This is a genomic window from Rossellomorea sp. DUT-2, assembly GCF_052665285.1.
Genome location: NZ_JBQPEO010000001.1, coordinates 401,693 through 459,363 on the forward strand (window position 1 = coordinate 401,693; position 57,671 = coordinate 459,363).

Annotated in this window: 54 protein-coding genes (2 of these 54 running past the window's edge); 41 read left to right on the plus strand and 13 right to left on the minus strand. The window is 40.7% G+C overall.

Going from position 1 to position 57,671, the window contains the following annotated elements:
• Both cbpB and ACOSV2_RS02120 read left to right on the plus strand, forming a co-directional pair.
• Positions 1-171, plus strand: partial view of a cyclic-di-AMP-binding protein CbpB gene (cbpB, locus tag ACOSV2_RS02115; protein ID WP_113968397.1) — the end only. It extends 270 nt beyond the left edge of the window; the window shows 171 of its 441 coding nt (coding positions 271-441); its start codon lies beyond the left edge, outside the window; it ends in the stop codon at positions 169-171.
• Between the two features lie 97 nt (positions 172-268).
• On the plus strand, positions 269-1,762 hold the full coding sequence (locus tag ACOSV2_RS02120) for an MDR family MFS transporter (RefSeq protein ID WP_428973760.1): 1,494 nt from the start codon (positions 269-271) through the stop codon (positions 1,760-1,762).
• Here the strand turns inward: ACOSV2_RS02120 and ACOSV2_RS02125 are convergent.
• Positions 1,751-2,476, minus strand: coding sequence for a sulfite exporter TauE/SafE family protein (locus ACOSV2_RS02125; RefSeq protein WP_428973761.1), 726 nt, complete (start codon positions 2,474-2,476; stop codon positions 1,751-1,753). The genes ACOSV2_RS02120 and ACOSV2_RS02125 overlap by 12 nt on opposite strands.
• Before the next feature lie 110 nt (positions 2,477-2,586).
• Here ACOSV2_RS02125 and ACOSV2_RS02130 point away from each other — a divergent pair, with 110 nt between their 5' ends.
• The 11 genes from ACOSV2_RS02130 to ACOSV2_RS02180 all read left to right on the plus strand — a co-directional run bounded on the left by ACOSV2_RS02130 (position 2,587) and on the right by ACOSV2_RS02180 (position 18,656).
• Positions 2,587-3,465, plus strand: a complete 879-nt coding sequence (locus tag ACOSV2_RS02130) for a LysR family transcriptional regulator (RefSeq protein WP_428974267.1) — start codon at positions 2,587-2,589, stop codon at positions 3,463-3,465.
• Between the two features lie 95 nt (positions 3,466-3,560).
• Entirely contained in the window at positions 3,561-4,271 is a 711-nt protein-coding gene (dapD, locus tag ACOSV2_RS02135) for a 2,3,4,5-tetrahydropyridine-2,6-dicarboxylate N-acetyltransferase (RefSeq protein ID WP_428973762.1), read from the plus strand.
• A gap of 114 nt (positions 4,272-4,385) precedes the next feature.
• The gene (locus ACOSV2_RS02140; protein ID WP_428973763.1) at positions 4,386-5,504 is read left to right on the plus strand and encodes an N-acetyldiaminopimelate deacetylase; all 1,119 of its coding nucleotides are present in this window, start codon (positions 4,386-4,388) and stop codon (positions 5,502-5,504) included.
• A gap of 1,069 nt (positions 5,505-6,573) precedes the next feature.
• Positions 6,574-8,976 carry a hypothetical protein gene (locus ACOSV2_RS02145; protein ID WP_428973764.1) on the plus strand — a complete coding sequence of 801 codons (2,403 nt, stop codon included), beginning with the start codon at positions 6,574-6,576 and terminating at the stop codon, positions 8,974-8,976.
• Positions 8,973-9,908, plus strand: a complete 936-nt coding sequence (locus ACOSV2_RS02150) for an ABC transporter ATP-binding protein (RefSeq protein WP_428973765.1) — start codon at positions 8,973-8,975, stop codon at positions 9,906-9,908. Before ACOSV2_RS02145 ends, ACOSV2_RS02150 begins: the two co-directional genes overlap by 4 nt.
• The gene (locus tag ACOSV2_RS02155) at positions 9,905-10,750 is read left to right on the plus strand and encodes an ABC transporter permease (RefSeq protein ID WP_148968581.1); all 846 of its coding nucleotides are present in this window, start codon (positions 9,905-9,907) and stop codon (positions 10,748-10,750) included. The genes ACOSV2_RS02150 and ACOSV2_RS02155 overlap by 4 nt, the downstream gene beginning before the upstream one ends.
• 11 nt (positions 10,751-10,761) lie before the next feature.
• Complete coding sequence (locus ACOSV2_RS02160) at positions 10,762-12,255, plus strand: hypothetical protein (RefSeq protein ID WP_428973766.1); 1,494 nt, start codon at positions 10,762-10,764, stop codon at positions 12,253-12,255.
• On the plus strand, positions 12,252-13,253 hold the full coding sequence (locus ACOSV2_RS02165) for an AAA family ATPase (RefSeq protein WP_428973767.1): 1,002 nt from the start codon (positions 12,252-12,254) through the stop codon (positions 13,251-13,253). The genes ACOSV2_RS02160 and ACOSV2_RS02165 overlap by 4 nt, the downstream gene beginning before the upstream one ends.
• Positions 13,250-14,131, plus strand: a complete 882-nt coding sequence (locus tag ACOSV2_RS02170; RefSeq protein WP_428973768.1) for a DUF58 domain-containing protein — start codon at positions 13,250-13,252, stop codon at positions 14,129-14,131. The genes ACOSV2_RS02165 and ACOSV2_RS02170 overlap by 4 nt, the downstream gene beginning before the upstream one ends.
• Before the next feature lie 9 nt (positions 14,132-14,140).
• Positions 14,141-15,901, plus strand: a complete 1,761-nt coding sequence (locus ACOSV2_RS02175) for a vWA domain-containing protein (RefSeq protein ID WP_428974268.1) — start codon at positions 14,141-14,143, stop codon at positions 15,899-15,901.
• Positions 15,885-18,656, plus strand: a complete 2,772-nt coding sequence (locus ACOSV2_RS02180) for a VWA domain-containing protein (protein WP_428973769.1) — start codon at positions 15,885-15,887, stop codon at positions 18,654-18,656. Before ACOSV2_RS02175 ends, ACOSV2_RS02180 begins: the two co-directional genes overlap by 17 nt.
• 36 nt (positions 18,657-18,692) lie before the next feature.
• On the opposite strand, the gene ACOSV2_RS02185 is transcribed toward ACOSV2_RS02180, so the two are convergent.
• A complete protein-coding gene (locus ACOSV2_RS02185) occupies positions 18,693-19,559 on the minus strand; it encodes a mechanosensitive ion channel family protein (RefSeq protein ID WP_428973770.1) in 867 nt (288 codons plus the stop codon).
• Between the two features lie 356 nt (positions 19,560-19,915).
• Here ACOSV2_RS02185 and ACOSV2_RS02190 point away from each other — a divergent pair, with 356 nt between their 5' ends.
• The 8 genes from ACOSV2_RS02190 to ACOSV2_RS02225 all read left to right on the plus strand — a co-directional run bounded on the left by ACOSV2_RS02190 (position 19,916) and on the right by ACOSV2_RS02225 (position 29,566).
• Positions 19,916-20,458 carry a peroxiredoxin gene (locus ACOSV2_RS02190; RefSeq protein WP_113968382.1) on the plus strand — a complete coding sequence of 181 codons (543 nt, stop codon included), beginning with the start codon at positions 19,916-19,918 and terminating at the stop codon, positions 20,456-20,458.
• Positions 20,459-20,589: 131 nt separating this feature from the next.
• Positions 20,590-21,045 (plus strand): TlpA disulfide reductase family protein, encoded by a 456-nt coding sequence (locus ACOSV2_RS02195; RefSeq protein WP_428973771.1) that lies wholly within the window; start codon positions 20,590-20,592, stop codon positions 21,043-21,045.
• A 205-nt stretch (positions 21,046-21,250) separates the two neighbouring features.
• The gene (locus ACOSV2_RS02200) at positions 21,251-23,005 is read left to right on the plus strand and encodes an ABC transporter ATP-binding protein (RefSeq protein WP_397553880.1); all 1,755 of its coding nucleotides are present in this window, start codon (positions 21,251-21,253) and stop codon (positions 23,003-23,005) included.
• Positions 23,006-23,015: 10 nt separating this feature from the next.
• A complete protein-coding gene (locus tag ACOSV2_RS02205; RefSeq protein ID WP_428973772.1) occupies positions 23,016-24,839 on the plus strand; it encodes an ABC transporter ATP-binding protein in 1,824 nt (607 codons plus the stop codon).
• A gap of 305 nt (positions 24,840-25,144) precedes the next feature.
• Positions 25,145-26,119 (plus strand): nuclease-related domain-containing protein, encoded by a 975-nt coding sequence (locus ACOSV2_RS02210; RefSeq protein WP_428973773.1) that lies wholly within the window; start codon positions 25,145-25,147, stop codon positions 26,117-26,119.
• 252 nt (positions 26,120-26,371) lie between these two features.
• Positions 26,372-27,709, plus strand: coding sequence for a cytochrome ubiquinol oxidase subunit I (locus tag ACOSV2_RS02215; RefSeq protein ID WP_428973774.1), 1,338 nt, complete (start codon positions 26,372-26,374; stop codon positions 27,707-27,709).
• Positions 27,710-27,783: 74 nt separating this feature from the next.
• Entirely contained in the window at positions 27,784-28,797 is a 1,014-nt protein-coding gene (locus ACOSV2_RS02220; protein ID WP_428973775.1) for a cytochrome d ubiquinol oxidase subunit II, read from the plus strand.
• A 112-nt stretch (positions 28,798-28,909) separates the two neighbouring features.
• Positions 28,910-29,566: a potassium channel family protein gene (locus ACOSV2_RS02225; RefSeq protein WP_113968471.1), complete on the plus strand. Its 657-nt coding sequence runs from the start codon at positions 28,910-28,912 to the stop codon at positions 29,564-29,566.
• A 51-nt stretch (positions 29,567-29,617) separates the two neighbouring features.
• Here ACOSV2_RS02225 and rnjA read toward each other — a convergent pair whose 3' ends face one another.
• Positions 29,618-31,285 (minus strand): ribonuclease J1, encoded by a 1,668-nt coding sequence (gene rnjA / locus ACOSV2_RS02230; protein ID WP_148968594.1) that lies wholly within the window; start codon positions 31,283-31,285, stop codon positions 29,618-29,620.
• 3 nt (positions 31,286-31,288) lie between these two features.
• On the minus strand, positions 31,289-31,495 hold the full coding sequence (locus ACOSV2_RS02235) for a DNA-dependent RNA polymerase subunit epsilon (RefSeq protein WP_044337548.1): 207 nt from the start codon (positions 31,493-31,495) through the stop codon (positions 31,289-31,291).
• 962 nt (positions 31,496-32,457) lie between these two features.
• On the opposite strand from ACOSV2_RS02235, the gene ACOSV2_RS02240 reads away from it, so the two are divergent.
• Positions 32,458-33,228 carry a Cof-type HAD-IIB family hydrolase gene (locus tag ACOSV2_RS02240; RefSeq protein ID WP_428973776.1) on the plus strand — a complete coding sequence of 257 codons (771 nt, stop codon included), beginning with the start codon at positions 32,458-32,460 and terminating at the stop codon, positions 33,226-33,228.
• 49 nt (positions 33,229-33,277) lie between these two features.
• On the opposite strand, the gene def is transcribed toward ACOSV2_RS02240, so the two are convergent.
• A complete protein-coding gene (gene def, locus ACOSV2_RS02245; protein ID WP_428973777.1) occupies positions 33,278-33,832 on the minus strand; it encodes a peptide deformylase in 555 nt (184 codons plus the stop codon).
• A 334-nt stretch (positions 33,833-34,166) separates the two neighbouring features.
• Here def and ACOSV2_RS02250 point away from each other — a divergent pair, with 334 nt between their 5' ends.
• The 5 genes from ACOSV2_RS02250 to lpdA all read left to right on the plus strand — a co-directional run bounded on the left by ACOSV2_RS02250 (position 34,167) and on the right by lpdA (position 40,374).
• A complete protein-coding gene (locus tag ACOSV2_RS02250) occupies positions 34,167-34,826 on the plus strand; it encodes a YkyA family protein (RefSeq protein WP_428973778.1) in 660 nt (219 codons plus the stop codon).
• 518 nt (positions 34,827-35,344) lie between these two features.
• Positions 35,345-36,460: a pyruvate dehydrogenase (acetyl-transferring) E1 component subunit alpha gene (gene pdhA / locus ACOSV2_RS02255; protein ID WP_044337545.1), complete on the plus strand. Its 1,116-nt coding sequence runs from the start codon at positions 35,345-35,347 to the stop codon at positions 36,458-36,460.
• A gap of 3 nt (positions 36,461-36,463) precedes the next feature.
• Positions 36,464-37,441, plus strand: a complete 978-nt coding sequence (locus tag ACOSV2_RS02260; protein WP_113968371.1) for an alpha-ketoacid dehydrogenase subunit beta — start codon at positions 36,464-36,466, stop codon at positions 37,439-37,441.
• Between the two features lie 157 nt (positions 37,442-37,598).
• Positions 37,599-38,960, plus strand: coding sequence for a dihydrolipoamide acetyltransferase family protein (locus ACOSV2_RS02265; RefSeq protein ID WP_428973779.1), 1,362 nt, complete (start codon positions 37,599-37,601; stop codon positions 38,958-38,960).
• Between the two features lie 4 nt (positions 38,961-38,964).
• On the plus strand, positions 38,965-40,374 hold the full coding sequence (lpdA, locus tag ACOSV2_RS02270; RefSeq protein ID WP_428973780.1) for a dihydrolipoyl dehydrogenase: 1,410 nt from the start codon (positions 38,965-38,967) through the stop codon (positions 40,372-40,374).
• Positions 40,375-40,485: 111 nt separating this feature from the next.
• Here the strand turns inward: lpdA and ACOSV2_RS02275 are convergent, their stop codons facing one another.
• On the minus strand, positions 40,486-40,881 hold the full coding sequence (locus tag ACOSV2_RS02275; protein WP_428973781.1) for a hypothetical protein: 396 nt from the start codon (positions 40,879-40,881) through the stop codon (positions 40,486-40,488).
• A 300-nt stretch (positions 40,882-41,181) separates the two neighbouring features.
• Between ACOSV2_RS02275 and ACOSV2_RS02280 the strand changes: the two genes are divergently transcribed.
• The 3 genes from ACOSV2_RS02280 (at position 41,182) to ACOSV2_RS02290 (ending at position 42,731) form a co-directional block, all read left to right on the plus strand.
• A complete protein-coding gene (locus tag ACOSV2_RS02280) occupies positions 41,182-41,430 on the plus strand; it encodes a hypothetical protein (RefSeq protein WP_397553890.1) in 249 nt (82 codons plus the stop codon).
• 65 nt (positions 41,431-41,495) lie between these two features.
• Positions 41,496-42,335 carry a polysaccharide deacetylase family protein gene (locus tag ACOSV2_RS02285; protein ID WP_428973782.1) on the plus strand — a complete coding sequence of 280 codons (840 nt, stop codon included), beginning with the start codon at positions 41,496-41,498 and terminating at the stop codon, positions 42,333-42,335.
• 276 nt (positions 42,336-42,611) lie between these two features.
• Positions 42,612-42,731 (plus strand): GapA-binding peptide SR1P, encoded by a 120-nt coding sequence (locus tag ACOSV2_RS02290; RefSeq protein ID WP_148968604.1) that lies wholly within the window; start codon positions 42,612-42,614, stop codon positions 42,729-42,731.
• Between the two features lie 95 nt (positions 42,732-42,826).
• Here the strand turns inward: ACOSV2_RS02290 and ACOSV2_RS02295 are convergent, their stop codons facing one another.
• Positions 42,827-44,296, minus strand: a complete 1,470-nt coding sequence (locus tag ACOSV2_RS02295) for an aminotransferase class I/II-fold pyridoxal phosphate-dependent enzyme (RefSeq protein WP_428973783.1) — start codon at positions 44,294-44,296, stop codon at positions 42,827-42,829.
• Positions 44,297-44,736: 440 nt separating this feature from the next.
• Here ACOSV2_RS02295 and ACOSV2_RS02300 point away from each other — a divergent pair, with 440 nt between their 5' ends.
• Entirely contained in the window at positions 44,737-45,693 is a 957-nt protein-coding gene (locus ACOSV2_RS02300; protein ID WP_428973784.1) for an NAD(P)H-dependent flavin oxidoreductase, read from the plus strand.
• A gap of 31 nt (positions 45,694-45,724) precedes the next feature.
• The gene (locus ACOSV2_RS02305) at positions 45,725-45,997 is read left to right on the plus strand and encodes a UPF0223 family protein (RefSeq protein WP_113968362.1); all 273 of its coding nucleotides are present in this window, start codon (positions 45,725-45,727) and stop codon (positions 45,995-45,997) included.
• Positions 45,998-46,062: 65 nt separating this feature from the next.
• Here the strand turns inward: ACOSV2_RS02305 and ACOSV2_RS02310 are convergent, their stop codons facing one another.
• Positions 46,063-46,683: a YktB family protein gene (locus tag ACOSV2_RS02310; protein ID WP_113968361.1), complete on the minus strand. Its 621-nt coding sequence runs from the start codon at positions 46,681-46,683 to the stop codon at positions 46,063-46,065.
• Between the two features lie 179 nt (positions 46,684-46,862).
• On the opposite strand from ACOSV2_RS02310, the gene ACOSV2_RS02315 reads away from it, so the two are divergent.
• On the plus strand, positions 46,863-47,057 hold the full coding sequence (locus tag ACOSV2_RS02315; protein WP_113968360.1) for a hypothetical protein: 195 nt from the start codon (positions 46,863-46,865) through the stop codon (positions 47,055-47,057).
• 305 nt (positions 47,058-47,362) lie between these two features.
• A complete protein-coding gene (locus ACOSV2_RS02320) occupies positions 47,363-48,160 on the plus strand; it encodes an inositol monophosphatase family protein (protein ID WP_428973785.1) in 798 nt (265 codons plus the stop codon).
• A gap of 45 nt (positions 48,161-48,205) precedes the next feature.
• Here ACOSV2_RS02320 and ACOSV2_RS02325 read toward each other — a convergent pair whose 3' ends face one another.
• Positions 48,206-48,391 (minus strand): YlaF family protein, encoded by a 186-nt coding sequence (locus ACOSV2_RS02325; RefSeq protein WP_428973786.1) that lies wholly within the window; start codon positions 48,389-48,391, stop codon positions 48,206-48,208.
• A 288-nt stretch (positions 48,392-48,679) separates the two neighbouring features.
• Between ACOSV2_RS02325 and typA the strand changes: the two genes are divergently transcribed.
• Both typA and ACOSV2_RS02335 read left to right on the plus strand, forming a co-directional pair.
• The gene (typA, locus tag ACOSV2_RS02330; RefSeq protein ID WP_428973787.1) at positions 48,680-50,518 is read left to right on the plus strand and encodes a translational GTPase TypA; all 1,839 of its coding nucleotides are present in this window, start codon (positions 48,680-48,682) and stop codon (positions 50,516-50,518) included.
• A 22-nt stretch (positions 50,519-50,540) separates the two neighbouring features.
• A complete protein-coding gene (locus ACOSV2_RS02335; RefSeq protein WP_113968356.1) occupies positions 50,541-50,849 on the plus strand; it encodes a YlaH-like family protein in 309 nt (102 codons plus the stop codon).
• A gap of 49 nt (positions 50,850-50,898) precedes the next feature.
• On the opposite strand, the gene ACOSV2_RS02340 is transcribed toward ACOSV2_RS02335, so the two are convergent.
• Entirely contained in the window at positions 50,899-51,351 is a 453-nt protein-coding gene (locus ACOSV2_RS02340; RefSeq protein WP_428973788.1) for a hypothetical protein, read from the minus strand.
• The gene (locus ACOSV2_RS02345) at positions 51,341-51,541 is read right to left on the minus strand and encodes a YlaI family protein (RefSeq protein WP_397553898.1); all 201 of its coding nucleotides are present in this window, start codon (positions 51,539-51,541) and stop codon (positions 51,341-51,343) included. The genes ACOSV2_RS02340 and ACOSV2_RS02345 overlap by 11 nt, the downstream gene beginning before the upstream one ends.
• A gap of 189 nt (positions 51,542-51,730) precedes the next feature.
• Here ACOSV2_RS02345 and ACOSV2_RS02350 point away from each other — a divergent pair, with 189 nt between their 5' ends.
• Positions 51,731-52,186, plus strand: coding sequence for a pyridoxamine 5'-phosphate oxidase family protein (locus tag ACOSV2_RS02350; RefSeq protein ID WP_428973789.1), 456 nt, complete (start codon positions 51,731-51,733; stop codon positions 52,184-52,186).
• A gap of 52 nt (positions 52,187-52,238) precedes the next feature.
• On the opposite strand, the gene ACOSV2_RS02355 is transcribed toward ACOSV2_RS02350, so the two are convergent.
• Positions 52,239-52,841, minus strand: a complete 603-nt coding sequence (locus ACOSV2_RS02355; RefSeq protein WP_113968352.1) for a YhcN/YlaJ family sporulation lipoprotein — start codon at positions 52,839-52,841, stop codon at positions 52,239-52,241.
• Between the two features lie 178 nt (positions 52,842-53,019).
• Between ACOSV2_RS02355 and ACOSV2_RS02360 the strand changes: the two genes are divergently transcribed.
• Positions 53,020-54,348, plus strand: coding sequence for a PhoH family protein (locus ACOSV2_RS02360; RefSeq protein ID WP_428973790.1), 1,329 nt, complete (start codon positions 53,020-53,022; stop codon positions 54,346-54,348).
• Positions 54,349-54,435: 87 nt separating this feature from the next.
• Here the strand turns inward: ACOSV2_RS02360 and ACOSV2_RS02365 are convergent, their stop codons facing one another.
• Positions 54,436-54,933, minus strand: coding sequence for a peptidyl-prolyl cis-trans isomerase (locus tag ACOSV2_RS02365; RefSeq protein ID WP_397553902.1), 498 nt, complete (start codon positions 54,931-54,933; stop codon positions 54,436-54,438).
• Between the two features lie 136 nt (positions 54,934-55,069).
• Between ACOSV2_RS02365 and glsA the strand changes: the two genes are divergently transcribed.
• From glsA to ACOSV2_RS02380, 3 genes are all read left to right on the plus strand, one after another.
• Positions 55,070-55,996, plus strand: coding sequence for a glutaminase A (gene glsA / locus ACOSV2_RS02370; RefSeq protein WP_397540915.1), 927 nt, complete (start codon positions 55,070-55,072; stop codon positions 55,994-55,996).
• Between the two features lie 215 nt (positions 55,997-56,211).
• On the plus strand, positions 56,212-56,493 hold the full coding sequence (locus tag ACOSV2_RS02375; RefSeq protein ID WP_113968349.1) for a YlaN family protein: 282 nt from the start codon (positions 56,212-56,214) through the stop codon (positions 56,491-56,493).
• A gap of 114 nt (positions 56,494-56,607) precedes the next feature.
• Positions 56,608-57,671 carry the 5' portion of an FtsW/RodA/SpoVE family cell cycle protein gene (locus tag ACOSV2_RS02380; protein WP_428973791.1) on the plus strand. The gene runs 154 nt beyond the window's last position, so the window shows 1,064 of its 1,218 coding nt (coding positions 1-1,064); the start codon lies at positions 56,608-56,610; its stop codon lies beyond the right edge, outside the window.

Genomic DNA, 57,671 nt, shown 5'->3' on the forward strand with positions numbered 1-57,671 from the left:
ACAACTGAATTTCCCAGCGTCTCCTTAGAATCAGATTTTAAGAAAGCACTTGAGCTTTTAGTGGACCATCCATTCTTATGTGTGGTTTCTGATGATGGATACTTTGAAGGGATCATGACAAGGAGAGTTGTATTAAAGCAACTTCAACGACAACTGTTTAAAAGGGATTGAACCCCACATGACAGTTACATAACGGTAAGATCATATAGGATGGCAAATTTGTCATCCTCTTTATTTTGTTTATGAAGACGATTCAAAGGAGAACAAGATGAACAGTTTAGAATTGGGTTCAATCAAAAGGACGAAAAAACCGCTTGTATTGATAGCTGTGATGCTGGCTATGTTCATGGGGGCCATTGAAGCAACAATCGTCTCCACCGCCATGCCTGCCATCGTTGGTGATCTTGGTGGCTTCTCTCTGTATAGTTGGGTATTTTCCGCTTATCTATTAATGAATGCCATCACCGTTCTTATCTACGGAAAACTATCTGATCTATTTGGCAGGAAGCCGATTATCACAATCGGGATCGTGATTTTTCTCATTGGGTCCGCTTTATGCGGATTTGCCCAAACGATGGAGCAATTGATTCTATTCCGATTCATCCAGGGGCTTGGTGCGGGAGCGGTATTACCTATGGCCACTACTATTGTGGGAGATATTTATTCAAAGGAAGAACGTGCCAAAATACAGGGGTATTTATCAAGTGTATGGGGAATTTCCGCCATTAGCGGACCTCTCGTCGGAGGCTTGTTGGTTGAATATGCGAGTTGGAGGTACGTGTTTTGGATCAACATCCCTCTTGGCTTACTATCGATTGTGGTTCTATGGCTGTACTTACACGAGAATATTGAAAAGAAAAAACCGGTTATCGACTATGGTGGTGCATTTCTATTAGTCGTAACCCTCTCATCTTTAATGTATTTACTGGTGGAAGGAGGGGTAAGCCTGCCTTGGAACTCCTGGCAGGCGATGTTTCTGATCAACATGATCTTCTTGGGGTTTGCTGTGTTTATTTACCACGAACGACGAACGGCACAACCAATGATGCCTTTTGATCTATGGAAGATTCGCTCCATTTTGGTCGCCAATATCGTATCACTAACAACAGGGGTCATGTTAATAGGCATCTCGAGCTTCCTCCCTGCCTTTGTACAAGGTGTCATGGAGCGGAGTGCAACGGTCGCCGGGTTTACATTGACGGCCATGTCTATAGGCTGGCCGATTTCGGCTACAATCGCCGGCCGCTTATTATTAAAGATCGGCTACTTTAAAACCTCCTTGATGGGGGGGATATCCCTTATAGCAGGTGGAACTATCTTTGTCTTGATGGATCCCTCATACGGTCCATTATGGGCAGCAATTGGATCATTCTTTGTAGGGGTAGGGATGGGACTTAGCTCTACATCTTTTATCGTTTCCATTCAGTCTACTGTCGAGTGGCAGGTCAGAGGAATTGCGACAGCCACCAATATGTTCATGAGGAATTTAGGTACGACGATAGGGGCTGCGTTATTGGGAGGAATCTTGAACAGCCGCCTGCAGAGACACTTAGAAGAGAGCGGTAATGATTATTCCATCAATGATGTGAATATGCTCTTGAATGAACAAGAGAGGGAGCAGTTGCCTTCCGATATACTTGAGTTGTTACAAAATGCACTTACAGGTTCCTTGCAATCTGTATATCTAGTCGTTTTACTTTTCGCCCTGTTTAGCTTTATCGGTATCTTGTTTCTACCCCGGGACCAATCTCTAAAGAAATAGATTTTTCCCAAGCTGTAATATTAGAATGAGCGTGATCACGTTTAATAAAATTTGTACATGTTTCGTTGAAAGCTTAGCTGCTACCCTTACTGCCACTTGAGCCCCGATTAGTGCACCCAGTGCAAAAGGGATGGCAGCACCCCATTCTACGTGGCCATTGTGAAAATAGACTGTAAATGCTCCCAAGCAGCTTACAAAAGTCTGAAAGCGGGTGAGGGCTACCGATTTTAAATATGAAAGCCCGTGTAACAGATGAGTGTACATGAGCATGGTTGCCTGCCCTGGCCCGAACAATCCGTCATACGTACTGATTAAGTACAAAAATCCATAAACCCGAAATGACTTCCGTTTCACCTTCTTTGGCTTGAATCCTTTTATGATACTTAGTAATAGGGCAAATAACAGAAAGAAAAAGGCCATCCATTCGAGCAAAGAAGCAGAAATTCTATCCGAGAAAAATGCCCCTGTCAACCCGCCTGCAAGGGCAATAGGAAGAATAGGAAAACATTCTTTCCACGTAACTTTTCGATCCTTTATTAAATAAACAAAGCTTGAAAAAGAACTCATGATATTTGAAAATTTGGCCGTGGCAATAGCTGTATGAATGGGCAAACCAAGTAAAAGCATCACCGGCATACCAATCAATCCCCCGCTTCCTGCCAACGTTCCAATAAGTGCTACCACCAATCCAGTGAAAAAGAGAATCACTTCCATTTTCAGGCACCTCCCTTTGTTTCTACTATCAGTCTATTCCATTCTTGATAATAATGAAATTTTATATTAATTAAGATATAATATAAGAAAAACTTATGAAGGTGAAAATGATGGCGTTCTCAGAATATCAATTACTGCACGTACTGGCTCAGGAAATGAACATGCGTAAAGCAGCAGAGCGGCTGTTTGTATCACAGCCGGCACTGTCACAAAGACTCCAGACGATTGAAAAGGATTGGGGTACCAGATTATTCCTTCGCTCTCAAAAAGGTCTGGCCTTAACCCCGGCCGGAGAACTTGTGGTGAAGTTGGCTGAAGAAATGCTGCTGAAGGAAGAAAGTGTGAAGGAAAGAATTCAAGCATTGGAGTTCGAGGTTCATGGAACATTGAAGATTGCGTGTGCCTCGATTGTAGGTCAGAATTGGCTTCCTAAAGTACTTAAAAGGTTTGTGGAAACCTATCCGCATGCCAAGATCTCGTTAATGACAGGGTGGAGCAGTGAAATTCTTAAAGCGATTTATGAAAATGAAGTGCATATCGGGATCATCCGGGGCACTCCTGATTGGAAGGGCCCCAAACACCATCTCTTTCAAGATACACTGTACTTAGTCGATAGAGAAATTCAATCGATTGAAGAAGTCATGAAAACGGATCGACCGTTTATCCAATTTAAAAGTGACTCGAATTATTATCAGGAAATTCAGGACTGGTGGCATCGGCAATTTCAGACAACCCCAAAGCGAACGATCGTTGTTGATCAAATTGAAACATGTAAGCAGATGACATTAAACGGAATCGGCTACGCCATTTTACCCGCAATCACGTTAGACGGGATGGAAGAAGACATTTATAAAATCCCTTTAATCGATGAACATGATTCTCTGATACACAGGGACACCTGGTTACTTGGTTATGAATCCGCCTTTCAATTAAGACAAGTGGAAGCATTTGTTGAAGTTGTAAACGAATTCATTCATGAAAACTCATAGGATTCGCGTTTTTGGCTTGTCTTCCACTCTTTAATTTGATAAAGTAATTCAAGAAACGAATTCTGAATTTATACATAATTACGGAGGGTATTCATATGAAAATGATGGACGCAAACGAAATTATTTCTTTTATTCAAAATAGTACCAAATCAACCCCTGTGAAGGTCTATGTGAAAGGTGACATAGAGGCAATCGACTTTGGTTCATCTTCCCAAACCTTCCTTCAAGGGAATTCCGGTGTCGTATTCGGGGAGTGGAGCGAGCTTTCTACTGTTCTCGAAGAAAATAAAGATAAAATCGAAGACTACGTATTAGAAAATGATCGCCGAAATTCTGCGATTCCTCTTCTTGACCTAAAAGGGGTTAAAGCGCGTATTGAGCCTGGTGCCATCATTCGCGATCAAGTAGAAATCGGTGACAATGCAGTGATTATGATGGGTGCAATGATCAATATCGGTTCTGTAGTAGGTGCGGGAACGATGATTGATATGAATGTCGTACTTGGTGGCCGTGCTACAGTAGGAAAGAATTGTCATATCGGAGCGGGTGCAGTGCTTGCCGGGGTCATTGAACCACCATCGGCAAAACCCGTCGTCATCGAAGACGATGTAGTCATCGGCGCCAATGCCGTTGTCCTTGAAGGTGTAACAGTCGGAAAAGGAGCTGTCGTTGCAGCTGGAGCGATTGTCGTGGATGATGTAGCTCCATACACGGTTGTGGCTGGTACTCCCGCGAAGAAATTAAAAGACATTGATGAAAAGACAAAATCAAAGACTGAAATAAAACAAGAATTACGTCAACTGTAATCATTTCAACAATAGCATCATCAAGGAGAGAACGGACGGCTGGCGTCTGTTCTTTTCTTGTAATGTCTCATTTTCACTATCTATCCATCTATTATTCATGTAAGGAGGGTACCCATGTCTACAGTAGACTTTAAGTCGATTAGGAGAGATCTCCATCAAATCCCTGAACTTGGGTTTCAAGAGTTTAAAACACACCAATACCTATTGAATTATGTTTCAAGCCTGCCTGCTGACCGATTAGAGATTAAGCCTTGGAGAACAGGGCTCTTCGTTAAGGTTCATGGCACGGATCCTACAAGGATGATCGGCTACCGCGGGGACATTGATGGCCTGCCGATCACGGAAGAAACGGGATTGGATTTTCCTTCATCACATGAAGGGAGGATGCATGCCTGCGGCCATGATTTTCATATGGCGATTGAGCTCGGGGTATTAACCCATTTCGTTCACCACCCGATAGAAGATGATCTTCTGTTCATCTTTCAACCGGCAGAGGAGGGACCTGGTGGAGCGAAGCCCATGCTTGAAAGTGAGATGATGAAGGAATGGATGCCCGACGTGATCTTCGCACTTCACATTGCACCGGAATATGAAGTAGGGACGGTTGCTGTTAAAGAGGGGCTGCTTTTTGCCAATACGTCTGAGTTATTTATTGACTTTAAAGGAAAAGGAGGCCATGCTGCTTATCCTCACCATACGAAGGATATGATTGTCGTGGCATCTTCCTTTGTCACACAATTACAGTCGATCGTCTCGAGGAATGTCGATCCATTAGACAGTGCGGTCATCACTGTCGGCAAAATGGTAAGTGGGACGGTGCAGAATATCATCGCTGAAACAGCAAGATTGGAAGGTACCATCCGTACCCTTTCATCCGAGTCGATGGAAAATGTAAAAAAACGGTTGGAAGCGTTAATCGAAGGTATGAAAATCAGTTATGATTGTGATATTGAAGTGGATTATGGCAGCATGTATCGCCAGGTCTACAATGATCCGGAATGGACAAATCATTTCATTTCTTTCCTCCAAAAAACGAATCGGAACCTCGTAATCTGTAAAGAAGCTATGACCGGTGAAGACTTTGGTTATATGCTTGAGGAAATACCAGGCTTTATGTTTTGGCTTGGGGTGAATTCTCCATTTGGACTGCACCATTCTAAATTAAACCCTGATGAGAAAGCGATAGACTTTGCCATCTCCCTTCTCTCAGATTATATTGGCGGATTAAAATAATGAGTAAAAATCACGGAACGATATCTACACATATCGTTCCGTGATTTTTTTGTTTATTTAAAAGTCTCTTTTCGCAAGGCTCTATTCGTACAGTTTGTGGCTATTGTAGAGGAGAAAGTAATAGTTGATTTCCGCTCCAGGATGCTCGCTTTCCGCGGGGCTGGCGGTGAGCCTCCTCGGCTGCGCCTCCGGGGTCTCACCTGTCCAGCTACGGGGCTTAGGGGCTCGAGGTCATAAGCCAAGTCTGCCAAAAAGGCAAAGTGCGCCTTTCCGGCAGACTCGTCTTATGCTTGTCGCCCCTGAGCAAAGCCCCTCCGCTTTTCGTACTGTCCAGCTATTCCCGCAGGAGTCGAGCCTCCTGCAGCGAGAATCAACTTTCTAAGCATGAATCCTTAATGGAAAACAATAAAAACAAGAATTTTAGCAAACCATCTCATTTAAGGTAAGTAGAGATTGATCTTCCTTTTAAGAAAAAGAATATTTTTTCTAGTTACGTTGTTATCTTGCACACCTTGAAGATCTGTTATGAAAATCCTATTAAAGATGGTAAGGGGATTTCGTGATAGAGCTTAATGTAAAAATAACATACGGATTACTTCTCACTTTACTAGATATTATTTATCGTGTGAGAATTATGAGTTTCTATAAAACTTTCATTTCCACCTTTTTAGATAGTTTGTTTTTCAATACTTACAGGCAGTAAAAAAGTAATAGCACAGAGTGGATTGTAGCGGAAGGCACTTGACTCCTGCGGGAGATAGAGGAAAGGTCGAGACCCCGCAGGGCAAAGCCCGAGGAGGCTCGACTTCCTCCCCGCGGAAAGGAAGTGCCTGGAGCGGAAAGGAACGGACCGTGTTTCACATTACCACTCATAGAAACTATGTATACGAAAAGAGCTATTTAAAAAGAAATTAACATTAATTTCTAAAACGGTCTTGCTAAGAGTTGAAGATAGTGTAAAATTACACTTAAGGTAGAAGGGGAACTGAGGAAAAAGATAAAAATAATAGAAACTTTTCCCATAATGATTTCGTCTATCTTGTAGAGAGAAAGAAAGAGGGGAATGCATGTGAAAAGATGGAGGAAAGCAATATTTGTAATGACATTAGGGTTCTTGATGTTTCTTTTCATGGAAGATACATCACTCGCACAAGCGAAAATTAAAATTTCAGTGGAAGAAGGAATCGATGGAAAGGTGAAGGAGGGAAGAGGCTTCCCCCTTAAGGTAACCGTTGAAAATACAGGTTCTGATTTCAAGGGGGATCTATTGTTTGACTATGCTCCCTCCTATCAGACTGGAGGGGCAAGAGCGTTATCCGTAGATGTGCCGGCAAATTCAAAACGTACATACACATTATCCATCCCAGGATTCAATGATGAAATCAGGCATAACTCCAATCAGGAAACCATTCATTTGTTCCAAGGATCTTGGGAGAAAGGGAAAGAGATAAAATTTAAAGGAGATAAACGATTAACTCCGAATTTCATCTATAGCAATTATACGACCATCGGTTTATTGAGTGAAAACCCTGACCGTTTGAAGGGAATTAAAGGGACAAACATGGGAGGGAATCGGGTAGAGGCTCTAACGCTCACAAAGGAAAATATGCCTGAAGAGAAGAGCGGGTTTCAAATGCTTGATTATCTTATCATTGACCAATTTAACATCTCAGAACTTAGCAAGGATCAACAAAGAGCGTTGAAAAGCTGGGTTGAAACAGGTGGGGTTTTATTTATAGGGGGGGCTCCTCATTTAGAGGATACTCTTGGCTCTGTAGCGCCTATGGCTCCTCTTACTTTCAGGGGAGAATCGACACTCTCCGATACTTCCACCTTTAATGTGAAGAAGAATATTAAGGCTTCTTTTAACTCATTACCAATCTTTAAAGGTACCGTTAAACCAGAATCGAATGTTCTGGTTGAGCAAGACGGGATCCCGTTGGTTGTGAAAAGTTCTGAAGGCTTAGGAGAAGTGTGGCAGACTGCATTCTCACTGGGTGACCCTGCACTGAATGCATGGGATAGCTATGACGAATGGTTTTCGAATGTCCTTTCTAAAACAGAGCCATACTTCCTGCTTGGACAGTCCAACGGAGATCAAAGTTTCCTGGAGAGAATTTATTATGAAGTAGCTGACAGTAATGAGCTCTTTCCGACTACCAATTTTAAAGTAAGTACACTCGTCATCATTCTCATCATTTACTTGATTGTCCTTGTACCTCTGCTTTATTTCTTATTAAGAAAAGTGGATAAGCGTGAACAAGCATGGTGGATCATTCCTGCCATCTCGGTCCTCGTTTCCTCAGGGATCTTTATCACCGGAGCTAAAGATAGAATCTCGAAGCCTCATTTGAATCAAATGAGTATCTTAAAAGTCGAGGAAGATAAGAGCGTACATGGAATTTCAGCTTTTAGCGCATTATCAAACTCAGGCGGAGACTATGCTTTTGTTTCAGATAAGCATCATTTAGATATCACACCTGCAAGAGTCAGGAATAGTGCGGGGGGAGTAAATCAGTATAAGTTTGCAGTTGAAGAGATGACGAAGGATAATCGATCCATTACATTTCGGGATGTAGAATACTGGTCCACGAGGACTTTACTCGGTTCAAGCGAAAAGGAAGAAGTAGGAAGGTTTATACCGGAATTAGTGTTAGAGGACCAAACCTTATCCGGTACGATTCAAAATGATTTTCCATATGATTTTACAGATGTATATATTTGGTCGGGTTCCAGAATGTATCGTTTGGGGGATATGAAAGCCGGGGATACTCTCAAAGTTGATAAAAAGCTTTCAACGAATTATTTATCTTCTCCTATTGGTGTGACCCCTAATATGTCATCGCCATTACCGAATCAGCAAAATATTAAGCAGCAAAAGAAAGAACGTTTGGAAAGTTTCGCATCTCAGATGATTTCTGCGGACAAAGAAAATAACTCCCCGGTCATTTTTGGGTATACAGATGCGGAGATATTCAACATGAAGATTAAAAACAAAGAATCCAAGTCTGAAAATTTCTCATTACTCTATCAACACTTTCCTTCCCTGGGAAACTATAAGGGTGCTTTTACACTTAGAAATGAACAACTTGATCTGGATGTGTTGCCTGTTAAGGGACAGGTGATAGAGCATTACTCACATAATGGTGCAGATGAGATGGGACTCGAAGACGGGACATATCAGCTATCCATTAACCTCCCTAATCAAATTGATTTATCGAAGGTTACTCTTCACTCTTTAAATATGACTCTTCATACAGGAGGGGTGCTTCAGTTTTCTCTGGTCGATCCACAAACAGATGAACGGCTGGTGCTTTCTGAATCATCCACGAACTCAATCGAAGTAAAAGATAATTTGAACAAATATATGAATGACAATGGGGAAATCGTGTTCGAGTTTGAAAAACGATCTCAAGGGGATCCGTTTGTTCGTCTTCCTAACATTGTGTTGAAAGGAGAAGTTCAACCATGATCGAGATACAAAACTTATCTAAACGCTATGGATCGTTCCTGGCCCTTGATGATCTGAACTTATCCATTGAAAAGGGAACCGTATTCGGTTTTGTTGGTCAAAATGGAGCGGGGAAATCTACGACATTTTCCATATTGGCTACTCTCTTAGCTCCTACTGCAGGAACGGCTACCGTGAACGGATTCAATATAAGTAAAGATCCAAAATTGGTCAGAAGGCAAATCGGCTATATGCCTGATTTCTTTGGAGTGTATGATCAGTTAAAAGCTGACGAGTATCTGGACTTTTATGGTGCAAGCTATAAAATTCCTGCAGAGCAAAGAAAGAAGCTCATTCCCCAGCTGTTGGAACTGGTAAATCTATCTCATAAAAAAGATTCCTATGTTGACCTTTTATCCAGGGGGATGAAGCAACGTCTTTGTTTAGCAAGGTGCCTCATACATGATCCGGAAGTGCTGATTCTCGATGAACCGGCATCAGGGCTTGATCCGAGAGCCAGAATCGAAATGAGGGAAATTCTTAAAGAATTAAAGAAAATGGGGAAAACGATTTTAATTTCCTCTCATATCCTTCCGGAGCTTGCGGAAATGTGTGATGAAATTGGCGTGATTGATAATGGGAAACTCGTAGCTCATGGCTCTGTTCAGGATATACAATTCCAACTGCAGGCAGATAAACTGATTGTCGTGAGGGTAAGGGGCATGGTGGAGAGTGCTGTGGCATTCTTTGAAGACGACCCCTTTGTTTCAAAGGTCGAAGTAGACGAGGAGAATAGAACATTTCAATTCCTTTATAAAGGAGAAGAAACGGAGCAAATAGAGCTATTGAAAAAAGCTGTTTTAAATGACATCCAGATTGTCAGTTTCAAAGAGACTGAAACGAATTTAGAAGATGTCTTTATGGAGATCACGAAAGGAGTGACACTTTCATGAAGCAGTTACTCATCAATCCCATGTTAAATAAAGAATTTAAACTTCGCTTTCGTTCCTTTAAAGCATTTATCGGGATGTTATGCTACTTAATTGCCGTAGGAATTGTCGTGATCGGCTTCATCTATATGCAAACGAGGTTTTCAAATACTGGTTACTTTCGCCCTGAAGAAAGCCGTGTGATGTTTATGATTCTCTCATTCTTACAGCTTGCTCTCGTGTTATTTATTACACCCGGGTTAACAGGCGGTGTCATCAGCGGAGAAAGAGAGAAGCAAACATTAAGCATGTTGTTGACGACGGAGCAAAGCTCAATGAGTATTATCCTGAGTAAGCTGGTATCGTCCGTTTCTTATTTGTTATTACTCGTTGTCTCAAGTTTGCCTCTATACAGCTTTGTGTTCTTGTTCGGGGGAGTTTCACCAACGGATTTACTTTTTGTGTTCGGATACAGTTTGTTTCTGGTTTTTGCATTTGGTTCTGTCGGAGTTTTATATTCAACCATTATTCGAAAGACGATCGTGTCGATGGTCACAACCTATGCAACGGTTCTGTTTCTTGCAGGGGGGACGTTATTCCTCTTTATGCTATCAATGGCAATCGGGAACGGTCCTTACCAGAATCAGACCAATCCTGCACCGTATCTAATCGCCATGTTTAATCCCGGGATCGTCATGATGGGGCATTTTGAACCCATGGCGATTGAAGAAATATATACTCGAAGCGGAATTACGTTTCCTCTATGGATTTCATTCCTGATCATATACACTGTTCTTGCAGTGATTTCCTTGTCCCTCAGTATCATGAAGCTAAGACCTAGCATGAAGGTGAAGAGCGCTAAATAAAGGGTGAGAAGATGGAACATACTCAACAATTTCTTCAATTGCTTCGGCAAATAAGAAAAAAGCTCTGGGTCAATCAATTAAGGTATTACAGTCAGCTCCTGCTTGTTTATGCAGGAGTCTTTGCCCTATGCATCGTCTCGACGGCAGCCTTAGTTGTAATCCCCTATTGGGAAAGAATCCTATGGGGAGGTTGCGCCTCTGTTTTCATTGGTGTTGCGTTATTGTTTTATCGAAGAAGAGCCACGTTGAAGGACAGTGCCTTAATCTATGATAGGTTCGTGGACGACAATCGTGTAACTGCTGCTTATAGTAGCCTTCACAGTGGCCATGCCCTATCCTCCTTGGTTGTGCATGATGCTTTGAAGAAGATGAAAAGGGTTCATCCGGAAGTATTGAAATATGGAAAGAAGAGAATCAAGCCTTCATTCCTGTTATCAAGCGGAATTCTTATCTTTTTATCCTCACTGATTTTAACTCAATGGGATGACTCTTTTAAAGAAGCGAATCGGATTGAGAAAGAAAAGGAGATCATTGCAGACTCAAATAAGAGAATAGCAGAACAGGCGAAAAAGAAAGAAAATGCTTCTATAAAAGAAAAGTTGTTGAAAAAAAATGAAGAGCTCGAGAAAGTAAAGGAAGCGACCAAACGATATGATGAAATAATCAAAAAAGTTAAAGAGCTCGAGTTTCAGAAGAAATCAATAGAAAAACAGAATGAAAAGCTGCAGGAAGTGAAGAAAAAGATAGCAAACATAAATGGAGAAAACGTAAAAAAAGCACTTCAAGAAAAAAATAGCGATAAACTTCAGCGAGCTTTTAATGAAATGACAAAAGAACAAAGAGACCAGCTTTTAATGGCTTTGAAATCACAGGATATTGCCTCCTTGGAAGAATTATCAGGATTAATGAAAGAACCGAATAGCGTAGAAGAACAATTAGATCAACTTGCTAAACTTCAAGATGAACTACAAAATGAAGCCGATCTCTTAAAAAATGCTATCGGACAGAGTGATACAACAGGCTCAGATTCTTTGGCACAGAATTCCGGAAAAGCACCATCTAATCAGGCGAACAGTAAGTCACAGGCAAATAAGGATCCTTCTTCATCTGCAAATGGAAATCAATCAGGCAACAGTGCTTCAAATTCACCTGGCCAGGGAGGTAATGGAAATGGTGCCGGAACTGGAAACGGTTCTTCCCCTGGAGCAGGAATCGGAGCCGGCAAGGGGCAAGGATCAAGAGAGATGCTTTCAGTCCCGGAAAAAATCGAAGGACAGAACCATATTGAACGGGATACGGGAAAATTAGGAGAGGGTGAACGTGGAGAGCGATTTGAGAGCAATGGACCGGTACAAAAGGGAACCCTTCGTCCATATGAAGAAGTGTATCAAGACTATTACTCTTCTTACCGGAAGTCGTCAGATCGATCCACGATTCCTGAAGATTTAGAGAATATCGTACAATCCTATTTTAGTGAGATTGATCCAGGGGAGTTGGTAGAGTGAACATAGAAGATAAGGAACAGCCATTTAAGAGAGCTTCTTTGAAGATAACAGAAGTAAAGGAAGAGGTTCAGCGCTTTATCGTAGGGCAGGAGGAAATTGTAGAGGGGGTGCTTTGGTCCATCCTTGCAGGGGGGCATACTCTGTTGGAAGGCTTACCCGGATTAGGGAAAACGATGTTGGTGCGCACCCTTTCGGATGTTATGGACCTTAGCTTTTCACGAATTCAGTTTACCCCGGATCTGATGCCTACAGACATCACGGGAACAATGGTCATGAAACACAGCCGGGACGATCAACATCCATTTGTTTTCCATCAAGGTCCTTTGTTTCATCACTTGGTGTTAGCGGATGAAATCAACCGTTCGACTCCCAAGACGCAAAGTGCCCTTCTTGAGGCAATGGCTGAGAACACTGTCACGGTGGTAGGCGAAACGATGACATTGGAGAAGCCCTTCTTTGTCTTGGCCACACAGAATCCCATTGATCTTGAAGGAACGTATCCTCTACCTGAAGCACAAATGGATCGGTTCATGTGTAAAATCTTAGTATCCTATCCTACTAAATCAGAGTTGAAACAAATTATTCAGCGTACAACAGGAACCGATGACATCGTTCTTGAGAAAAAGCTGAATAAAGCTGAATTATTAAATATTCAGGGTCTGGTGAAAGAAATTATGGTCACAGATGAAATGATTGACTTTGCCATTGATCTTATTGATGCAACACACCCGAAAAGTGAAAGAACAACGGAAAGGATCAAACAATATGTTGAATTTGGAAGTGGACCAAGAGGGCTTCAACATGTCATCCTTATGGCCAAAGCGAGAGCATTAACACAAGGCAGGTACCATGTTTCCATGGGGGACCTGAAAAAGGTGGCTCCTCTCGTATTGCGGCATCGTATGATCCTGAACTTTGAAGGGGAAGCAATGAGTGTTGGAACGGATGAACTCATCCTTGAAATGATCGATTACGTTCAAAAAGGTGATAGTCGGTGAAAACACTTTGGCACAGCCAGTTTCTAGCTCAATTGAAAAGGCACAGGATTACCAGTAAACGATTAAAGAGCGGTCATCATAAAGGCTCCCGTCTCGCAACCAATCATGGGAGTTCCCTGGAATTTTCCGATTATCAAATGTATGAACTTGGGGACGATGTAAGGCAAATCGACTGGAATGTGTATGCCAGAACGGAAAAGGTATATATCAAAAGGTATCTGGATGAAAGAGAAATAAAGGTTCATATTTACCTTGATTGCTCGAACTCCATGTTAATAGAAGATAGAAAGTGGAAGAGAGCAAAAGAATTAGCTGGAGCACTTTCATTTTTAGCTCTTTCAAATGATGATCGGCTTTCATTGCTTTGCATGGGAGTTCATCACCAAAAGTGCTTTAGGAAAAAAGGGGCACGGGACGCAAAAGCGATTCTCCATGACATTCAAGAGCTTTCCCTTGACTCTTCAGGGGGAAATGGAGTCTCCTTTTTTGAGGAAGTTGGAAAAGGGGTACGAAAAAAAAGCTCTGTTTCCTTTATTCTTTCAGATGGACTCGAATCACTCTCAGTGATAGAGGAAGCACTCAGAAAACTTACGATTAAAAGAGAAATGGTTTATTTTATTCAACTCCTTGATGAAGAAGAGCTAACGCCATCCTATCAAGGTGATGTCAAATTATTAGATAGTGAAAAACACCGGGAAACGAATGTTTCATTAAGTCCCAGGATGGTAGAGCTCTATCAGGAGCGATTACTGAACCACAACAAAGAGATTGAAGCATTATGCAAAAAATGGGGGTTTGGCTATATCCAAACAAGTTGCCTGCCACCCTTAAACGAAGTATTCTTTAAAGATTTCAAAGAAAATGGATGGATCCGCTGAGGTGATATGATGGGAATAGGGAATCCAATCTTTTTTTTATTTTCTTTTTTTATAGCCGCTGTTATTTTAATGTATTTCTTTCGAAAACAATACAGAGATCAAGTTGTTCCTTCTAATCTACTATGGGAAGAGGTTATGAAGGAATGGCAAGCTTCTCCATGGTTTCATAGATTACAGAAAAATCTCTTACTTCTTTTACAAGTTCTGATCCTTTTCTTCTTAATGATTGCCCTGGTAAAGCCTTACACATTTAACGAAATGGCCCAAAAGGATCATCTCATTATTTTACTCGACACCTCTGCCTCTATGAACGCAGTGGTGAACAATCGATCTCACTTTGAAGAAGCAAAAGAAGACATTGAATCATTGATTGAAGGATCAGATGGAAAAGTAACCCTATTAGGAGTGGGGAAATCTGTAACCACCATTGTCTCAGAAGAAACAAACGACCGGGTTGTTCTCAATGGTTTAAAGAACCTTCCATTATCTAATGACAACGAAGATATGAAAAAAGCGATTCACCTTGGAGAGGCATTGGCCATTGGGTCGGAATCAATCATCCATATCTTCTCGGATTCAATGGAAAAAGAGGATTTTACAGAAAAACTTACCAGTCCTATTCAGGTACATAATCTTTTGACTAATCCTGTGAATGTTTCCCTTACAAGTTTCGGGGTTGAACGGCAGGGATCTTCTTATAAAGGAGTCGCTGTGATCGAAAACCAAAGTGATGTATCACGAAGGGGTCACCTCTCCATTTACGATGAAAAGAAAGAAATCTTTTCAGTGGAAGTGACATTGGATTCAGGTAAGGAAACCGTTGTTCCATTATCTGACCTTTCCCATAGCCCGATTTATAAGGCGGTCATCGATTTTAATGATGATTACAAGGAAGATAACAGTCTTTCAAGTATCCAGGCCGCTTCAAAACCAGCCATTCACGTCGTAGGGGAAATTAACCCTTTCTTATTAAAAGGATTCCAATCGATCGGTGTTGACGTGAAAACCATTGAAGAGGATCAAAAGAAGTCCGGGGGTGAGATCATCCTGACCACAAAGGAGAAGTGGCAGCAATTATCGGTCGAGAGCCCTGCCATGATTGTTCCGACTCGGTCAAAAGAATCCACGCCTCTGAAACACGGGATTCAAGCAGCGAATGAAGATCCCCTATTAAAACATGTTGACCTGGAAAAAGTGTATGTGGAAAAAGTGAATTCCATTCAAATTAAGAATCTCCAATCAGTTGCCACAGGTGATTCCATTCCTCTCATACAGAAGGGAGAAGTGAATGGTCAGAAGCTGGTCCTGTTAAATCTGCACCTTAACGAATCAGACTTCCCATTACATCCGGGTTTTCCGATCTTTCTTTATAATTCTTATCAGTTCTTATCAGAAAATCACGGTTTTCTAGGCTATTATCAACCCGGAGAAGAGAGGACAATACCTCTTTCTGGTGATAAATGGGATATATACTCCACTGAAGGTGAGTTTGTAAAAGAATGGAATGGGGAGGGAGTGTTCAAGGCACCCGAAGCCCCGGGAGTATATCAGGCTATACGAGGTAGTGAAACGAAATATTTCAGTGTGGTACTTGACGATCGTGAAAAACAATTATCAGAAGGGTCCTCTTTTTCACTTGCACCCACTAAAGAAATGAAAAATGAGGAACCAAAGAGCATTCCCCAAACCCTTTCTGTCTGGTTTCTAATCTTGGCGATTCTATTATTATTCATCGAATGGGAGGTGTATAGACGTGGGAATCGAATTTAAAGAAATCCTTTGGTTATGGCTAATGATTCCCCTCGGGTTTGTACTCTTCCTATTTGCCAAACAGGGATTAAAGAGGAAGGAAAAACTGCTCGTCCTCCTATTAAGGGGATGTGGGATGGGTCTATTGATCATAGCCCTTGCTAATCCGTTTATTGTGTTGCCGGATAAAGGAAGGTCGGTAATCATTCTAGCTGACCGTTCTGCATCTGTGGCGGATCAAGAAAATCACATCCTGAATCTGATCAATCAAGCAACCAGAACCACGAGGGAGCATGATGGATACGGAATCGTTGCCTTTGGAGAAAACTCGGAAATTGAACGAACCATTTCACCAGAAAGAAATCACATCGATCAGTTTGCAGGTGAGATCAAAGAGGGGGAAACAAACCTCGAAGAAGGACTGGAATACGCATCGAATCTCCTTACCCGTGGAGGAAGGATCGTCGCCATCACTGACGGGAGGGAAACGACGGGTTCTGGGGGGAATGTCATACCTTTACTAAAGGAAAAAGGGATTGAAGTGGACTGGATTCCCCTTTCATCGGATACAAAAGAAGACGTCGCTGTAACGAATGTTGCGACGCCCTCCATCCAATATGAGGGAGAAGAAACAACCATAAACGTTAATGTGTACAGTACAACAAAAAAAGAGATAGAGATCCGGATATCCTTAAATGATCGATCAATCATTAAGGAGATTGTACAAGTGCAAGAAGGCGACAATGAATTTCAGTTCAATCACGTCGTAGGTGAATCGGGTTTATTGGAATATAAGGCTGAAGTGTTTACTGCAGGGGATGGAAGCAAAGAAAATAATACCTTATACAATCTCGCCCGTTCAGAAGGTCCAGCCAAAGTTCTCCTGGTGGAAAACCCTTCTGGAGAAAGTCCATTAACTCCCCTACTGAAATCATCTGGGTTTAGCGTCGATTCATACAAACCTGAGCAGTTACCGGGAAAGCTGACTTCCTATCTGCAATATCAGACGATTCTATTTGATAATGTATCTGCCACAAGCATCCCTGAGGAAAAAATGCTCCTCATGGAAAAAAGCGTCAAAGAATTTGGGCGAGGATTTATCATGTTTGGCGGAAGCGACAGTTTTGCCCTTGGAGGATATTTTAAATCACCGATCGAACGATTGCTGCCCGTCGATATGGATGTGAAAGGGAAAAAGGAGCTTCCATCTCTTGGTCTTGTCATTGTTCTCGATCGATCAGGCAGTATGAATGGTCACAAGATTGCTCTTGCAAAAGAAGCAGCGGCGAGAACCGTCTCTCTTCTAAGAGATAAAGATACGTTAGGAGTCATTGCATTTGACGATCGACCATGGGAAATCGTCGAGACGAAACCACTTTCTGATCGTAAAAAAGCAGAAAAGCAAATACGTTCCATTTCTCCTGGTGGGGGAACAGAAATCTTTTCCTCCTTACAGCAAGCGTATAAAAGTTTAGAAGATCTACCTTTAAAAAGAAAACATATTATTCTTTTAACGGATGGGCAGTCTGCGACGACAGGTAGTTACCAGTCACTTGTAGAGGATGGTCACGATAAACAAATCACGCTATCCACCGTCTCAATCGGTGAAGGAGCAGATAGAGGTCTGTTAAATGATTTGTCCCAATGGGGAAAAGGTCGATTTTATGATGTTGTCGACGCCAGTGTGATACCGAGTATCTTAACAAGGGAGACTGTCATTACTACAAGGACCTACATTGAAGACAATCCATTTTATCCAGTGATTTCTTCGTCAAAATGGGAATCTTTATTCACCGAGGGCATTCCGCAAATGAATGCCTATATTGCCACAAGTCCTAAAGGAACTGCTCTAGTTGAAATGAAAAGTGAAAAGAATGATCCAATCTTGGTCTCTTGGAGATATGGTCTTGGGAGGACATTTGCATTTACTTCTGATACAACTGGAAAATGGACAGGGGATTTCATCAGGTGGAAAGGATGGCCGACGTTCGTTAATCAGCTTGTTACACGATCGTTTCCTGATATTCACTCCAACCCGTATACCATTGATGTGAAGGACGATCGGGGACGTACTCAGCTAAAGCTTTCGTCACCTGCGGGAGATGTCTCACAACTTGAGGTAACGGCACTTGATGAAAGTGGAAAAAAGATCCCTGCAACGACAAGAATCAAGGCTCCGGGAGACTATGAAGTCGAATTTGAGAGCCGGTTATCTCCTGGACTATATCATATGAATATCTCTAAGCCAGGTGAAGAGGGTGGAAGCTCATTCCAAACAGGCTTTTCGGTTCCATATTCGAAAGAGTACTCCTACAAAGGGGGAACCCGGACACTTGACGAGATAGTAGAAGAAACAGGGGGGAAGAGGTATTTCTCTACTAAAGAAGTCTTTAGAGAGTTTGAAACCAAATCATCCAGAGAACAATCGACTCAATTTCTCTTTATTATTATAGGCTTTCTACTCTTCTTTGCTGAAATTGCCATTAGAAGGTTTGGATTAGGCAAGATAATGGGAGTTGTTAATAAGCTTAAAAGAAGAATACCCGCTTCCGTTCCTAAAGAACAAACAAGCTTTGAACAACTTGGCAGAAAAGTGAAACATAACCGCAAGCCGAATGGGTGGGAGAAACCTATAAGCAACAAGCAGCCTATTCCTAAAGTTTCAGAGAAAAAGGGGCCGATAAATAAACCCAAGGTTAAGCAGAAGCCTCAAGAAACCAGGGATGATGATCGCCTTCAGCGTCTACTTGAAGCAAAAAGGAGAAGAGACAAATAAAAAAGAGAAGGCAGGCGCCTTCTCTTTTCACTTTCATCAGCCTTCCTTTTTCTCGATGTAAACCTGATGAGGGTAAGGAATTTCAATTCCATTTTGATCAAGAGCTTCTTTTAGAGCTTTACGAAGCTTCCGTTCCACTCCCCATTGCTCCATGTTTTTCGTTTTGCATAACACTCTCAGTACTACATCGGAAGCGCCAAGTGTCTGAACACCTAGCACATTTGGTCCATCTACAATATTGTCATCTTCTTGAGCGATCGAGTCACAAACCTGCTGAAGTACTACCATCGCTTTGTCAATGTCATCATCATATGAGATCCCGATATCAACAAGTGCCCTCATATTTCCGCGGGAATGATTGCTGACGCTCGTAATTTCTCTATTTGGCACAAAATGAAGAGTGCCATCGAACCCACGAATATGAGTCGTTCGTAAACCTACCTCTTCTACAATCCCTGAGAAATTTCCAGTGGAGACGTAATCTCCTACATCCACTTGTTTTTCCAATAGGATAAAGAATCCTGTCACTACATCACTTACTAATCCTTGAGCACCAAAGCCGACTGCAAGTCCAATAATTCCTGCTCCTGCAAGAATCGCCGTCACCTGGATACCAAAGATTTGTAAAATCGTGACAAAGAAAACAAAAATCAAGATGTATCCGATTATATTTTTTGAAAGACTTTGTAATGTTTGGGCGCGACCTTCAGAAACTTCATTTCTCTTTCGGTACTTATCAAAGACTCTCTCAATCACTTTGTTAGCCGCACCTTTCACGATAATGAAAGCGATCCAAATCGCTACTATCTGTAAGGCGCCAATTCCGATCGTCACCAATAGACCGCCCCAATTAAAATTGGAAAGTCGGTCACTTAAAGCACTAAGACCAAGTATGTAATTCAATCCAAAACATCCTTCCTTTTAAATAATGACCATTCTAGTATACACAATTCACCATAGGACATGTCAAAGAGTATATCAAAAAGCATATTGTTTTATTCCCCAGTTGAGAAATGGTAAACTTATGTAGATGTTTATTCGAGGAGAAAAGTGAGTAAACTTCTATATAATTGGGAAAACCAAGTAAGGGATGCAGTCATTAAATTATAATCATTTTAATATTAAATTGATTATAATTTAACATTGACTTAAAAAAACTAATCCTTTATAATGAAAATTGTGATTTTGAAAGGACAGGCTGTCACGTCTTCCTTTCTCAGGTAAAATATTTCATTAAAACTCATTGGAGGGATTCACTCATGGCAGAACGCATGGTAGGCAAACAAGCTCCACGATTTGAAATGGACGCTGTATTGCCAAACAAAGAATTCGGTAAAGTGTCACTCGAAGAAAATATGAAAAACGGTAAGTGGACAGTATTGTTCTTCTACCCAATGGACTTCACTTTCGTTTGTCCAACTGAAATTACAGCAATGTCAGACCGTTACGATGAGTTCGAAGATTTAGATGCAGAAGTTATCGGTGTTTCTACAGACACTATTCATACACACTTAGCTTGGATCAACACTGACCGTAAAGAAAATGGTCTTGGTGAGTTAAGATACCCATTAGCTGCAGATACAAACCACAGCGTATCCAGCGAATACGGAGTCCTAATTGAAGATGAAGGTATTGCTCTTCGCGGACTATACATCATCAACCCAGAAGGGGAACTTCAATATCAAGTAGTATTCCACAACAATATCGGCCGTGACGTTGAAGAAACTTTACGTGTTCTTCAAGCACTTCAAACCGGTGGACTTTGCCCGGCAAACTGGAAGCCAGGTCAAAAAACTTTATAATTTTCAAATGAATAAAGGCCTAACCGTTTGTTAGGCCTTTTTCTTATCATGTTGATTTTTTCAGGAGTAGTACAAATCCATCCTGCGAACAATAGAATTAGGATCGATACAAATTAAGGGAGTGTATAATAATGAAGCTTCGTGAACCGATGCCGGAATTAAACGGTGCTACAGAATGGTTAAATGGAGAAGTGAAAAAGGGAGAGCTGGTAGGAGAAAAGCCGACACTTATTCACTTCTGGTCCATCTCATGTCACCTGTGCAAAGAAGCCATGCCACAAGTAAATGAATTTCGCGATCAATACAGCGATAAACTGAATGTTATGGCTGTCCATATGCCACGGTCCGAGGATGATCTGAACCTGGACGAAATAAAGAAGGTAGCAGCTGAGCACGATATCACTCAGCCAATCTTCGTAGACAGTGAGCATAAACTGACAGATGCATTCGAAAATCAGTATGTGCCAGCTTACTATGTATTTGATAAAGACGGGAATCTTCGTCACTTCCAAGCGGGCGGAAGCGGAATGAAAATGCTTGAAAAGCGAGTCAATCGTGTGCTCGATGAAATGGAAAAAAGCGAGTAAGTTCAAACGAAATATGTGGGAATAGATCGGTCAAAAGACCGATCTATTTTTTTGGATTCATTTTTACAATTAATATGAATAATAAGACTAGAAGGATAATTCATAAAAAAGTAAAAAATTCTAAAAAAGGGTAGATAAATATTTCGAAAGCCGATATATTTATTAGTACGTTCTTTTTTTATGCAACGTTGAAGGGGGAGAAAATATGGATACTTTTAAAAAATTGAAAGCCTTTTATTGGCCATATAAAAGGCATTTTATCATTTCAATGATTTTCTTGATTTTTGTTACACTGATCACTGTAGTCTATCCAATGATCTTGCAAATCACGATAGATGATGTGATTCTGCAAGGGAACTATCAGTGGATTCCATACTTAGCTTTTGGATTTATCGGCATTATGATCGTGAAAGGCGTTGCCACATTTATTCAACAATACCATGGGGATCTATTCGGTATAACCTCAGTTTATCGAATGAGAAATGAACTGTATGAAAAGCTTCAGTTCCTTCCATTCAGTTACTATGATAACGCCAAAACGGGGGATCTGATGTCCCGGTTGACGGCAGATGTAGAAGCATTCCGTTTCTTCTTATCCTTTGGTTTTTCCGAACTGCTTCGCTTTTTCCTTTTAGTAACGGTAAGCTTTGGTGTTATGTTCTATTATTCACCTCAGTTGACATTCGTTACCCTAGTATCGTTACCGTTTCTGGCAATAGCCGTATACAAATTTGATAAAGCGGTTCACCCTGCTTTCAGGGGGATCCGTAAATCATTCGGAAAACTGAATACCAATGTTCAAGAAAATATTTCAGGAATCAATACAGTAAAATCATTATCGAGAGAAAATCATCAAATCAACAAATTCAACCAATCAAACGGGGATTACAAAGATAAATACCTTTTCACCTCGGACATCTGGGCAAAGTACTTTCCGTTAATGGAGTTTTTGGGAAATGTAAGTGTGGTGACACTTCTCGCATACGGTGGTTATCTGGTGATGAATGGTAATCTTCAACCAGGAGAGCTGGTCGCGTTTTACAGTTTAGTGTGGTACATTATCTGGCCGATCATGAATCTTGGATTTACGATTAACCTGTTTTCCCAATCGAAAGCATCAGGGGAACGCTTACTCGAAATCCTTGAAGTGGACGAAGAGATAAAAGATCATCAAGGGGTTCTTCACGTCGATCGGATGAATGGTGAAGTAGAGTTCAAGCACGTGTCACTGAATTACACCGTTCATGATGAAGCTGCCCTCGAGGATATTACCTTTAAAGCTGAACCTGGAAAAGTCATCGGTCTGATCGGAGGTACCGGCTCTGGTAAAACGAGTATCACCCAGCTTATCACTCGTTTCTATGAACCTGAAGAGGGAGAAATTCTCATCGATGGACGGGATCTGAAGGACTACTCTTTAAAATCACTTCGAAAAAATATCGGCTTCGTACTTCAGGAATCTTTCTTATTCTCCTCGACCATCAAAGCCAATATATCGTATGGACGACCGGAAGCAACCATGGAAGAAATCATGGAAGCAGCAAAACGGGCACAAGCCCATGATTTCATTTCAGAATTACCCGATGGCTACGACACAAGGCTCGGGGAAAGAGGTTTAGGTCTTTCAGGTGGCCAAAAGCAGCGGATTGCCATTGCCCGTGCGATTTGTACAGATCCATCGATCCTGATCCTTGATGACGCAACAAGCGCTGTAGACATGGAAACTGAATTCAGGATTCAAAGAGCGCTAAAAGAAGTCATGTCGGATCGAACGACCTTTATTATTGCCCATCGGATTTCATCCCTCAAGCATGCAGATGAAATCCTTGTACTGGAAAATGGGAAAATCGTAGAGAGGGGAGTTCATGACTTCCTACTGAAAAATAATGGACCGTATCAACGAATCTATGACATCCAATACAAAGACCAGAAAAAAATATTACAAACTCAGGAAGGGTAGGTGAGAGGGTTTGAGTCAGAAAAACAAAGTGAACAAAAGTGTATTAAGCAGATTCCATTACTCTACAGATCAAGTGATCGATAAACCGTTTAACTGGGAACAACTCTACCGGTTATTAACGTATTTAAAGCCCTATTCTAAAAAACTTCTGCCCTTATCCATCATTACCGTTCTAATCACAACAGCAGTAAGGTTGATCGTACCTATCCTGATTGGGGTATACACATTAGACAAAGCAATCAGGCAGAAGGATTCCAATTTACTTTTTACACTCGTTGGAATTATCGCAGCACTCTATGTATTGAACTACGTTGCAAATGTGCTCAGGATCAGGTGGATGAATCAGCTGGGGCAAGGAGTTATTTATGATTTAAGAAAGCACTTATTCAGCCATGTTCAATGGCTATCCCATCGCTTCTTTGATCAGAGATCAGCCGGTTCCATCCTGGTTCGAATCATGAATGACATAAACTCCCTACAAGAGCTCTTCACAAACGGAGTTATTAATCTATTAATGGATATCATTCTACTCATTGGAATCATCGTCATTCTCTTTACGTTAAGCCCAGAGTTAACACTTGCCGTCATGGTCATTCTGCCAATCATGTTCTTTATCTCCACAAGCTTACGAAAAAACATCCGCAGATCCTGGCAAATGGTGCGTCTCAAGCAATCGAAATTGAACTCCCACCTGAATGAAAGCATCCAGGGGATCAGAGTCACTCAATCATTCACTCAAGAAAAAGAAAACATGGCCTTTTTTGACGGGGTAAACACCGAGAACTTCGATAGCTGGAGAACGGCCACAAAGAAAAATGCCATGTTCCGCCCACTGGTAGAACTGACAAACGCCATCGGGACAGCGGTCCTCATATGGTACGGTGCCCATCTGATCCAAGGCGGCTCACTGGAACTGGGAGAATTCGTTTCATTCGCCTTCTATCTGGGGATGTTCTGGGAACCCATTTCAAGGCTCGGTCAAGTATACAATCAACTACTGATCGGAATGGCTTCATCAGAGCGTATCTTCGAATTCCTTGATGAACAGCCGATTGTAAATGAAAAAACAAATGCGCTGAACCTGACTGACATCAAAGGAAGAATACAGTTTGAGAATGTAGAATTCTCCTATGATGACAAACGAAAAGCACTCCAGAACATCAATCTTGAAATGAAAGCCGGCCAGACCGTCGCCTTAGTCGGTCATACCGGATCTGGTAAAACCACGATCGCCAACCTGATCAGCCGCTTTTACGATCCAACGAAGGGTGAAGTGAAAATTGATGGGGTGAACCTGAGGGATGCATCGGTTTCAAGCTTACGGAGCCAAATCAGCATCGTCCTGCAGGATACCTTCATCTTCTCGGGAACGATCATGGATAACATCCGGTTCGGACGCCCTGATGCTACGGACGAAGAAGTAAAGAAAGCCGCCGAAGCGATCGGAGCTAATGAATTTATCGAAAAACTCTCAAATGGTTACGAAACCGAAGTGGAAGAACGAGGCAACGTATTATCCGTCGGTGAAAGACAATTATTGTCATTCGCTCGAGCACTCTTGGCGAACCCTCGTATCATCATATTGGATGAAGCGACAGCATCCATCGATACAGAAACAGAAGTCAAAATTCAAAACGCATTGAAACAATTGTTGAACGGTCGGACTGCGATCATCATCGCCCACCGCCTATCTACGATCCGTGAATCGGACAATATCTTTGTTCTGGAGAATGGAAGAATCAAAGAATCCGGTAACCACGATGAGCTGATGGAGCAACAGGGTGATTATTATGAGCTCGTTAAATCACAGTTCAGAATGTTGGATGCGATGTGAGTTAGGAGGACCCCTGCACTGGTGTGTGGGGTCTTTTTCGTTGTGGATATGGGAGGTGGTATAGGGGCGGTGGGGTGCTGGGGGATTTGTCGGAATTTGTAGAACGGTCGGTATCGTGAAAATATGGTTGATATCATGAAAAAACGGTTGATAAAATCAATTTTCGGTTGATAAACCAGAATAACCGTTGATAAATCTCTCTAACGGTCGATAAAAAAGCATCACTGAAATTATTCCGAAAAATAAAGGGGATTCTTGTAGGAAAGTAGAATACTATTATTACCAAATTGGAAAGGAATGATAATTTGATCATTAAAGTAAGAGAAATCCCCCTAATTATCCTCTATTTTGAAGCATTGTTAAGGAGACTTCCCCGAGAATCCAGCCTCAGATCTAAGACTAAGATTGAAGAAAACTTGCTCAAGGCTTGGGCAGGTTACCATGGAGAATGTAAAGTAGACCGACAATTGAGTACAATTGATAATCAACATATGCTCGTCCTTAACGATCTCTGTATACCAATGGTGGAGAGTTTCTTTCAAATTGATACTCTAATTCTCACTAGAAATTTTATATTGATTTTAGAAATAAAAAATATAGCGGGATCCATGGAATGCGGAACTCAATTTGAACAATTTTCCCGGACTCTTAATGGAGAAGTAACAGGCTTTCCCAATCCCCTCTCTCAAGCGAATAGATATAAGATACACCTCACACAATGGCTCCAAAAGAAAAACCTCCCTATTATCCCAATTGAATTTTTAGTTGTATTCACAAACTCTTCTTCATTAATATCTACCTCTAGTCAGTGTAAGGATACTTTAGGTAGGGCTATCAGAATAGAGAATCTTGTTGCAAAATTTCTTACCATTCAACATAGCTGCTCAAATCCGAATTCAATTCTTGAAATGAAGGAAATTAAAAAGATTGCCAATTCCCTAATGAAGGAGCATGCTCCATATTCTAAATTTAAACAACAGCATAAAGGAATCATACCCGGTGTAAGGTGTACCCGCTGCGATAGATTCAATATGGTACGTAACATGAGGTCTTGGTACTGTCCTGATTGTGGAGAATTTGACCGGAATGCTCACCAACAGGCCATTTATGATTACTTACTCCTTGTAAGCCCGATTATTACCAACAAACAAGCAAGAGAGTTCTTGGGTGTTGAATCGTCCAGAGTGGCCTATCTTCTACTAAATAACATGAACCTTACTTCACAAGGTAAAGGGAAAGGTCGAATCTACTCTCTCCCCAAAAACTTCACTCATCAATAATCCATAGTCCAAAGTCAAAATTAGTACCAACATCATCTTGAAAAACAAGCCCATCCCCACAAGCAACATCATTGCCAACCACCCCGAAAACCTCTAAAATAAAAGACAAATCGATGTTTGTGAAAAACGTCACAAAATATTCATGTTCAACACATCACAAACTCATTTTCAGGTTTTATAATGAACAATAAGTGATAAACAGTAGAAAAGAGCTGTTTACGATAGAAAGTAGATCAGTAGGGGGAGTATAGAATGGTTTTAGATGGTGTGATTTTGAGCAGGATGCTCACGTCGACAACCCTTGCATTCCATATTATTTTTGCGACGATTGGGGTAGGGGTGCCGATTATGATTTCCATTGCGGAGTTCATGGGAATCAAACGAAATGACCCTCATTACCTTTTGCTTGCCAGAAGATGGGCAAGAGGTTTTACGATTACGGTTGCCGTGGGGGTTGTAACAGGTACAGCCATAGGGTTGCAGCTGTCCTTATTGTGGCCTTCGTTTATGCAGGTGGCCGGACAGGTAATTGCCCTGCCATTATTTATGGAAACTTTTGCGTTTTTCTTTGAGGCTATCTTTTTAGGAATCTATCTTTATACTTGGGACCGCTTTAAGAATAAGTGGATTCACTGGCTGTTGACGATTCCGGTTATGATTGGTTCTTCGGCTTCAGCGCTGTTTATTACAACGGTGAATGCGTTTATGAACACTCCTCAAGGATTTGAATTAGAGGATGGGAAAGCGATTAATATCGACCCGATTGCTGCGATGCTGAATCCTGCGACGCCTACGAAAGTGTTTCACGTGTTGACGACTGCCTATTTGACGTCGGCTTTGTTGTTGGCGGCGATTACGGCATTCGCGATTCTTCGTAAAAAAGGCGGGGAATATCATAAGAAAGCCCTGCGTTTAACGATGGTTTCTGCTTTGATTTTCGCTTTTGCCACTGCTCTGGCAGGGGACTTATCTGCTAAATTTCTTGCCGAGTATCAGCCCGAAAAGCTTGCAGCAGCGGAATGGCATTTTGAAACGGAAGAGAATGCTGACCTGATCGTATTCGGAACGCTGGATGAAAATAATGAGGTCCATAATGAGATCCGCTTACCTGGCTTCTTAAGTTTCCTGGCCGGGAGTTCTTTTGAGACAGAGGTTATAGGTTTGAATGAATTTCCTGAAGATGAGCGGCCGCCTTTATGGGTTCACTATATGTTTGACCTGATGGTATCAATTGGGTTCTACAGTATCTTTATTTCTGCAGCATTTGTTTTATTCTGGAAGTGGAAGAAGCGGAATGAATGGAATAAACCGTTGCTATGGGGGATTGTAGCGAGTGGACCACTGGCGATGCTGGCGATTGAATTCGGATGGATTTATGCCGAGGTGGGTCGACAGCCATGGATTATGAGAGGGTATATGAAAGTGGCGGATGCGGCAACGAAAGCCGATGGAGTAGGCTTGACGTTTGCATTGTTTGTAGGTCTCTATATCCTTCTGGGTGTGATATGTGTGGTTGTATTGATTAAAATGTTTAAAGACAAGCCTGCAGAGGCGGAATTAGAACAACGTTTTCCTAAGAAAGCGAGTTAAGCAGATATAAAAGTACTCCTTCTTTTCAGGTGGCCTGAGAAGAAGGGGCTTCAAGCTTTAAGGGAGGAATGGGTATGAGTTTGGAAGTTGTGGGGATTACCGTATTGTGGATTTTCCTTTATGGTTACTTGATAGTGGCTTCGATTGATTTTGGAGCCGGCTTCTTCGCCTTTTATGGAAGATTGAAAGGCAAGGAGCATACATTGAACGTGTTGATTAGCAGATACCTTTCTCCGGTATGGGAAGTAACCAACGTCTTTTTTGTCTTCTTCTTTGTGGGTCTTGTCGGATTCTTTCCTGACACAGCCTATTATTATGGAACGGCATTATTACTTCCGGGAAGTATCGCCATCATATTATTAGCCATAAGAGGCAGCTTCTATGCTTTCGGAAATTACGGGTCAAAGGACAATATCGTATATTTGTTTTTATATGGGGCGACCGGGTTATTAATTCCTGCTTCCTTATCAACGGCTTTAACCATTTCAGAAGGTGGATTTCTGGAAGAGCAGGGAGATAAGGTGATCTTCCTCGCAAAGGAACTCTTTACCAGTCCCTATTCATGGAGTGTAGTGGCCCTCTCCATTGTGTCGGTGTTATTTATCAGTTCGACATTTCTAACCTATTATGCAAACCGTGCAGGAGATATGGACTCCAGGGAGGAATTAAGAACGTTTTCCCTGTTTTGGAGTGCACCTACGATTCTTGCAAGTTTATTAGTATTTGTATCGTTGAGAGAGCATAATGCAGAGCATTTTGAGAAGGCGATTGATATTTGGTGGATGTTTGGGTTGTCACTTCTTTGCTTCTTTGGTGCATCGCTAATGATATACATGCGTAAGAATTTTGGAACGGCATTTATATTGGTTATGCTGCAATTCTTCTTTGCCTTTTTCGGCTATGGTGCATCGCATTTACCTTATATTCTTAAACCGTTTATTACGATAGAAACAAGTGTGACGAATCCAACGATGGGAATGGCCCTGGTCATTGTCTTTATAGCAGGATTGCTATTATTGATTCCATCTCTATATCTGTTAATGAGGCTGTTTTTATTTGATGCAGATTATATTAAAGGCAAGAAATGATCGATTTACAAATCCCATCTAAATTTAATACAGAGTGCAACAGGGAGAAATTTCATTTTCTCCTTTTTTTTATGCTAAAATAAAGGATATAGAGAGTGCGGGGGGATGTATGGTGAAAAAAGAGTTTGTGGTTGTTGGTTTAGGACGATTTGGAGGCAGTATTGTCCGTTCATTATCAGATCAAGGCATGGAGGTTATGGCGATTGATCAGGATGAAGATAAAGTAAATGAATTCTCTTCCATTGCTTCTCATGCGGTAGTTGCAGATGCAACGGATGAATCCGTCTTAAAAAGCCTGGGAATAAGAAATTTTGATCACGTCATCGTGGCTATTGGAGACGATATCCAATCCAGTATCTTAACCACCTTGATGATGAAGGAAATCGGTGTGAAAAAAATTACCGTTAAGGCTCAAAATGATTATCATGAAAAAGTATTGCGGAAAATAGGTGCGAACCAAGTCGTTCATCCGGAACGCGATATGGGAAGAAGGATTGCTCATAACATCGTTTCGAATAATGTATTGGATTACCTGGAACTGTCGGATGAACACTCCATCGTAGAAATTGTGGCGAATGAACATCTGAGTGGGAATTCATTAATTGATTTGGATATCCGTGCTCAATTCGGTATCAATATCGTGGCGATTAAAAGACAAAAGGATATTATTGTGTCTCCACAAGCCGATGAACAAATTCGTGAGGGTGATATCCTGATTGTAATCGGTGCAGATACGGATATTAACCGCTTTGAAAAGAAGGTTTTATAATCATAAAGAAGAGGCTGACCTTATTATCGGGTCAGCCTCTTTTTTGATAGATCAGACTTCCATGATAATTGGTAAAATCATAGGACGTCGTTTTGTTTTTTCATATAAGAATGGAGCCAGTGTATCTGTGATTTCATTTTTGATTTCTGACCATTGAGAAGTTCTTCTCTCAAGAACTTTGTTCAGATGTTTAGAAATAAGCGTTTGTGCTTCATTGATAAGGTCACCTGATTCACGCATGTACACAAATCCTCTTGAAATCAGGTCCGGGCCGGAAGCAATCTTGAAATCTTTCATGTCGATGCTTACAACGACGATGACTAAGCCTTCTTCTGAAAGGATACGGCGATCGCGAAGTACGATATTACCGATATCACCTATACCGCTTCCGTCGATATAGACGTTCCCTGAAGGGATTTTCCCAGCTACTTGTGCGGAGTCATTGCTTAATGCAAGAACTTCACCATTGTCCATTATGAAGCAGTTTTCAGGCTGTACTCCACAATCTACACCAAGCTGAGCGTGCATCTTCTGCATGCGGAATTCACCATGTATCGGCATAAAGAAGGTTGGATTCATCAGGCGGAGCATTAACTTCATTTCTTGTTGTCCACCATGACCAGAAGTATGGATATCACTTAATGGTCCATGAATGACTTCTGCTCCAGCACGATATAATAGGTTGATTGTGCGATTTACACTGATCGTATTTCCAGGGATCGGTGAAGACGAGAATACTACGGTATCCCCAGGCTGGATCTGGATCTGACGGTGAGTGCCGTTTGCGATTCTTGATAATGCAGCCATTGGTTCACCTTGAGAACCTGTACATAATATCGCGACTTCATTCGCAGGTAATCGATTTATTTGGTTATGTTCAATGAATGTATCTTTAGGGGCGTTAATGTACCCTAATTCTTGACCGATTGTAATGGCCGCTTCCATGCTTCTTCCGAAAACAGCGACTTTTCTATTATGAAAGACAGCCGCTTCCACCACTTGTTGAAGACGGTGAATATTAGATGCGAAAGTAGCGAATATTACTCGACCGTCCACTTTGCGGAAAATGTCATTGATGCTTTCTCCGACTTTACGTTCCGACATTGTGAAGTTTGGAACTTCAGCGTTCGTACTATCAGATAGAAGACAAAGTACGCCTTCTTTTCCGATTTCAGCCATTTTGGTTAAGTTCGCGGGCTCACCAACCGGCGTGAAATCAAATTTAAAGTCACCTGTGTGTACAACATTACCAGGTGGTGTTTTCACAACAATTCCGTATGAATCCGGAATACTGTGAGTCGTTCTGAAGAAGGTTACGGACGTCTTGCGGAATTTAATGATGTCATCTTCTTGAATGACATTTAGTTTCGCATTTCTTAATAGACCGTGCTCTTCAAGCTTGTTTTTAATAAGTCCCAGTGCGAGCTTCCCGCCGTATATCGGGATGTTTAATTCGCGCAGTAAATAGGGGATTCCACCAATATGGTCTTCGTGTCCGTGTGTCACGAAAAGGCCTTTGATTTTATCCGCATTCTTCACCAGGTACGTATAGTCCGGGATTACGTAATCGATACCGAGAAGTTCGTCTTCAGGGAACTTGATTCCCGCATCGATCAGGATGATTTCGTCTTGAAATTGTACGCCGTATGTGTTTTTACCGATTTCACCTAAACCGCCAAGGGCAAATACTGCGGTTTGGTCATTCTTGACAAATTTCATGGATTATTGCTCCAACTCAAAAGAATGGTGGTTTTCTTCATACTCTAAAAAAGCGCCCTCTAGCTTTTGTACGAATTCAATGTTATACGGTTTGTCTTTTAATTTCAGACGTACTTCACGTTCTGAATCTGCTTCCATGTAAAGAGATTGAGTGCATTCGCGAACAGGCACTTCTGCTTTACTTTCTTGATAAAATACTTTAAAAATCATGTCTTTTCTCTCTCCTTATCCGTTTTCAAAAAATCTAACTTTCATCTATGATAAAAAAGTTATCAACTAACATAACATAAGCGGCGTCTAGGCACCTATAGGCATAATACCAGTCTCTCCGCTGGAGGGAAATGGCAAGACGAATAGGGCATGACGCTGGAGCTGGACATTAGAGGGCTAGCTTCCCTGCTAATAGGTATAGATATACCATAATGGTATGAACAGTTACTATGTTCATATATGGCTCATTTACGCCCTGTGGTAAAAAAACGATTGATCCATGAATCATTTCCTTAACACAGGGCGACCTTTCGATATGAACGAAAGGCGAGTGGAATGTATCCTTCACGAGATTTCACCATAGCCTACCGTCCTCACTCTAACTCTTCTAAATGACCCTATCATTTGAGAAGGGACGAATCATCTTGTTTATGTATGCTATAAATTATAAAGGATTCTTTCGTGTAAATAAAGTTTTTGCGTGAATCCTTCATTAAAACATTACAAAAATAGAGAAGAGGGACTGAACCAATGGAGACGAAAAAGCTCACTAGTGGCATCAGTCCCTTATTATTAGTGTAAACGTATGACAGTATAGCCGAATTGCATGTATTTTAGTAGTGTGGCTGCTTAAGTTCGTCCGGCAGCATGAAATACTATGCAATCGTTTTTTTTCTAAGCAATTCTTTCCACTGTTTTAAAAGCTTCTTTCTGAGCTTTTTTAACATGGTGGATCACTCCTTATCAATAGTTTACCGAGATTTTCCTTTGAAGTAAAGGAAAGATAATACCGAAGTCTCTGTTGTCTTACTTATATTGTACGGAATTTATTGAATCTCTTACATGGTTAAGTTTGGTAATAGGAAGCGTCTATGCTCATTCATTGACATTTATGCCGCAAAGGATTACCTTAAACAACGGGTAAAACAGATGATCGATTACGTATGAAAAGGAGATCAAATATGTCTAAAATAGTTTTCTTCGATATAGATGGTACACTGCTTGACCACGATAAGAAGCTGCCTCAGGCAACGAAAGAAGCCATCCAAACCTTACAATCCAACGGTACTTATGTAGCCATTGCAACTGGCAGGGCTCCATTCATGTATGAGAGCCTGAGGGAAGAATTAGGAATCGAGTCCTTTGTTTCCTTTAATGGGCAGTATGTGGTTTTTGAAAATGAGGTAATCTACACAAACCCATTAAAAATCGAAAAGTTAGAAGAGTTACTCGAAGATGCGTATACAAATGAGCATCCGGTGGTTCACTTGAACCATGAAACGATGAAGTCAAATCAAAAACACCATGAATATATTGAAGAGAGTATGAGAAGTTTAAAATTTCCACATCCCGATTATGCTCCTGAATTTTATAAAGGGAAAGATATTTATCAATCCTTGTTGTTTTGTACTAAAGAAGAAGAAAGCTTTTATCGGGAGAAATACAATGATTTCACGTTCATTCGCTGGCATCAGTACTCAATGGATATCCTGCCAAAAGGTGGATCGAAAGCAGAAGGCATAAAAAAGATGATCGCGAAGCTCGGTTTTAAAATGGAAGATGTATTTGCGTTTGGAGACGGATTAAATGATATTGAAATGATTCAATCCGTCGGTACCGGTGTTGCCATGGGGAATGCCGTGCAAGAAGTACAAAAACATGCAGATTTGATTACGAAACACGTCGATGACGATGGAATATATCATGGTTTGAAGGAACTTGAATTAATATAATGAATAACAAAAAAGACTTCTTCTGAAAATGGGAAGAAGTCTTTTTATATTATCTTTCTATGGCAATCGCATCCGGGATCGGCTCGAAAGGATTATTCGGATTGATATGGTCGTAGAACATGATCCCATTCAAATGATCGATTTCGTGTTGGAACACGATGGATGGGAGTCCCTTTAAACGCAGCTTCACTTCGTTTCCATCAACATCCCACCCTTTTACCGTCACTCTGGCATAACGGGGAACAAATCCGGGGACATTTCTGTCTACTGACAAGCATCCTTCACCTGATGTTAAATAAGCTTTCTCGATTGAGTGACTGATAATCTTCGGGTTAAATAAAGCATAGCTGTATAGTTTACCTTGATTGTCTGTCACATTCACAGCTAACATCCGCTTAGAAATATTGATTTGAGGTGCAGCAAGACCAATCCCGGGTCTAAGCCCATACTTATTTGCCGTTTCAGGATTTTGGCTGTTTACTACATACTCTAACAAGCTTCTTAATGTTTCCTGATCTTCTTGTGAAGGCGGGATAGCTACTTCCTTTGCCACCATTGTTAATGTAGGGTGACCTTCACGGATGATGTCATTCATCGTAATCATTGATTTTCCTCCTCGGGTACGGTAGAGATAAGAATGAAAAGGCGTAACATGTCTTTAAAGAACACTTACAGACAGGGCCGGATGATCAATCACTTCTCTACTTTATTCATTAAAATTATCTATTATGTATGATAATAGTCTATCATTTTACTCCGGAAAAGTTAATGAATGAGATTTATTATAAGGTGGAATACTCGCCGGGTAAATGACATATTCATTTTAATAGGAAGAATAGTCTAATCGACATTTTTTTCCACAGTTGTAAATCCCTATTGTCAAATGTTGTAGACATAGATATAGTAGAAGGTGGTAAATAGTTAAGGGGGATCTAGTTGTGTCGAAATTTCGTTTTGCTTTCATTTTAGGAGCCGCTATCTTTGTACTAATGGGCTGTGTCGGTGGTTCTTCACCCGAAGAGAATATGTATAACGTTCTTGAAGAAACAGTATCTAAAGAAGGTCAATATGTTGAAGTTCAAAAACCTCTTCAAGAATTAGAAGAAAAAGAAAAAGAGATTTATACTAAGATTATGGATCTTGGGATGAAAGAGTTTGACCAAATTGTAAAGCTTTCCGATGAAGCTCTGGACAACATCAAAAAAAGAAAAGAATTCATCGATCAAGAACGTACGTCCATGAGTGAAGCAGAGGAAGAGTTTGCGAAAGCAGACGAATATGTTGATAAGTTAGAAAGCCAAGACCTTAAAAAGGAAGCAGAAAAGCTGAAAAAAACGATGGAAGAGCGTTATCAGCTTCATGAAAAGCTAACATCTTCTTATCTGGATGTGCTGTCTCTGGATAAAGAACTTTATAATATGTTCAAAAAGAAAGAACTTACAATGGAAGAGCTTGAGAAACAAATTTCCTCTATTAATGACCAATATGGAAAAATAGTGAATTATAATGAGGACTATAATAAAAAGACAGAAGAATTCAATAATCTGAAACAAAAATTTTATTCAAGCGCCGGGCTTGATGTGAAAGATTCAGAATAAAGGATGATAAAAAGTGATGGACGAGGAAAATTTCCTCGTCCATCACTTTTTTTGTCTTTGGAGGCTACAATAATGATCTACATTCCTAATAGGTCACAAGATCATCATGGAAGATAGGAGATTGGGGGCATCCTTACTCTATAACAGATGAAGTTGTCTTAGTTGTTTATATATAACAGGGTTTGAATGAGTATTGATACAGTTTTGAAAAGAATTGGTAGAACTAATTTTCGGGTTCAATTGGAAACAAGAATTTATAATACTTTGTCGTTGACTTCCTGAATTTCAATATTGTAAACTAGTAAAGGTATTCATGGATTGTATTAGTCATTGTGAAAATATGACTGATACAGATAAGCTCGAATTTAATTTCGGGTTTTCTTTCTTGGTATTTGTGGAAAACTAGTAATAGTGTGTGTATCCACAAGTATTGTAGTAGGTCATACTGAATTTGGGTAATCTAAACTTTGTATGTAAAAAACCAAAATAAATGTATAAAGAAAGGATAGGTGACTTCGATGGCTTCTAAATCAAAGAAGGCACAATTCGATGCAGTTAAGACGCTCGAACAAATTGAAGACAAGTTTGAAATGTTCCAAATTTTGAACGAAGAAGGCGAAGTAGTAAACGAAGACGCAATGCCGGAGATCTCTGATGAGGATCTGCAGGAATTAATGCGTCGTATGGTTTATACTCGTATTCTTGATCAAAGATCAATCTCCCTGAACCGTCAAGGACGTTTAGGTTTCTACGCACCAACAGCTGGACAGGAGGCATCACAAATTGCTTCTCACTTTGCTTTGGAGAAGGAAGATTGGATCCTGCCTGGATATCGTGATGTTCCACAAATCGTTTGGCATGGTCTTCCTTTAGCTCAAGCATTCTTATTCTCACGTGGACACTTTAAAGGGAATCAGCCTCCAGAAGGAGTGAATGTATTATCACCTCAAATCATCATCGGTGCTCAATACATCCAAACTGCCGGGGTGGCATTAGGTCTTAAGAAACGTGGTAAGAAAGCTGTTGCCGTTACATATACAGGCGACGGTGGATCTTCACAAGGTGATTTCTACGAAGGAATCAACTTTGCAGGTGCGTACGCAGCTCCAGCGATTTTCGTTGTTCAAAACAACCAGTTCGCAATCTCAACACCGCGTGATAAACAAACAGCCGGCCGTACAATTGCTCAAAAAGCAGTTGCTGCTGGTATCCCTGGTATATTAGTGGATGGAATGGATCCATTAGCCGTGTATTCAGCTACATTAGAGGCTCGTAATCGTGCTGTGAATGGTGAAGGTCCTTCATTGATCGAAACACTTTGCTACCGTTATGGACCACATACAATGGCCGGTGATGATCCAACTCGTTACCGTACTTCAGAAATGGATACAGACTGGGAAAAGAAAGATCCATTGGTGCGTTTCCGTAAATTCCTGGAAGGTAAAGGATTATGGAGTGAAGAGAAAGAAAACGAAGTGATCGAAGAAGCGAAAGAAGATATCAAACAAGCTATTAAAGAAGCAGATGGAACTCCTAAACAAAAAGTTACTGATTTCATTAACAATATGTATGAAGAGCTTCCTTACAACTTGAAAGAACAATTAGAAATCTACAAAGAAAAGGAGTCGAAATAAGCCATGGCGCAAATGACAATGATTCAAGCGATCACTGATGCACTGCGCACAGAGCTACGCAACAACGAAGACGTTTTAGTTTTTGGTGAGGACGTAGGTTTAAACGGTGGTGTATTCCGTGCAACGGAAGGACTTCAGAAAGAATTCGGTGAAGACCGTGTATTCGATACTCCACTAGCAGAATCAGGAATCGGTGGTTTAGCAATCGGTTTAGCATTAGAAGGGTACCGTCCAGTACCGGAAATCCAATTCTTCGGTTTCGTATATGAAGTAATGGATTCAGTAAGTGGACAAATGGCACGTATGCGTTACCGTTCAGGTGGAACGTATACTTCTCCAATCACAATCCGTTCCCCATTCGGTGGTGGAGTACATACTCCGGAACTTCATGCGGACAGCTTGGAAGGATTGATGGCTCAGCAACCAGGTCTGAAAGTTGTTATTCCATCAACACCTTACGACGCTAAAGGTTTATTAATTTCATCCATTCGAGATAATGACCCTGTCATTTTCTTAGAACATATGAAATTATACCGTTCATTCCGTCAAGAGGTTCCAGAAGAGGAGTACACGATCGAACTTGGTAAAGCCGAGGTGAAACGTGAAGGTACAGACCTTTCCATCATCACTTACGGAGCTATGGTACACGAATCATTAAAAGCGGCTGAAGAGCTTGAAAAAGAAGGCCATTCAGTTGAAGTAATCGATTTACGTACAGTCAGCCCACTGGATATCGATACAATCATGGCATCTGTTGAAAAAACGAATCGTGCCATTGTTGTTCAAGAGGCTCAAAAACAAGCCGGTATTGCAGCGAACGTTGTTGCTGAGATCAATGACCGTGCAATTCTTAGCCTCGAAGCCCCGGTACTTCGTGTAGCGGCGCCTGATACAGTGTACTCTTTCTCCCAAGCGGAGCCAATCTGGTTACCAAACCACAAAGATGTTCTTGAAACGGCGAAAAAAGTACTTAACTTTTAATGGGTAAGGAGTATTTAAGCTCCTCCTTAATATTCAAATGAAAACAGAAGGGCATTCCACCCTTCTCTTTTCCAATTATAGATATAAGAAAATTAGACAGAGATAATGTTTACATTCATCTATTTTTAATCATTATTCAATACAGGAGGTAGAATCCATGTCATTCGAATTCAAATTACCAGACATTGGTGAAGGTATTCATGAAGGTGAAATCGTAAAATGGTTTGTTAAGCCTGGCGATAAAGTTGAAGAAGACGATGTACTATGTGAAGTCCAAAATGATAAAGCAGTAGTAGAAATTCCATCTCCGGTAGCAGGAACAGTTGAAGAACTTCTTGTTGACGAAGGTACTGTAGCAGTTGTAGGTGATACACTGATTAAGTTCGATGCTCCTGGTTACGAAGATCTTCAGTTCAAAGGAGACGATGGAGAGAAGAAAGAAGCTCCTAAAGCTGACGAGAAAACAGAAGGTCAAGTTCAAGGTACCGCAGAACAGGGCGGGGATGTTAAGAAAGAAGCGTCACCAGAAGCTGCCGAAGAGAAATCTGAAGGTGTAAATCAAAAGGCTGACGCTGAAGTTGATCCTAATAAGCGTGTCATCGCTATGCCTTCCGTTCGTAAATATGCGAGAGAAAACGGTGTGGAAATTCGCCAAGTATCAGGTTCAGGTAAAAACGGACGTGTCGTTAAAGAAGATATCGATGCTTTCTTAAGCGGAGATTCTAAGCCGGCTGAAACTGTTGAAAAATCGAAAACAGAAGAAAAAGCACCAGAAGCTGATTCTAAAGCGGCTGCACCAAAAGCTCCAGAGGGTGAATATCCTGAAACTCGTGAGAAAATGAGTGGTATGCGTAAAGCAATTGCCAAAGCAATGGTGAATTCTAAACATACGGCTCCTCACGTAACATTAATGGACGAAATCGATGTAACGAAACTTTGGGCTCACCGTAAGAAGTTCAAAGAAGTTGCAGCTGAAAAAGGTGTGAAATTAACGTTCTTACCTTACATCGTTAAAGCATTAACAAGTGCCTTACGTGAATACCCTGCACTAAACACATCCATTGATGATTCGACGAGCGAAATCGTTCAAAAACATTATTACAACATTGGTATCGCTGCAGATACTGACAAAGGTCTATTAGTACCTGTTGTGAAGAATGCTGATCGTAAATCTATGTTCTCAATTTCAAATGAAATTAACGAACTAGCTGGAAAAGCTCGTGATGGTAAACTTTCTGGTGATGAAATGAAAGGTGCTTCATGCACAATCACTAATATTGGTTCTGCCGGTGGACAATGGTTTACTCCGGTCATCAACCACCCAGAGGTTGCGATTCTTGGAGTTGGACGTATTGCAGAAAAACCTGTAGTTAAAAATGGTGAAATTGTAGCAGCACCTGTGTTAGCATTATCATTGAGCTTCGATCACCGTATGATCGACGGAGCTACTGCTCAACATGCACTTAACCATATCAAGCGTTTGTTGAACGATCCAGAATTATTATTAATGGAGGCGTAATACAATGGTAGTAGGAGATTTCCCAATTGAAACAGATACGATAGTAGTCGGTTCAGGTCCTGGAGGATATGTAGCTGCAATCCGTGCAGCACAACTGGGACAAAAAGTAACAATCATTGAAAAAGAAAATTTAGGTGGAGTATGCTTAAACGTTGGTTGTATCCCATCTAAAGCTTTGATCACAGCGGGTCACCGTTTTCACAATGCTCAACATTCTGATGACATGGGTATTATTGCTGAAAACGTAAAAGTGAACTTTGATAAGGTTCAAGAGTGGAAAGCTGGCGTTGTTAAGAAATTAACTGGCGGTGTTGAAGGTCTTCTTAAAGGAAACAAAGCAGAAATCGTTCGTGGTGAAGCTTATCTTGTAGACGCTAATACACTTCGTGTGATGGATGATAACTCTGCCCAAACATACAAGTTCAACAACTTGATCCTTGCAACAGGTTCACGCCCAATTGAAATCCCAAGCTTCAAGTTCTCAAAACGCGTACTTGATTCTACAGGTGCTCTTGCATTAGAAGAGATCCCAAGCAAGCTTGTTGTAATCGGTGGAGGTTACATCGGAACTGAGCTTGGAACTGCTTACGCAAATCTTGGATCAGAAGTAACAATTTTAGAAGGTGCTGACGATATTCTTAGCGGATTCGAAAAGCAAATGACAGCAATTGTGAAAAAAGATCTTAAGAAAAAAGGCGTAGAGGTTGTTACCAAGGCCATGGCTAAAGGCGTTGAAGAAAGTGACAGCGGCGTTGTCGTTAAATATGAAGTAAAAGGCGAAGAAAAATCTGTTGAAGCTGATTACGTTCTAGTAACGGTAGGTCGTCGCCCGAATACGGATGAAATCGGTCTTGAAGAAGTAGGAATCGAGATGACGGACCGCGGAGTTGTCAAAATTGATAAGCAGTGCCGCACGAACATCCCGAACATCTTCGCGATCGGTGACATCGTAGATGGACCACCACTTGCTCACAAAGCTTCTTACGAAGGTAAAATTGCTGCTGAAGTCATCTCTGGTGAACCAGCAGAAATCGACTACCTTGGTATTCCAGCTGTGTGCTTCACAGATCCGGAATTAGCTACAGTAGGTTATTCTGAAGCTCAAGCGAAAGAAGAAGGCATCGAAGTAATCGCTGCTAAATTCCCATTCGCGGCTAATGGCCGTGCATTGGCACTTAATGCTACAGATGGATTCATGAAGCTTATAACTCGTAAAGAAGACGGTTTAATTATCGGAGCACAAATTGTTGGTGCAGGAGCATCAGATATGATTGCTGAACTTGGACTTGCTATTGAATCCGGTATGACAGCTGAAGACGTTGCAATGACTATTCATGCTCACCCAACACTAGGTGAGATTTCCATGGAAGCAGCAGAAGTTGCTATGGGAAGCCCGATTCACATTGTAAAATAATATAAGTTAATTAAGGAGTATCCCGGTTTGCCGGGATACTCCTTTTACTATTTGGTGCTATTAAAAAAGGGATTGAAGCGTTTTTTGCTTCAATCCCTTTTTTTCACGAAGTTATTGATCCCAACTTTCGATTGCGCTTGAAACGGGTATTATTATGTCTTCTTTAGTAATATCGCCTTCCACTTTACATATGATCTGATTGTTTTCTACCACAACGATTGCTGGTGAAGTCGGGGGAGAATCTGCTATTTTATTGGGTGCTTCGTTATTAAGGCTCACTACCTTTAATCGTTTAAGGCTATCAGGGTACTGTTTTTTCAGTTCAATGATTGCATCGTAGTAGGGTATTTCTTTAGAAACGTTTCGTTCATCGGTAAAAAAGATAACCTGTTTTTCTATAAACTGATCTTCTGCTAAAACAACTTTGTTGGAAGAAATATAATCACATGAAGTCAAAAACAACATAGTGGAAATGATTAGTATTGCTAAAGCGAGTATATGTTTCATACAACATCCTCTTTTCTTAAACGATGCTATGAACTTTGGATTTGTAAATAAATGACTTTTGAACCGTTCTTACGTCACATTTTATCATAAGGAAAATCATTAAAGGGTCAAGTCATTGAAATGTTACATAATTGAAAAGACATACATAATGAAAGTAATCTTAAAAGAATATACTATAATAATACGATGATCGAAGGCTGCTCCTTGCGTTTATCAAATAATCTTTAGGTTTCAATCCATGAATAGGGGTAAATAAAAAGAAGGAAGTTTAAAATAAATCATTTAAAGGATGTAATGAACATGAAATCGTATATTGCTTTTTTGGTACAAATGATTTTATGGAGTGTTTTTTATATAGCTGAATGGATGTCCGATAAGGATCATTTAGAATATAAGTGGATCATGTTTGTTATATTTTTTTACTTGGCGTTTATTGCTGCGAAGAAAATCGTTCAGTCAAGAAAGCTGACCTTGTTTATTACGTCGTTCAGTTTAACATGCTTTTTTGCCTTCAAAGTAGTATTTGAAAATATACTGGAAATATTTTAATTCTTTCCCAGATTCGCTTAAGAATATGTTAAAATATTCAAAGTGAATACGGAAAGGTGATAGACATGAAAAAGATTTTAGCAACTGGATTAACTCTACTACTATTAACAGGATGCTCGAGTGAATCAACTACCACAAATGAAGAAGCCAAGAAGCCTGAGCAGACTGAAGTGGATAAAGAGAACAAGAAGACAAGTGAGGGTACCGCTTCACCAAAAAATGATACTGAGCAAGAAGAAACATCTGAGCCATCAGAAGAGGTAGTTCAATCAAAGGATTATAAGATCAATGAAAACAATTGGAGCATTAATCCTATAGGTGATGCAAATCCAAAAGTGGTCCTCCTTACGATCGATGATGCACCGGATCAACATGCCTTACAGATGGCAAATGATCTCAAAGCACTGAATGCTCCGGCTATCTTCTTTGTTAATGGTCATTTTCTTGATACACCAGAAGAAAAAGAGACTTTAAAAAAGATTCATGATATGGGATTTGCGATTGGTAATCACACATTTAGTCACAGCAGTCTGAAAGAAATCTCTCCTGAAAAACAAAAAGAAGAAATTGTGTCACTGAATGATCTTATTGAATCCATCATTGGGGAACGACCTAAGTTCTTCAGGGCTCCATTTGGTCAGAATACTGACTATAGCCGACAAATTGCAGCAGAAGAAAAGATGTCACTAATGAACTGGACATACGGATATGATTGGGAAAAGCAATATCAGAACAAAGAAGCAATCACCGATATTATGGTTAACAGCCCTTACCTGAATGATGGGGCAAACCTGCTCATGCATGATCGCACGTGGACGAGCGAGGGTTTATCCGATATTGTAAAGGGCCTGCGGGATAAGGGGTATGAAACCTTGGATCCAAATAGAATAAAGACCGCTGAATAATGCTAGTAAGCTGCGTGAAAGAAGCCTTCTTTCGCGCAGTTTTTTTATTTGTTCTTCCCCATCCAAAGACTGTTGAGCAAAAAAATCAATTAAAAATCAGGTATGTTAACGAAAACACTTACATATAGTTTAATGTTTAATAGTATGATTGATTAAGAGGATAAAAAGTTAAATATGTTATACAAATTAGGCTTGATATTTTAAATGTGTTATATTATTATAGAAGCAGATAAGATAAAGCGTTTACAAAAAACAACGTGAAGGAGAGGAAAAAAGATGGGAACAATTGTATGTCAATCATGCCTTAACACTATCGATCACTATGAGGATGAGAAGGTTTCTGTTTTATTCTCTAACTGCTGTGATTGCAACGACGATAAAGAATTAGACGACTGATACCTGCCAAGGGGAGCGGGGAGTGAAAGTGTCTTAAAGGGGTTCTTATAAATAAAAGGATGAAGAAGGGTGGGGCCTTCTTCATCCTTTTTTTGTTACCTGATCGCTCTATGCTCTTTTATGACTCTCAAGTGACGCAAATCATAATCTTCAGGTCCCTGTACAGGAAGACCTGCTTCTATATTGGTTTTAATATAGTTGATGTTTTCCTGTGTGATGATCTCACCAGGAATGAAAATCGGAATTCCCGGAGGATAAACCATAATGAATTCAGCGATTGTCCTCCCGACGGATTCATCAATCGGAATGACCTCGGTATCTGCGTAAAAAGCATCCCGGGGAGTAATGGAGAGAACAGGTATATCAGGGAGCATGACTTTAACAGGTATCATTTCTCCCTGTTTCTTGAGACTCGTCACAAGCTCTTTTAAAGCCATGACCAACTGATTTCCCTCAACCTCGGTGTCACCAGGAGTGATGATGCAAAGGATGTTATAAAGATCAGACATCTCAACCTCAATGTTATGAGCTTCCCGCAGCCACTTCTCAGCATCAAATCCACTGATCCCTAAATCTTTCACGGACACAATCAACTTTGTTGGATCATAGGCATAGGTGGCTTTCGTTCCAAGGATCTCTTTTCCTACACAGTATAAACCGTCAATTTCGTTGATCTGTCTTCTCATATCCTGTGACAGTTCAATCGTCTTGGTGATGAGCTCACGACCTTCGGTGGCCAGACGTTTTCTGGCAACATCGAGGGAAGCCAGTAATAAGTAGGAAGTTGAAGTGGTCGTCAGCATACTTAAAATCGTTTGTACCCGTTTCGATGAAACAAGTCCTTCTTTCATATTAAGGACAGAGCTCTGAGTCATAGAGCCGCCAAGTTTGTGTACGCTGGTAGCCGCTAAATCTGCACCCGCCTGCATTGCTGAAAGGGGGAGCTCGTCATGGAAATGTATATGAACGCCATGAGCTTCATCCACAAGTACTGGAACATTATACGAGTGAGCGATTTCTACAATCTTTTTGAGATCTGCAGAAATTCCGAAATAAGTAGGATTGATGACCAGAACACCTTTGGCATCCGGGTTTTGTTCCAATGCTTTTGCTACTGCATCTGTTGTGATTCCGTGAGAGATACCCAGGTCTTCATCAATATCCGGGTGGATAAAGATCGGAGTGGCTCCTGAGAATACAATGGCAGACATGACGGATTTATGGACGTTCCTGGGTACAATGATCTTGTCTCCAGGGCCACATACACTCATGACCATTGTCATGATGGCACCACTCGTTCCTTGTACAGAGAAGAAGGTATGATCGGCACCAAACGCTTCGGCTGCAAGGTCTTGAGCTTTTTTTATCATCCCCTTAGGCTGATGTAAATCATCTAAAGGACCAATGTTAATCAAATCGATGGAAAGGGCATTTTCTCCAATGAAATCCTTAAACTCAGGATCCATACCTGCACCTTTTTTATGACCGGGAATGTGAAATTGGACAGGGTTTTTTTTACTATGTTCAATTAAGCCGGAAAATAACGGCGTTTCATTCTGAGACAATTCATTCAACACCTCTTTATATTCTTAATAGCAAATTATATAGCCACACTAAAGTTATTATTATATAAGATCTTGCTCATGATTTCATAACTTTTCTCACTATATTTTCAACAAACAAATGAATTATAGCACTTAAGAAAATCTTTGCATAGTGGCATATGGCCATCCATTGTTATTTTGTTTCAATAGCGCATATTTAGGACAAGTATCCAATGGTTTTTGGCTCATTTCCGTTCTCTACCACCGGACGACCTTTCAGCATAGCTGAAAGGCGGGTGAAACGGGTGTTTCGCCCGAATGAGCCAAAATCCATACTACCCATATATATTTTATCGCCATAGATCATACTGCCTTTCAGTCTCTCTTTTTTGTAATACTCCCAATAAGAAAAGGATTTTCCCTCCTTTACCGAGAATAGTTCAGTGAATGGAGGGATTCAATTGAATTGGAATACGAGGGTAACAGAGTTATTAAACATTCAATATCCAATTATACAAGGAGGGCTTGCACATCTGGCGTATGCAGAGCTGGCAGCGGCGGTGTCGAATGCGGGTGGTCTTGGCCAGATCACTGCCATGTCTTTAGACAATCCTGAACAGTTACGAGAAGAAATTCTAAAGGTAAGGTCATTAACAGATAAACCTTTCGGGGTGAACTTTGCCATAGGTCAACATGGACGCCCCTTTAGCGAGTTTGTTGACGTTGCCATTGAAGAGAAGGTGCCGGTCGTTTCCGTTACAGGAGGGAACCCGACTCCCCTGTTTCAGCAACTCCAGGGAATGGACATAGTTAAGCTTGTATTGGTCGCCTCGAAAAGACAGGCAATCAAGGCGGAAGAGCTGGGTGCGGATGCAGTGATGGTTGTTGGTCAAGAAGGAGGAGGTCACCTGGGGAAAGATGATATTGGAACATTCGTCTTGATTCCCGGAGTGGTGGACGCTGTTTCCATTCCGGTCATTGCTTCCGGAGGTGTTGGGGACGGAAGGGGATTGATGGCTGCTCTCAGCTTTGGTGCAGAGGGAGTTGAGATGGGTACGAGATTTATTGCTACAAAGGAATGTGTACATGCTTCTGAAGTTTATAAGCGTACCTTGATTGAAGGGGACGAGAATGGTACAGTAGTCATCAAACGGTCTTTAGGAGCACCGGCAAGGGCCATTTCAAACTCTTGGACCAAACAGATACTGGCTGCTGAAACATCGAACGCTGGCTATGAAGGATTAAAAGCATACATAAGCGGTGAAGCCAATAAACGATACATTTACGATGGGGAAGTAGACGCAGGGTTTGCGTGGGCAGGACAAGTGATGGGGTTGATCAATGACGTCCCATCAGTTAAAAATCTCATTCAACGAATGATCTCTCAAGCAGAGGGCATCCGGAAGAAATGGAATTAACACATCATCATTCAAGGAGTTGTTGTAAACAATGGAATATCAATATCCTTTTGATATAGACTGGTCAACAGAAGAAGTCATCGACGTTATTGCCTTTTTCGAAGCAATCGAGAAAGCTTATGAAAAAGGTGTCTCTAGAGATGACCTTATGAATCGGTATAAGCGTTTTAAAGAAATCGTCCCCGGTAAAGCAGATGAAAAGAGAATATGCAATGAATTTGAAGAATCCAGTGGCTATTCCTCCTATCGTGTGGTAAAGAAGATGAAGGAGCTTCAGGAGTCTGACAAAATTTCAATGAACTAAACGAATAGAACGACTGCCTTTTTTGGCAGTCGTTCTTTCTGCATTTTTCCCAACAGTGATATGGTTTAGTTCATTTTATAAAGGGGTAAAAGTGTTTCAAAGGCACTGTTAACTTCTTGGATGAATTCATCACCATTCAGCTTGACAGCTGTATCCCGGTCCAGATGAAGTCCGCATAGAAGCTCAGCTTTTTTAACATTCTGTACTCTTTCACTTAAAGCGATGAATTCATCTTGTGACATGGAAGAAAAAGGAGTGGCATCCGGCTTTGTATGGTCTCCGGACCAAACAAAGTGACCAGGGATCATTGATCTTATCTTATCTGCATTTTCTTCAACTTTTTTACCGAATTCAACTTTATTTGGGGCTTCATAGATCATAGCGAACCAGATAAAAACATGGGTTTCCCATAAACCTATCTGAAAATGTGGATGCTTTTTATAACCCCGTTTGTTGTTCGCGAACGCAACCCAGGTATCATCAGGAGGGTTAACCGATCGACGTGCATGTTTAGCCACATGGTAAAACATCTCCGTCCCTGTTAATGCGCTTAAAGTGGGTGCGAAATGATCGCCTAAATAATCAAGTTTGGGTCTGATCTGTTCTTGGATGGCAGTCATTCGATCTTCTAACCCATTAATCGTGAAAACTTGGAAATCTTCTTGCGTGAAACCATTAAATTTCATGTTGTATCCTCCTTATAACCACCAATATCTTAACATAATGAGGTACAAGCTTGTAGTGAATTGATTTATCTATGGGTGACTGCACATTTTAGTTACAAGATTGGATGATACTTCATAACATGTAGTAAATATTATCAGAACAATCAGATAAATCGAAAACTCGGAAGGGGTGTATGGCCATGAAACAAGTAATGAACACTTCTAAAAAACGCGATGTCCAGCAGCAAAGAATGAATGTATTAAGACTTGAAATGGATTATGAATTAGCTGTATTGTTCGAAGCAATTCAAATGAAGAATAAAGAAACCCAGACCAAGTCCAAACAGAAACTCATGAGTATTCGGGAAGAACTAATGAAAATGAAGGCCTTATAAAGCTTTAATCCTTTCTAGTGGGTATAAAGTATATTGTCAAAATTCAACTGTTGAACGGCGAGCTCATAGGCATAGAGAGTTCGCTTTTTTGTGGGTATTAATAAAGACCTGTGATTATGATCAGTCTAATACTGCAGTACAAGGTGAATAACTTGAAACAGCCTTTAATTTCCATTAAGCTATTTAGCTAAGGGAGCAGTAGTAAATTATGGCTCTTGTTTAAAGGATGATTATGAGTCGTATTTAATGAAAACGACCATATTAGTAATAAGATTTTCGTTACATAAATTGGAGGCTAATGATCAATGACAAATTGGACGGAATTAGATCACAATGTTAGATCGTGGATACGGGAAGCCGGAGAAAGAATTCGTCAATCATTCAAGACAGAATTGAATATAAAAACGAAGTCTAATCGAAACGATTTGGTAACCGATATGGATGAAGCGACAGAACATTTCTTTACTGAAAATATCCGTAATACGTACCCGGATCATCAAATCCTCGGTGAAGAAGGATATGGCGATGACTTTAAGGAGTTATCAGGTATCACGTGGATAATCGACCCAATCGATGGAACGATGAATTTTGTTCATCAACAGCGAAATTTTGCCATCTCTATCGGCATCTATGATGGAGAAGAAGGTAAATTGGGATACATATATGATGTCGTCCATGATGAGCTATATTTTGCAAATAAAGGACACGGAGCTTATATGAATGATGTGAAGCTGCCGGAGCTTGATCCAGTTCCGGTTCAAGATGCCATTGTAGCATTAAATGCACTGTGGGTGACGGAGAATAAACGGATTGACCGAACAATTCTTGAACCACTCGTGAAGGATGTAAGGGGAACACGGTCCTATGGATCAGCTGCGATTGAATTGGCTTATGTCGCTTCAGGTAGATTGGATGCTTACTTAACAATGCGCCTGGCTCCATGGGATTTTGCAGCTGGGAAAATTATGATTGAAGAGGTTGGGGGAATTGTAACTGATCTTAAGGGGGATCCCCTAGATCCGTTGAATAAAAGCTCGCTGTTTGTAGGAAAGCCCGGACTGCACCAAACCATCTTGACTGACTATCTTGAACGAAACAAATAAAGAAGGGAGACGGGCAATTTCATTGCTTCGTCTCCCCTTTTTAATCTACAATCGTCCTTCATCACGATATTTCTTCTTTGTCTTGAAACCGAATCCCATCACTATAAATAGAAAAATGAAACTGACAATAGCAAGCAGGATGCTCTGTAAACTGATTGAAATTGCGATTCCCATTAGAGAAACAGCCGCTAATATAGAAAATAATACAAAAATCCATTTAATATTCTCCAAGAAAAAACCTCCAAATAACATGAAAAAAATAATTTTCCTCATTAGATTAAAACCATAATAGCTCTTCCAATTAAATTTTACCTATCAATTCGATAATGTGCAATGGGTAGAGTAGACAAAGAGGTATCTCGATGTGATTGAATTAATTATGGAAACTTTTAGTGGGAAGAAAAGGCTTTATGAAATATTTATTAGGGCTTTTCTATATGCTGTGATATAATGGTCTAGTTGAACTGAAATATATTATCTTTAATAGTATAAAGAAATCCAATATTCAGGAGTGGAAATATGAAATTAAGAAATGACCTTAGAAATATTGCTATTATTGCTCACGTTGACCACGGGAAAACGACATTAGTAGACGAGCTTTTAAAGCAATCTGGAATCTTCCGCGAAAATGAAACAGTTTCTGAACGCGCGATGGATTCAAATGATTTGGAAAGAGAACGCGGTATTACGATCTTAGCGAAAAATACGGCGATTCAATATAAAGATTCTCGTATCAACATTCTTGATACACCAGGACATGCTGACTTCGGTGGAGAAGTTGAACGTATCATGAAAATGGTAGATGGTGTTTTACTAGTAGTAGATGCGTATGAAGGCTGTATGCCTCAGACTCGTTTCGTCCTTAAGAAAGCACTTGAGCAAAACCTTACACCTATCGTAGTCGTAAATAAAATTGACAAGCCTTCAGCACGTCCGGAAGAAGTAATCGATGAAGTTCTGGAATTATTCATTGAACTGGATGCAAATGATGAACAGCTGGAATTCCCGGTTGTCTATGCTTCTGCTATCAACGGTACAGCAAGTACAGATCCGGATCCGGAAAAACAAGATGAAAACATGCAGTGTTTATACGATTCAATCATTGAGCATATTCCTGCACCAGTAGACAACTCTGATGATCCACTGCAATTCCAAGTTGCATTGCTCGATTACAATGATTACGTTGGTCGAATCGGAATCGGACGTGTATTCAGAGGGACAATGAAGGTTGGCCAACAGGTAGCATTAATGAAGCTTGACGGTTCTGTTAAACAATTCCGTGTAACAAAAATCTTCGGTTTCTTCGGATTAAAACGTGAAGAAATCCAAGAAGCAAAAGCGGGTGATTTAATCGCTGTTTCCGGAATGGAAGATATTAATGTCGGTGAAACGGTTTGTCCTGTTGAACATCAGGATCAACTTCCTGTTCTTCGTATTGACGAGCCTACACTTCAAATGACATTCTTGGTCAACAACAGTCCATTTGCGGGTAGAGAAGGTAAATTTGTTACTTCAAGAAAAATTGAAGAACGTTTATTGGCTCAGCTTCAAACGGATGTAAGTTTACGTGTTGAGCCAACAGATTCACCTGATGCATGGACGGTTTCAGGTCGTGGAGAGCTTCACCTTTCCATCCTCATTGAAAACATGCGTCGTGAAGGCTACGAATTACAGGTATCTAAACCACAGGTTATCATTAAAGAAGTCGATGGCGTGAAGAGTGAGCCTGTAGAACGTGTTCAAATTGACATCCCTGAAGAATACATGGGCGGGGTAATCGAATCACTTGGTCAACGTAAAGGCGAAATGCTGGATATGGTAAACAACGGTAACGGACAGGTCCGTTTAATGTTTATGGTTCCTGCACGTGGATTAATCGGTTATTCAACGGAGTTTATGACTCTTACTCGTGGATATGGAATCATCAACCACACATTCGACGGCTATCAGCCCCTGCAAAAAGGACGCGTTGGCGGACGTCGTCAAGGTGTACTTGTTTCTATGGAAACAGGGAAAGCATCACAATACGGAATTATGCAAGTGGAAGATCGCGGTATTATCTTCGTTGAATCCGGTACAGAAATTTATGGTGGAATGATTGTTGGGGAACATACAAGAGAAAATGATATTACCGTTAATATCACAAAGCTTAAACAAGCGACAAACGTTCGTTCGGCTAACAAGGATCAAACCGTAACCATTAAAAAGGCAAGAATTATGACTTTAGAAGAATCTCTTGAATATCTAAACGATGATGAGTATTGTGAGGTAACTCCTGAATCGATCCGTCTTCGTAAAAAGATTCTTGATAAGAATGAACGTGAAAGAGCAGAAAAGAAGAGCAAGGTGTCTCAATAAACTAAGTGAGGGGGAGTAGGAAATGGATGTAACTGAGCGTTTGTCCTTTTTCGCATCCCTTTATCGTGTTGATCAGAACGCGGAAATGGGTATGTGGTTGCTATATATAACCATAGTAGGGCTCTCAATCTTAGTATATAAGCTCGGTTTTGCGAAGAAACTGCCGGTGATGAAATCAATATTGATTTATTCTTTTCTTATTCTGGGATGTACCGTATTAACGTTTCTGGGTATCTTTTTACCAGTAGCAGAAGGTCTGGTCGTTGCAGCTCTTATCTTAGTGATCTATAAGATTCGACTAACGAACGAGAAGAAAAAAGGCACGTTTTAAGCTGAAAAAAGCTGTAGTCTCTAATGGATGAGACTACAGCTTTTTTTCGTTATGTGGATGAACCTCGTGCAGAAGATAGATGATATAGTGGGGGTAAAGACAGAGCATAGAGCATATGTCCAGCTGTCCATAAGAAAATTGCCTCACCATACATTAAACCGGGTACATCTTTAATTGCCAGGTACGAAAGAGGGAAATACAGAAACACAGTCGGGACTGTCAGCACAAGGGAGAGAAGCCAAGAGCCACTACTAGAAACTTTCAGCCTTTCCATCAAGTACACGAACACTACCCCGATCACACATGAAATAACCAAGTGGAACAAAAACTCCATCCATTCAGGCAGGTCTTTATTACCGAACCCAGGGATGAAATCCACATTCAATAACAGGACGTATACCTTGATGCCAGTTAATACTTGCATCCATTTTAGAAATAATCCTAACAAGGTACCGGAAACAAGACCAATAAGCGTTCCTGAACGGATTTGTCTAAAAGTCATCTTCTACTTGAGGAGAACGGTAAAACCTGAAATTCCCACTCGACACACGTTCTTCCGTCTTTTCTTTAATACGGTCATGACACTTATCACACATATAGGTATGAATGGGCCGGTTACGCAATTTCTTTGCTTGTAAGGAATAATCATCAATACTTTCTATCACTTCACATAGAGCACATTTTACTCTCATACATCACACCTCAATTTGTTCTAATCATAAGTCTAGTCTTTTTAGTATATCATGTAGTATAGTCAAACGCTTTATTTAACTTTCCTGTATGCTTTTAACAATACAATTTGGTATAGTATAATCAAGGTGAATCACGAATGAAATGAAACACTAACAGAGAAAAAATGAGTCTGCATAAGGGGGGATTGTATGGCTAACCAAGTGGAACCCAGCTTGATTCCTGCACTCTTTGAGGAACTTCAATCAGAAAAATTTGTTACACTCGCGACAATTGATCACCAAACGCATGGACCAAATGTAAGTGCGATCTCTTGGATTTATGCAAAGGACGAACACACATTGTTATTTGCTGTTGATCAGCGCTCCCGGATTGTGGCAAATCTAAAGAACAATCCACTTGCCGTTGTGAATCTGATAGCAAATGAATCAACCTATTCCATAAGCGGAAAAGCAGGGGTTTCTGAGGAAAAACTGGTAGGAGTGCCTTTAAAGCTGACTCTTGTTAAACTTGCTATCGATGAAGTAAGAGATGTCATGTTCTATGGATCGAAAATATCGACAGAACCTGCTTATGTGAAGACATATGATAAGGCGGCCGCAGACCGTTTGGACCGTCAAGTAATTGAAGCCATGAAAAAAGCTTAGTACTCTAAGCTTTTTCATGGCTTTTTCTCATATTGTTAAGTGATCTAAAGGATTATTCAATCTTATCGTAAGTCTGATTTTCCTGTTTTTCCCTAAGTTGTTTCTCTTTGGTGTTATTCATTTTCTTTTTTGGTTCATTCGGAGCATTTTCTGGATCTGCTTGCTTTAACGATCGAGGGATTTCAGGCATTAGCCTGCCGGATATGTCAGCCAGTTCGTTCATAATCCCCTGGACAGGCTCACCCCGTTGAATGTCTTTGCTGATTTCATTCAAACGGGCATAAAGATCCGGGTCAGCGATGACAATGGCTTCTGCACCATATGGGTCTTTTTGAAGAGCTTCTGCTACAGAATATTTGATTGAACCGACTTGTGAGCGCTCAATGTCGGAATCGATATCTATTCCAACAAACGCATATTTACCAAAGACTACAGCCGTTGCGTCTTTAACATCTGGTACACTCGTCGTAAGGTCAACTAAATGCCTTGAAATTTGCTGTCCTGATTTTCGTTCAGTATGTTGGATATTGCTATCCTGTACAGTGATCGGTTTACTGTTGTTACTGTTTGAATCATTATCATACCCGACCTCATTCTTATTGGCGCAGGCACCAAGAATGATGGTTACCACAAGTAGAGAGATGAGTTTAAACATGTGAATACCTCCCGATTTAGAATCAATATCTTTTCTTATTGTGTAATTTTCTTCTATCTTTATACGTTTATTCATATATTTTAAGAAACGGGCCGTCCTATTTGAGTAGCTGGGAATAACCGGATCAACATTGGCTACATACAATAGTAATAAGAAATCAGGAGCAGGAGGCATCGATTTGAATAAAATTTATGTATTAGATACCAATGTCTTATTACAAGATCCACAAGCCATCTTTTCGTTTCAAGATAATGAGGTGGTTATACCTGCAGTCGTTTTAGAAGAAGTGGACTCCAAAAAGCGTTATATGGATGAAATCGGAAGAAACGCAAGACATGTATCGAAGCTGATAGATAATTTACGGCAACAAGGAAAACTTCATGAAAAAATCCCCCTATATACGGGAGGATCACTAAGGATTGAACTAAATCACCGCTCATTTCAGCAGCTTCAGGAAATATTTCTAGAGAAAACAAACGATAACAGGATTATTGCCGTAGCAAAAAACTTATCTCTCGAAGAAGAAGCGAAAAAGGATGGAAAATCGGTCATTCTGGTTAGTAAAGACACCCTCGTTCGGGTAAAGGCTGATGCGTTGGGATTACAGGCAGAGGATTTTCTGAGTGACCGGGTCATAGAGGTAAACGATATTTACACAGGTTTTATTGAACTGTACACAGAGAGAGAGTTACTCGACAAATTTTATGATAAAGGGGAACTGACCCTTACCGATATAACGAAACAACGATTTTATTCCCATCAATTCCTCATTATGAAGGATGCTCTTGGAAGCTCTGCTTCAGCACTTGGAATGGTGGATGCATCAGGACTGAAAGTGAAGAAGCTGGTCTTTGACCAAGAGCATATGTGGGGAATCAAGGCCCGCAATGTTCAGCAAACAATGGCAACTGAACTGTTACTGAGAGATGATATTTCGCTGGTCACCATGATTGGAAAAGCCGGGACTGGAAAAACCCTGCTTGCTCTGGCTGCGGGTCTTCTTCAGACAGAGGACTTCAATAAATTCAATAAATTGCTCGTGGCTCGTCCAATTGTCCCGGTAGGTAAGGATATTGGTTATCTTCCAGGGGAAAAACAAGAAAAACTCAGACCTTGGATGCAGCCCATTTTCGATAACCTCGAATACTTATTCAACACGAAGAAGCCTGGTGAGCTGGATGATATCCTCGCGGGTATGGGCTCAATTGAAGTGGAAGCTTTAACTTATATAAGGGGGAGAAGCATTCCAGATCAATATATCATCATTGATGAAGCCCAGAACTTAACGAAACATGAAGTGAAAACGATCTTAACCAGGGTGGGAGAGCGAAGTAAAATCGTTTTGATGGGAGATCCAGCTCAGATCGATCATCCATACCTGGATGAATACAATAATGGCTTAACGTATGTGGTAGAAAAATTCAAAGATCAAAAACTGGCCGGGCATGTTAAGCTCATGAAAGGGGAAAGATCGGGTCTTGCTCAACTTGCTGCTGATCTTCTTTAATACGACCGTATTATAAATAACGTATGAAAAAACCGGTTCAGGGGTTCTGGAACCGGTTTTTTTCGATATTGCGTTTTCTTGATGTTCTTATTCTACCCGAAAGGCTCTTACATCGGTAATGGGGGTTTCTCTATTTGATCCGTCTTTATAGTAGATATGAACGGGGCCATTTTCCTTTAGTGGCTTTCCGTCTTTTGAGAACCCGATGAGTAATTGATCTGCGTGTGCAAGATCCATGCGATGTTCATCCGTTTCTGTTTCAATCACAAGAGATGCTGCATTCTCAAGAGGCTCCGCATTTGTAAGAAAAGGTGCAAACGGAATAGCGAATGATCCGTTTAAAATCTTTTCCTTTTCATACTTTTTCTCTGTCTTAAGTGTAGGGGGATAGGTTGCACCTTCCTGAATTTCCCGTGACCAATGCTTGGACACGGCTTTTGTATATTCTTCCAATTCGTCGATTGTCTCATTTTTTTCATCAAAATATGTAGTTAAATCCACTTTTCGATCATCAAATATCCAAACGCCGGAATCCAGAGTTATTGTGAATTTCACCTTACCTTTTATGGGTACTATGCTTTCCATTTGAGACTCCTCCTCTCGCTGATAGTTTCAGTATATCTGTTATTTAAAGGTTTGTCACACAAAGCTGAAAGCATTTTCAACGTTTTCAATCGGTGAAAGTAGGGAAACTAAAGGTAGGATTAAAGGAGCTGATATCATAGTGATTAGAACTCAGGAGCTGTTGGAAGAATTAGTGGAGAAAGCAAGACCTTTTTCAGCTGAAGGAAAGGTTGCAGATTATATACCTGCATTAAAGGATCAAAACCCAAGTGACTTGGCGATAAGTATATATACTCTTGAAAATCATTCTTGTTATGCAGGAGATCATTTAAAGAAGTTCACACTGCAAAGTATATCGAAAGTCATCACTCTTGCTCTTGTCTTGATGGACTATGGGGAGGATCATGTCTTCTCCAAGGTTGGCATGGAGCCTACTGGTGATCCTTTTAATTCCATAGCGAAGCTAGAAACACATAAGCCCTCGAAACCCCTTAATCCGATGATCAACGCTGGTGCACTTGCAGTCACGAATATGATTAAAGGAAACACAGGAATGGAAAAGTGGGAACGATTAATAGAATTCATCAATCATATGACCGGGGACAAGGTATCATATAATGAGGATGTGGCTTATTCAGAACTTCAAACAGCCAATTTAAACAGATCGCTTTGTTATTATATGAAGCAGCACGGTGTGATTACCGGAAATGTCGAAGATTTACTAGTTCTCTATACAAAACAATGTGCGGTGGAAATGAGCTGTGTCGATCTCGCTAAGATGGGGGCGGTTTTTGCCAATGATGGCGTTGACCCTGAAAGCGGGCGCGAAATTATTACGAGAGATGTTGCAAGAATTTGTAAAACGTTCATGGTTACGTGCGGGATGTATAATACTTCCGGTGAATTTGCCATTAAAGTGGGTATTCCGGCGAAAAGTGGAGTGTCAGGTGGAATCATGGGTGCTATTCCCGGGAAGTGTGGAATCGGTATCTTTGGTCCTGCACTAGATCATGTCGGGAATAGCAGTGCAGGGCTAAAGCTTCTTGAAATGCTCAGTGATGAATATTCCTGGAGTATTTTTTAACGAAGGGTCACGCCATGTCACGTAAAGGGATGTTTTTTTAGGGAGTTTTCGGATAGGTATTTGTAAAAGAATTTTCATGAGAATCCCTCCGAAATAATAATTCGAATTTCTGTCATAGAATCCCGGGGAATACACTTATTTTTCTTGCAATTTCTCTGATTTAACGATAAAATTTTAAGACAGGAAAGCTATTTGTTCGGAATGGGGGGATCACTGTGGCGTCAGAAATGACAATTAATCATCGAGAAAAAGCCTATGAACTGCTAAAGGCCGACGCAGAAAAGATTTTACAACTTATTAAAGTACAAATGGATAATTTAACGATGCCCCAATGTCCTCTTTATGAGGAAGTATTGGATACCCAAATGTTCGGATTATCTCGTGAAATAGAATTTGCAGTCCGTTTAGGATTAGTAGATGATCAAGATGGAAAAGAGCTGATTGATTCTTTAGAAAGACAACTTTCTGCCCTTCATGAAGCATCTACAAAAAAGTAAAATAGTCATGACAACTCAAACAATACATAGATCTGTTGTTTGAGTTTTTTTGTTACAGATTCTGACTGGTTGGGATTAATTTAAATGATATAAGAGAAAAAGGATTGAAATGTCATGATTAAAAAAATAGCAAAGTCCTATGATTATTCGTTAATCGCTGTATATGTATTTCTTTGTCTGTTTGGTCTGGTAATGATTTATAGTGCGAGTATGGTCATGGCTGTAGAACGATTTGGTTGGGAAAGTGACCATTTCTATAAAAGGCAGATGATCAATATTCTTATCGGGTTCTTTGCCTTTACGATAGCAGCATGGTTTCCATACAAAGCATTCCAAGTGGGGAAAATAATCAAGGGACTCATGTTTATCGTTATCGGATTATTAATTGGGGTCCATATGTTCGGTTATGAAGTAAACAACGCAAAAAGCTGGATTAATTTAGGTTTCATGCCCATTCAGCCATCGGAGTTCGCCAAGCTTGCCGTCATTATTTATCTTGGCTCTGTATACTCCAAGAAACAGGCATACATAGATGATTTCAATAAGGGCCTTGCCCCGCCATTACTATTTTTAGGTTTTATATGTTTTTTAGTCTTTTTAGAGCCTGACTTTGGTACGGCGGCTATCATTTTCGCCATTGGAGCAATCGTTATTTCCTGTTCGGGGATCAGTTTTAAAACATTCTCCAAGCTGGCTGGTCTGGGAGTAGGTCTGTTGATCGTACTGTCACCGGTCATATACCTTGCAAGAGGCTTTATATTTACGAGAGAAAGACTTAGCAGGATTGAAGCGTATTTATCACCGTTTAAATATGCCCAAGGGGAAGGCTACCACTTGGTGAACTCATACCTTGCCATTGGTTCTGGAGGGGTAAAAGGGCTTGGATTAGGGCAGAGTGTTCAAAAACTGGGTTATCTTCCTGAACCGCAAACGGATTTCATTATGGCTATCATTGCTGAGGAATTAGGTGTTTTCGGTGTAAGCTTCGTCATACTCGGACTCTCTTATATCGTGCTTCGGGGGATATATACGGGAGTTAAATGCCAGGACCCGTTTGGAACGATGCTGGCCATCGGAATATCCAGTATGATCGGTATTCAAGCCTTCATAAATTTAGGAGGGGTATCGGGACTAATTCCGATTACGGGTGTCCCACTTCCATTCATCAGCTATGGAGG

Excerpts from the sequence above, each read along its gene's own strand:
- ACOSV2_RS02240 (WP_428973776.1), top strand. The coding sequence starts at position 32,458 with ATGTCTAAAATAGTTTTCTTCGATATAGATGGTACACTGCTTGACCAC.
- ACOSV2_RS02305 (WP_113968362.1), top strand. The coding sequence starts at position 45,725 with ATGGAATATCAATATCCTTTTGATATAGACTGGTCAACAGAAGAAGTC.
- ACOSV2_RS02350 (WP_428973789.1), top strand. The coding sequence starts at position 51,731 with ATGGCTAACCAAGTGGAACCCAGCTTGATTCCTGCACTCTTTGAGGAA.
- ACOSV2_RS02140 (WP_428973763.1), top strand. The coding sequence starts at position 4,386 with ATGTCTACAGTAGACTTTAAGTCGATTAGGAGAGATCTCCATCAAATC.
- ACOSV2_RS02355 (WP_113968352.1), bottom strand. The coding sequence starts at position 52,841 with ATGTTTAAACTCATCTCTCTACTTGTGGTAACCATCATTCTTGGTGCC.
- ACOSV2_RS02345 (WP_397553898.1), bottom strand. The coding sequence starts at position 51,541 with ATGAGAGTAAAATGTGCTCTATGTGAAGTGATAGAAAGTATTGATGAT.
- ACOSV2_RS02150 (WP_428973765.1), top strand. The coding sequence starts at position 8,973 with ATGATCGAGATACAAAACTTATCTAAACGCTATGGATCGTTCCTGGCC.
- pdhA (WP_044337545.1), top strand. The coding sequence starts at position 35,345 with ATGGCTTCTAAATCAAAGAAGGCACAATTCGATGCAGTTAAGACGCTC.
- ACOSV2_RS02275 (WP_428973781.1), bottom strand. The coding sequence starts at position 40,881 with ATGAAACATATACTCGCTTTAGCAATACTAATCATTTCCACTATGTTG.
- ACOSV2_RS02310 (WP_113968361.1), bottom strand. The coding sequence starts at position 46,683 with ATGAAATTTAATGGTTTCACGCAAGAAGATTTCCAAGTTTTCACGATT.
- ACOSV2_RS02155 (WP_148968581.1), top strand. The coding sequence starts at position 9,905 with ATGAAGCAGTTACTCATCAATCCCATGTTAAATAAAGAATTTAAACTT.
- ACOSV2_RS02335 (WP_113968356.1), top strand. The coding sequence starts at position 50,541 with ATGGATGTAACTGAGCGTTTGTCCTTTTTCGCATCCCTTTATCGTGTT.
- ACOSV2_RS02160 (WP_428973766.1), top strand. The coding sequence starts at position 10,762 with ATGGAACATACTCAACAATTTCTTCAATTGCTTCGGCAAATAAGAAAA.
- ACOSV2_RS02280 (WP_397553890.1), top strand. The coding sequence starts at position 41,182 with ATGAAATCGTATATTGCTTTTTTGGTACAAATGATTTTATGGAGTGTT.
- rnjA (WP_148968594.1), bottom strand. The coding sequence starts at position 31,285 with ATGAAATTTGTCAAGAATGACCAAACCGCAGTATTTGCCCTTGGCGGT.
- ACOSV2_RS02195 (WP_428973771.1), top strand. The coding sequence starts at position 20,590 with ATGAAGCTTCGTGAACCGATGCCGGAATTAAACGGTGCTACAGAATGG.
- ACOSV2_RS02200 (WP_397553880.1), top strand. The coding sequence starts at position 21,251 with ATGGATACTTTTAAAAAATTGAAAGCCTTTTATTGGCCATATAAAAGG.
- ACOSV2_RS02190 (WP_113968382.1), top strand. The coding sequence starts at position 19,916 with ATGGCAGAACGCATGGTAGGCAAACAAGCTCCACGATTTGAAATGGAC.
- ACOSV2_RS02315 (WP_113968360.1), top strand. The coding sequence starts at position 46,863 with ATGAAACAAGTAATGAACACTTCTAAAAAACGCGATGTCCAGCAGCAA.
- def (WP_428973777.1), bottom strand. The coding sequence starts at position 33,832 with ATGATTACGATGAATGACATCATCCGTGAAGGTCACCCTACATTAACA.
- ACOSV2_RS02260 (WP_113968371.1), top strand. The coding sequence starts at position 36,464 with ATGGCGCAAATGACAATGATTCAAGCGATCACTGATGCACTGCGCACA.
- ACOSV2_RS02215 (WP_428973774.1), top strand. The coding sequence starts at position 26,372 with ATGGTTTTAGATGGTGTGATTTTGAGCAGGATGCTCACGTCGACAACC.
- ACOSV2_RS02125 (WP_428973761.1), bottom strand. The coding sequence starts at position 2,476 with ATGGAAGTGATTCTCTTTTTCACTGGATTGGTGGTAGCACTTATTGGA.
- ACOSV2_RS02120 (WP_428973760.1), top strand. The coding sequence starts at position 269 with ATGAACAGTTTAGAATTGGGTTCAATCAAAAGGACGAAAAAACCGCTT.
- ACOSV2_RS02365 (WP_397553902.1), bottom strand. The coding sequence starts at position 54,933 with ATGGAAAGCATAGTACCCATAAAAGGTAAGGTGAAATTCACAATAACT.
- dapD (WP_428973762.1), top strand. The coding sequence starts at position 3,561 with ATGAAAATGATGGACGCAAACGAAATTATTTCTTTTATTCAAAATAGT.
- ACOSV2_RS02175 (WP_428974268.1), top strand. The coding sequence starts at position 14,141 with ATGGGAATAGGGAATCCAATCTTTTTTTTATTTTCTTTTTTTATAGCC.
- ACOSV2_RS02130 (WP_428974267.1), top strand. The coding sequence starts at position 2,587 with ATGGCGTTCTCAGAATATCAATTACTGCACGTACTGGCTCAGGAAATG.
- ACOSV2_RS02290 (WP_148968604.1), top strand. The coding sequence starts at position 42,612 with ATGGGAACAATTGTATGTCAATCATGCCTTAACACTATCGATCACTAT.
- lpdA (WP_428973780.1), top strand. The coding sequence starts at position 38,965 with ATGGTAGTAGGAGATTTCCCAATTGAAACAGATACGATAGTAGTCGGT.
- typA (WP_428973787.1), top strand. The coding sequence starts at position 48,680 with ATGAAATTAAGAAATGACCTTAGAAATATTGCTATTATTGCTCACGTT.
- ACOSV2_RS02320 (WP_428973785.1), top strand. The coding sequence starts at position 47,363 with ATGACAAATTGGACGGAATTAGATCACAATGTTAGATCGTGGATACGG.
- ACOSV2_RS02265 (WP_428973779.1), top strand. The coding sequence starts at position 37,599 with ATGTCATTCGAATTCAAATTACCAGACATTGGTGAAGGTATTCATGAA.
- ACOSV2_RS02235 (WP_044337548.1), bottom strand. The coding sequence starts at position 31,495 with ATGATTTTTAAAGTATTTTATCAAGAAAGTAAAGCAGAAGTGCCTGTT.
- ACOSV2_RS02340 (WP_428973788.1), bottom strand. The coding sequence starts at position 51,351 with ATGACTTTTAGACAAATCCGTTCAGGAACGCTTATTGGTCTTGTTTCC.
- ACOSV2_RS02220 (WP_428973775.1), top strand. The coding sequence starts at position 27,784 with ATGAGTTTGGAAGTTGTGGGGATTACCGTATTGTGGATTTTCCTTTAT.
- ACOSV2_RS02285 (WP_428973782.1), top strand. The coding sequence starts at position 41,496 with ATGAAAAAGATTTTAGCAACTGGATTAACTCTACTACTATTAACAGGA.